At 64.4% G+C, this 55331-nt stretch carries 57 protein-coding genes, 1 tRNA gene and 1 pseudogene (1 of these 59 running past the window's edge); 38 read left to right on the top strand and 21 right to left on the bottom strand.

The annotated features are described in order from the left end of the window. The 5 genes from FFS21_RS00300 to hemW all read left to right on the top strand — a co-directional run. Positions 1 to 812, top strand: partial view of a serine/threonine protein kinase gene (locus FFS21_RS00300; RefSeq protein WP_137922946.1) — the 3' portion only. Its footprint begins 265 nt before the window's first position; 812 of the gene's 1077 nt are visible here — the last part of the coding sequence; the start codon falls outside the window, past its left edge; it ends in the stop codon at positions 810 to 812. 87 nt (positions 813 to 899) lie between these two features. Then, positions 900 to 1814, top strand: a complete 915-nt coding sequence (locus FFS21_RS00295; protein ID WP_137922945.1) for a PP2C family protein-serine/threonine phosphatase — start codon at positions 900 to 902, stop codon at positions 1812 to 1814. Positions 1815 to 1929: 115 nt separating this feature from the next. After that, complete coding sequence (rph, locus tag FFS21_RS00290; RefSeq protein ID WP_137922944.1) at positions 1930 to 2646, top strand: ribonuclease PH; 717 nt, start codon at positions 1930 to 1932, stop codon at positions 2644 to 2646. 17 nt (positions 2647 to 2663) lie between these two features. Then, positions 2664 to 3278 carry an RdgB/HAM1 family non-canonical purine NTP pyrophosphatase gene (rdgB, locus tag FFS21_RS00285; protein ID WP_137922943.1) on the top strand — a complete coding sequence of 205 codons (615 nt, stop codon included), beginning with the start codon at positions 2664 to 2666 and terminating at the stop codon, positions 3276 to 3278. After that, positions 3275 to 4537, top strand: a complete 1263-nt coding sequence (gene hemW / locus FFS21_RS00280; protein WP_137922942.1) for a radical SAM family heme chaperone HemW — start codon at positions 3275 to 3277, stop codon at positions 4535 to 4537. Before rdgB ends, hemW begins: the two co-directional genes overlap by 4 nt. An 80-nt stretch (positions 4538 to 4617) precedes the next feature. Here the strand turns inward: hemW and FFS21_RS00275 are convergent, their stop codons facing one another. Further along, positions 4618 to 5109: an outer membrane lipoprotein gene (locus tag FFS21_RS00275; protein ID WP_171020300.1), complete on the bottom strand. Its 492-nt coding sequence runs from the start codon at positions 5107 to 5109 to the stop codon at positions 4618 to 4620. 321 nt (positions 5110 to 5430) lie between these two features. On the opposite strand from FFS21_RS00275, the gene FFS21_RS00270 reads away from it, so the two are divergent. After that, positions 5431 to 5520 (top strand) — tRNA-Ser (locus tag FFS21_RS00270). 84 nt (positions 5521 to 5604) lie between these two features. Here FFS21_RS00270 and FFS21_RS00265 read toward each other — a convergent pair. From FFS21_RS00265 to gudD, 5 genes are all read right to left on the bottom strand, one after another. Then, positions 5605 to 6267 (bottom strand): DUF799 domain-containing protein, encoded by a 663-nt coding sequence (locus FFS21_RS00265; protein ID WP_137922940.1) that lies wholly within the window; start codon positions 6265 to 6267, stop codon positions 5605 to 5607. Then, positions 6264 to 6707: a DUF4810 domain-containing protein gene (locus FFS21_RS00260; RefSeq protein WP_137922939.1), complete on the bottom strand. Its 444-nt coding sequence runs from the start codon at positions 6705 to 6707 to the stop codon at positions 6264 to 6266. The genes FFS21_RS00265 and FFS21_RS00260 overlap by 4 nt, the downstream gene beginning before the upstream one ends. A 30-nt stretch (positions 6708 to 6737) precedes the next feature. Next, a complete protein-coding gene (locus FFS21_RS00255) occupies positions 6738 to 7370 on the bottom strand; it encodes a CsgG/HfaB family protein (protein WP_137923068.1) in 633 nt (210 codons plus the stop codon). Between the two features lie 352 nt (positions 7371 to 7722). Beyond that, positions 7723 to 8751: a Bug family tripartite tricarboxylate transporter substrate binding protein gene (locus tag FFS21_RS00250; RefSeq protein WP_137922938.1), complete on the bottom strand. Its 1029-nt coding sequence runs from the start codon at positions 8749 to 8751 to the stop codon at positions 7723 to 7725. A gap of 60 nt (positions 8752 to 8811) precedes the next feature. Next, positions 8812 to 10161, bottom strand: a complete 1350-nt coding sequence (gene gudD, locus FFS21_RS00245) for a glucarate dehydratase (RefSeq protein WP_137922937.1) — start codon at positions 10159 to 10161, stop codon at positions 8812 to 8814. A gap of 275 nt (positions 10162 to 10436) precedes the next feature. Between gudD and FFS21_RS00240 the strand changes: the two genes are divergently transcribed. Then, entirely contained in the window at positions 10437 to 11186 is a 750-nt protein-coding gene (locus FFS21_RS00240; RefSeq protein WP_137922936.1) for a FadR/GntR family transcriptional regulator, read from the top strand. 193 nt (positions 11187 to 11379) lie between these two features. Beyond that, the gene (locus FFS21_RS00235; protein ID WP_137922935.1) at positions 11380 to 12957 is read left to right on the top strand and encodes an aldehyde dehydrogenase (NADP(+)); all 1578 of its coding nucleotides are present in this window, start codon (positions 11380 to 11382) and stop codon (positions 12955 to 12957) included. Positions 12958 to 13074: 117 nt separating this feature from the next. Here FFS21_RS00235 and FFS21_RS00230 read toward each other — a convergent pair whose 3' ends face one another. From FFS21_RS00230 to FFS21_RS00215, 4 genes are read right to left on the bottom strand one after another with little or no spacing between them, the layout of a single operon-like run. Continuing rightward, positions 13075 to 14292 (bottom strand): osmoprotectant ABC transporter ATP-binding protein OsmV, encoded by a 1218-nt coding sequence (locus FFS21_RS00230; protein ID WP_137922934.1) that lies wholly within the window; start codon positions 14290 to 14292, stop codon positions 13075 to 13077. Continuing rightward, entirely contained in the window at positions 14289 to 14933 is a 645-nt protein-coding gene (locus FFS21_RS00225; RefSeq protein ID WP_137922933.1) for an ABC transporter permease, read from the bottom strand. Before FFS21_RS00225 ends, FFS21_RS00230 begins: the two co-directional genes overlap by 4 nt. Before the next feature lie 11 nt (positions 14934 to 14944). Continuing rightward, a complete protein-coding gene (locus tag FFS21_RS00220) occupies positions 14945 to 15883 on the bottom strand; it encodes a glycine betaine ABC transporter substrate-binding protein (protein WP_137922932.1) in 939 nt (312 codons plus the stop codon). 15 nt (positions 15884 to 15898) lie between these two features. Further along, positions 15899 to 16612: an ABC transporter permease gene (locus FFS21_RS00215; RefSeq protein ID WP_137922931.1), complete on the bottom strand. Its 714-nt coding sequence runs from the start codon at positions 16610 to 16612 to the stop codon at positions 15899 to 15901. Between the two features lie 743 nt (positions 16613 to 17355). On the opposite strand from FFS21_RS00215, the gene FFS21_RS00210 reads away from it, so the two are divergent. From FFS21_RS00210 to FFS21_RS00185, 6 genes are all read left to right on the top strand, one after another. Further along, the gene (locus FFS21_RS00210) at positions 17356 to 18273 is read left to right on the top strand and encodes a pirin family protein (protein WP_137922930.1); all 918 of its coding nucleotides are present in this window, start codon (positions 17356 to 17358) and stop codon (positions 18271 to 18273) included. A gap of 296 nt (positions 18274 to 18569) precedes the next feature. Further along, the gene (locus FFS21_RS00205; protein WP_137922929.1) at positions 18570 to 20135 is read left to right on the top strand and encodes an ABC transporter ATP-binding protein; all 1566 of its coding nucleotides are present in this window, start codon (positions 18570 to 18572) and stop codon (positions 20133 to 20135) included. Further along, complete coding sequence (locus tag FFS21_RS00200) at positions 20128 to 21222, top strand: ABC transporter permease (RefSeq protein WP_137922928.1); 1095 nt, start codon at positions 20128 to 20130, stop codon at positions 21220 to 21222. Before FFS21_RS00205 ends, FFS21_RS00200 begins: the two co-directional genes overlap by 8 nt. 15 nt (positions 21223 to 21237) lie before the next feature. Beyond that, positions 21238 to 22158 carry an ABC transporter permease gene (locus FFS21_RS00195; protein WP_137922927.1) on the top strand — a complete coding sequence of 307 codons (921 nt, stop codon included), beginning with the start codon at positions 21238 to 21240 and terminating at the stop codon, positions 22156 to 22158. 97 nt (positions 22159 to 22255) lie between these two features. Beyond that, on the top strand, positions 22256 to 23395 hold the full coding sequence (locus FFS21_RS00190; RefSeq protein ID WP_137922926.1) for a BMP family ABC transporter substrate-binding protein: 1140 nt from the start codon (positions 22256 to 22258) through the stop codon (positions 23393 to 23395). 160 nt (positions 23396 to 23555) lie between these two features. Then, on the top strand, positions 23556 to 23849 hold the full coding sequence (locus tag FFS21_RS00185; RefSeq protein WP_137922925.1) for a YkvA family protein: 294 nt from the start codon (positions 23556 to 23558) through the stop codon (positions 23847 to 23849). A 62-nt stretch (positions 23850 to 23911) separates the two neighbouring features. On the opposite strand, the gene FFS21_RS00180 is transcribed toward FFS21_RS00185, so the two are convergent. The 3 genes and pseudogenes from FFS21_RS00180 to FFS21_RS00170 all read right to left on the bottom strand — a co-directional run bounded on the left by FFS21_RS00180 (position 23912) and on the right by FFS21_RS00170 (position 26103). Next, positions 23912 to 24331: a methylglyoxal synthase gene (locus FFS21_RS00180; RefSeq protein ID WP_137922924.1), complete on the bottom strand. Its 420-nt coding sequence runs from the start codon at positions 24329 to 24331 to the stop codon at positions 23912 to 23914. Continuing rightward, on the bottom strand, positions 24331 to 25119 hold the full coding sequence (locus tag FFS21_RS00175) for an SDR family oxidoreductase (protein ID WP_137922923.1): 789 nt from the start codon (positions 25117 to 25119) through the stop codon (positions 24331 to 24333). The genes FFS21_RS00180 and FFS21_RS00175 overlap by 1 nt, the downstream gene beginning before the upstream one ends. Before the next feature lie 51 nt (positions 25120 to 25170). Then, positions 25171 to 26103, bottom strand: a pseudogene (locus tag FFS21_RS00170) (DMT family transporter). Positions 26104 to 26313: 210 nt separating this feature from the next. Between FFS21_RS00170 and FFS21_RS00165 the strand changes: the two are divergent. The 3 genes from FFS21_RS00165 to FFS21_RS00155 all read left to right on the top strand — a co-directional run bounded on the left by FFS21_RS00165 (position 26314) and on the right by FFS21_RS00155 (position 28381). Further along, entirely contained in the window at positions 26314 to 27306 is a 993-nt protein-coding gene (locus tag FFS21_RS00165; RefSeq protein WP_137922922.1) for a Bug family tripartite tricarboxylate transporter substrate binding protein, read from the top strand. 157 nt (positions 27307 to 27463) lie between these two features. Continuing rightward, the gene (gene upp / locus FFS21_RS00160) at positions 27464 to 28114 is read left to right on the top strand and encodes a uracil phosphoribosyltransferase (RefSeq protein WP_137922921.1); all 651 of its coding nucleotides are present in this window, start codon (positions 27464 to 27466) and stop codon (positions 28112 to 28114) included. Between the two features lie 108 nt (positions 28115 to 28222). Further along, positions 28223 to 28381 (top strand): DUF3149 domain-containing protein, encoded by a 159-nt coding sequence (locus tag FFS21_RS00155; protein WP_137922920.1) that lies wholly within the window; start codon positions 28223 to 28225, stop codon positions 28379 to 28381. 85 nt (positions 28382 to 28466) lie between these two features. On the opposite strand, the gene FFS21_RS00150 is transcribed toward FFS21_RS00155, so the two are convergent. Further along, positions 28467 to 29999: a helicase HerA-like C-terminal domain-containing protein gene (locus FFS21_RS00150; RefSeq protein ID WP_137922919.1), complete on the bottom strand. Its 1533-nt coding sequence runs from the start codon at positions 29997 to 29999 to the stop codon at positions 28467 to 28469. Between the two features lie 284 nt (positions 30000 to 30283). Between FFS21_RS00150 and FFS21_RS00145 the strand changes: the two genes are divergently transcribed. The 12 genes from FFS21_RS00145 (at position 30284) to FFS21_RS00090 (ending at position 41293) form a co-directional block, all read left to right on the top strand. Next, complete coding sequence (locus tag FFS21_RS00145; protein ID WP_137922918.1) at positions 30284 to 31009, top strand: YebC/PmpR family DNA-binding transcriptional regulator; 726 nt, start codon at positions 30284 to 30286, stop codon at positions 31007 to 31009. Between the two features lie 82 nt (positions 31010 to 31091). Beyond that, complete coding sequence (gene purD, locus FFS21_RS00140) at positions 31092 to 32360, top strand: phosphoribosylamine--glycine ligase (RefSeq protein WP_137922917.1); 1269 nt, start codon at positions 31092 to 31094, stop codon at positions 32358 to 32360. Between the two features lie 176 nt (positions 32361 to 32536). Next, positions 32537 to 33457 carry an oxygen-dependent coproporphyrinogen oxidase gene (gene hemF, locus FFS21_RS00135; RefSeq protein WP_137922916.1) on the top strand — a complete coding sequence of 307 codons (921 nt, stop codon included), beginning with the start codon at positions 32537 to 32539 and terminating at the stop codon, positions 33455 to 33457. A 5-nt stretch (positions 33458 to 33462) separates the two neighbouring features. Further along, the gene (locus tag FFS21_RS00130) at positions 33463 to 34167 is read left to right on the top strand and encodes a nicotinate-nucleotide adenylyltransferase (protein WP_137923067.1); all 705 of its coding nucleotides are present in this window, start codon (positions 33463 to 33465) and stop codon (positions 34165 to 34167) included. A gap of 45 nt (positions 34168 to 34212) precedes the next feature. Continuing rightward, positions 34213 to 34995, top strand: a complete 783-nt coding sequence (gene rsfS / locus FFS21_RS00125; RefSeq protein WP_171020298.1) for a ribosome silencing factor — start codon at positions 34213 to 34215, stop codon at positions 34993 to 34995. Positions 34996 to 35017: 22 nt separating this feature from the next. After that, on the top strand, positions 35018 to 35497 hold the full coding sequence (rlmH, locus tag FFS21_RS00120; protein WP_137922914.1) for a 23S rRNA (pseudouridine(1915)-N(3))-methyltransferase RlmH: 480 nt from the start codon (positions 35018 to 35020) through the stop codon (positions 35495 to 35497). A gap of 226 nt (positions 35498 to 35723) precedes the next feature. Continuing rightward, positions 35724 to 36326 carry a Maf family protein gene (locus FFS21_RS00115; RefSeq protein WP_137922913.1) on the top strand — a complete coding sequence of 201 codons (603 nt, stop codon included), beginning with the start codon at positions 35724 to 35726 and terminating at the stop codon, positions 36324 to 36326. Between the two features lie 81 nt (positions 36327 to 36407). Next, the gene (rng, locus tag FFS21_RS00110; protein WP_137922912.1) at positions 36408 to 37865 is read left to right on the top strand and encodes a ribonuclease G; all 1458 of its coding nucleotides are present in this window, start codon (positions 36408 to 36410) and stop codon (positions 37863 to 37865) included. A 94-nt stretch (positions 37866 to 37959) separates the two neighbouring features. Continuing rightward, the gene (phnC, locus tag FFS21_RS00105; protein WP_137922911.1) at positions 37960 to 38814 is read left to right on the top strand and encodes a phosphonate ABC transporter ATP-binding protein; all 855 of its coding nucleotides are present in this window, start codon (positions 37960 to 37962) and stop codon (positions 38812 to 38814) included. Positions 38815 to 38876: 62 nt separating this feature from the next. Continuing rightward, a complete protein-coding gene (phnD, locus tag FFS21_RS00100; RefSeq protein ID WP_137922910.1) occupies positions 38877 to 39866 on the top strand; it encodes a phosphonate ABC transporter substrate-binding protein in 990 nt (329 codons plus the stop codon). Positions 39867 to 39941: 75 nt separating this feature from the next. Beyond that, positions 39942 to 40754, top strand: a complete 813-nt coding sequence (phnE, locus tag FFS21_RS00095) for a phosphonate ABC transporter, permease protein PhnE (protein ID WP_137922909.1) — start codon at positions 39942 to 39944, stop codon at positions 40752 to 40754. Positions 40755 to 40756: 2 nt separating this feature from the next. After that, positions 40757 to 41293 carry a phosphonate degradation HD-domain oxygenase gene (locus FFS21_RS00090; RefSeq protein ID WP_137922908.1) on the top strand — a complete coding sequence of 179 codons (537 nt, stop codon included), beginning with the start codon at positions 40757 to 40759 and terminating at the stop codon, positions 41291 to 41293. A gap of 189 nt (positions 41294 to 41482) precedes the next feature. On the opposite strand, the gene phnN is transcribed toward FFS21_RS00090, so the two are convergent. From phnN to phnF, 4 genes are all read right to left on the bottom strand, one after another. Further along, complete coding sequence (gene phnN, locus FFS21_RS00085; RefSeq protein WP_137923066.1) at positions 41483 to 42013, bottom strand: phosphonate metabolism protein/1,5-bisphosphokinase (PRPP-forming) PhnN; 531 nt, start codon at positions 42011 to 42013, stop codon at positions 41483 to 41485. Positions 42014 to 42048: 35 nt separating this feature from the next. Continuing rightward, entirely contained in the window at positions 42049 to 42780 is a 732-nt protein-coding gene (locus FFS21_RS00080) for a DUF1045 domain-containing protein (RefSeq protein ID WP_137922907.1), read from the bottom strand. Then, positions 42777 to 43988 (bottom strand): alpha-D-ribose 1-methylphosphonate 5-triphosphate diphosphatase, encoded by a 1212-nt coding sequence (locus tag FFS21_RS00075; RefSeq protein ID WP_137922906.1) that lies wholly within the window; start codon positions 43986 to 43988, stop codon positions 42777 to 42779. Before FFS21_RS00075 ends, FFS21_RS00080 begins: the two co-directional genes overlap by 4 nt. 87 nt (positions 43989 to 44075) lie before the next feature. Further along, positions 44076 to 44810, bottom strand: a complete 735-nt coding sequence (gene phnF, locus FFS21_RS00070; protein ID WP_137922905.1) for a phosphonate metabolism transcriptional regulator PhnF — start codon at positions 44808 to 44810, stop codon at positions 44076 to 44078. A gap of 178 nt (positions 44811 to 44988) precedes the next feature. Here phnF and phnG point away from each other — a divergent pair, with 178 nt between their 5' ends. From phnG to FFS21_RS00030, 8 genes are all read left to right on the top strand, one after another. Next, the gene (gene phnG / locus FFS21_RS00065) at positions 44989 to 45498 is read left to right on the top strand and encodes a phosphonate C-P lyase system protein PhnG (RefSeq protein ID WP_137922904.1); all 510 of its coding nucleotides are present in this window, start codon (positions 44989 to 44991) and stop codon (positions 45496 to 45498) included. 1 nt (position 45499) lies between these two features. Further along, positions 45500 to 46132 carry a phosphonate C-P lyase system protein PhnH gene (gene phnH / locus FFS21_RS00060; RefSeq protein ID WP_171020297.1) on the top strand — a complete coding sequence of 211 codons (633 nt, stop codon included), beginning with the start codon at positions 45500 to 45502 and terminating at the stop codon, positions 46130 to 46132. Between the two features lie 3 nt (positions 46133 to 46135). After that, a complete protein-coding gene (locus tag FFS21_RS00055) occupies positions 46136 to 47293 on the top strand; it encodes a carbon-phosphorus lyase complex subunit (protein WP_137922903.1) in 1158 nt (385 codons plus the stop codon). Next, positions 47290 to 48195, top strand: coding sequence for an alpha-D-ribose 1-methylphosphonate 5-phosphate C-P-lyase PhnJ (locus FFS21_RS00050; RefSeq protein ID WP_137922902.1), 906 nt, complete (start codon positions 47290 to 47292; stop codon positions 48193 to 48195). The genes FFS21_RS00055 and FFS21_RS00050 overlap by 4 nt, the downstream gene beginning before the upstream one ends. Next, positions 48192 to 48968 (top strand): phosphonate C-P lyase system protein PhnK, encoded by a 777-nt coding sequence (gene phnK / locus FFS21_RS00045; RefSeq protein ID WP_137922901.1) that lies wholly within the window; start codon positions 48192 to 48194, stop codon positions 48966 to 48968. Before FFS21_RS00050 ends, phnK begins: the two co-directional genes overlap by 4 nt. 2 nt (positions 48969 to 48970) lie before the next feature. Beyond that, the gene (phnL, locus tag FFS21_RS00040; RefSeq protein WP_137922900.1) at positions 48971 to 49699 is read left to right on the top strand and encodes a phosphonate C-P lyase system protein PhnL; all 729 of its coding nucleotides are present in this window, start codon (positions 48971 to 48973) and stop codon (positions 49697 to 49699) included. Positions 49700 to 49730: 31 nt separating this feature from the next. Then, positions 49731 to 50933: an alpha-D-ribose 1-methylphosphonate 5-triphosphate diphosphatase gene (locus tag FFS21_RS00035; RefSeq protein WP_137922899.1), complete on the top strand. Its 1203-nt coding sequence runs from the start codon at positions 49731 to 49733 to the stop codon at positions 50931 to 50933. A 165-nt stretch (positions 50934 to 51098) separates the two neighbouring features. Next, positions 51099 to 51623, top strand: coding sequence for a hypothetical protein (locus tag FFS21_RS00030; RefSeq protein ID WP_137922898.1), 525 nt, complete (start codon positions 51099 to 51101; stop codon positions 51621 to 51623). Between the two features lie 167 nt (positions 51624 to 51790). Here FFS21_RS00030 and FFS21_RS00020 read toward each other — a convergent pair whose 3' ends face one another. After that, entirely contained in the window at positions 51791 to 52393 is a 603-nt protein-coding gene (locus FFS21_RS00020; RefSeq protein ID WP_137922897.1) for a peroxidase-related enzyme, read from the bottom strand. Between the two features lie 90 nt (positions 52394 to 52483). After that, complete coding sequence (gene msbA / locus FFS21_RS00015; RefSeq protein ID WP_137922896.1) at positions 52484 to 54253, bottom strand: lipid A export permease/ATP-binding protein MsbA; 1770 nt, start codon at positions 54251 to 54253, stop codon at positions 52484 to 52486. A gap of 90 nt (positions 54254 to 54343) precedes the next feature. Here msbA and FFS21_RS00010 point away from each other — a divergent pair, with 90 nt between their 5' ends. Continuing rightward, entirely contained in the window at positions 54344 to 55126 is a 783-nt protein-coding gene (locus tag FFS21_RS00010; RefSeq protein ID WP_137922895.1) for a glycosyltransferase family 2 protein, read from the top strand. Here FFS21_RS00010 and FFS21_RS00005 read toward each other — a convergent pair. After that, positions 55059 to 55331: glycosyltransferase (locus tag FFS21_RS00005; protein WP_137922894.1), on the bottom strand; the 273-nt coding region annotated here is incomplete at its 5' end. The two genes, FFS21_RS00010 and FFS21_RS00005, sit on opposite strands and share 68 nt — an antisense overlap.

The raw sequence follows: 55331 nt of genomic DNA, 5'->3' as shown, positions 1-55331 counted from the left end.
AAGGCCGGTCGCTGGCTCGTATTTCGCATCCCAGCGTGGTTCGCGTGGTGAATTTCTTCCGCGAGAACTCCACGGTCTACATGGTGATGAACTACGAACTGGGCAAAACACTGCAGGAACACATTCTGCAGGCCCGGCAGCAGGGCAAGCCCAAGGTGCTGCGCGAGCGATTTATCCGCAAAGTCTTCCACGACCTCATGAGCGGGCTGCGCGAAGTGCATATCCACAAGCTGCTGCACCTCGACATCAAGCCCGGAAACATCTACCTGCGCGAGGACGAATCGCCGATCCTGCTCGATTTCGGTGCCGCACGCCAGACTCTGACCATGGAAGCCGCACGTTTCCAGCCGATGTACACGCCCGGCTTTGCCGCGCCCGAGCTCTACGGCAAGCACAGCGACCTCGGCCCCTGGACCGACATCTACAGCCTGGGTGCCACGCTGTACGCGTGCATGGCCGGCATGCCGCCCCAGGAAGCCAACCAGCGCGAAAAGGAAGACCGCATGGCGGAATCCATCGCGCGGTTGCGCAGCACCTATACGAATGGCCTCGTGGATCTGGTGGAGTGGTGCCTGCGCCTGACGCCGTCGGAGCGGCCGCAGAGCGTGTTCCGGCTGCAGAAGGAACTGCGCGACCAGAGCAATGCGCTGGGCGAGCAATCGGCTGCCGCAGCAGCGGCCGGCCCCGCAACTGTGCCCGCAGGAGAGCGCATGAACGCCACGAGCCGTTTCATGACGCTGCTGCGCCGCCGCGAGGAACGAAACGCCGACAAGCCATCGCAGACTGCGCAGGCCGACGGCTCCAGCGACTGATGCCCCCGCATGATGCGACGTTCAACACAACGCCCCACGCGCCGATGCCTGCGCAGACAAGCGCACCAAACCAATAACGAATAAAGCATGCGATTCTCCGTCTACCAGGAAAGCCGGAAAGGCGGCCGCCGGATCAACCAGGACCGCATGGGCTACTGCTTTACGCGTGACGCCCTGTTGATGGTGCTGGCCGATGGCCTGGGCGGCCACGCCTTTGGCGAGGTTGCCGCGCAGCAGGCACTGCAAACTCTGGCGCGCCAGTTTCAGGCGCAGGCGCGCCCATCGATCCGCAATCCTGCCGACTTCCTGCAGGACACGATCATGCTGGCGCACCGCGACATCCATCGCTATGCCGAGGCCAATCGACTGTCGGATGTGCCGCGTACAACGGTGGTCTGCTGCCTGATCCAGAACGGCCAGATCCACTGGGCCCACGCCGGCGATTCGCGTTTCTACCTGATGCGCAAGGCCGCCCTCCTCACACGTACGCGGGACCACTCGAAGATAGAAAACCTGCTGCAGCAGGAGCGCGTCCTGCCCATGGAAGTGGCCAATCATCCCGAGCGCAACAAGCTCTACAACTGCCTTGGATCGCCCAACCTGCCGTTGATCGATATCGGTGGGCCAGTGCGGCTGGAGCCGGGCGACGTGGCGATGCTGTGCTCCGACGGCCTGTGGGGCAGCCTGGAAGAGAGCGTGATCGTGGACAAGGTTACGCACCTGTCGGTCGTCCACGCCATTCCCGACCTGATCGAACGCGCGCTCGCCAATGCCGGCGAAGGTGCCGACAACACCACAGCGATCTCGATGATGTGGGAAGCCGACGCCACAGTGCCCGATGACGACGCCGTGCTGACGGATACGCTGCCCCTGAACACCTTCACGACATCAATCCTGGAACGCACCGGCAACGAGACCGATTTGCTCAGCGAAGAGGAAATCGAACGCTCGATTGCCGAGATTCGTGCCGCGATCGACAAGACCAGCAATCTGATGCGCTGAGCCACGGCGGAGAAACGTTCGCTTCAGTTTGCCGGGGTCGCAGCCGGCGCGACAGGCATTCGAAGCCTGTCGGCGTTAGAATCGCGGTCTTACCCGATTCCAACGAAAACTCCCCATGCGACCCAGCGGACGCGCGGCCGATGCGCTGCGACCCATCACCCTGACCCGCCACTACACGCGCCACGCCGAAGGTTCGGTGCTGTGTGCCTTTGGCGACACCAAGGTACTCTGCACGGCCAGCGTGCTGACCAAAGTGCCTCCGCACAAGAAAGGCAGCGGCGAAGGCTGGGTCACCGCCGAATACGGCATGCTGCCTCGTGCCACGCACACGCGCTCGGACCGCGAAGCCGCACGGGGCAAGCAGACCGGCCGCACGCAGGAAATCCAGCGCCTGATCGGCCGGGCCATGCGGTCGGTGTTCGATCTCGCCGCACTGGGCGAGCACACGATCCACCTCGATTGCGACGTCTTGCAGGCCGATGGCGGCACCCGCACCGCTGCCATCACGGGCGCCTTCGTGGCCGCCCACGACGCCGTTTCCACCATGCTGCGCGCCGGCTCGATTTCGACGAGTCCGATCCGCGATTTCGTCGCGGCCATCTCCGTGGGCATGGTCGACGGCGTGCCGGTGCTCGACCTCGACTACGCCGAGGACAGCAACTGCGACACAGACATGAATGTGGTCATGACTGGTAGCGGCGGTTTCGTCGAAGTCCAGGGTACGGCCGAGGGTGCGCCATTCAGCCGCGCGGACCTGGACGCCATGACGCGTCTGGCCGAGGCCGGCATTGCCGAGTTGGTGCGCCAGCAAAAGCAGGCGCTCGGACTCTGAGCGCGGGAGGAGTGACGATGCAACGCCTGGTCCTGGCTTCGAACAACGCTGGCAAGCTGCGCGAATTTAGCGCACTTTTGTCACCGCTCGGCTTTGACGTACTGCCACAGGGCGAACTCGGGATTCCCGAGGCCGAGGAGCCCTTCGGCACGTTCGTCGAGAACGCACTGACCAAGGCGCGCCACGCCAGCCGGCTGTCCGGCATGCCGGCGCTGGCCGACGATTCGGGCATCTGTGTCGATGCGCTCGATGGCGCTCCCGGCGTCTACTCGGCACGCTACGCGCAGATGGTCGGCAAGCCGAAGTCCGACGCCGCCAACAACGCGCATCTGATTTCCCAACTGGCCGGCAAGCTGAACCGTCACGCGCATTACTACTGCGTGCTGGTCATGGTGCGGCATCCCGAAGATCCGTGCCCGATCATCGCCGAGGGCACCTGGGCCGGCGAAGTCGTCGATGCCCCGCGCGGCGCGGGTGGCTTCGGCTATGACCCGCACTTCCTGCTGCCTACGCTCGGCAAAACTGCCGCCGAACTGTCCGCCGACGAGAAGAACGGCGTCAGCCATCGCGCACTGGCGCTGCAGGGCCTGGTTGCCCGCTTGCAAGCTTCGCGCGCCAGGACCAGCGCATGATTCCGATCATCCCGGCGTCGTCCCCGCCTTCGTCCCCAGCCTCGCGACAGGTTTCTCCGGCGGACAACCAGCAACTCTGGCTCAAGCCGGGAAAGATCGCCCTGCCCGGCTCACCGCCGCTATCGCTCTACGTTCATATTCCGTGGTGCGTGCGCAAGTGTCCGTACTGCGATTTCAACTCGCACGCGGCACCCGGAAAGGCCGATAGCCACGACATCCCCGAGGACGCGTATCTCGACGCGCTGCGCGCCGACCTCGAGCAGTCGCTGCCCTTGGTCTGGGGACGTCCCGTGCATACGATCTTCATTGGTGGCGGCACGCCGAGCCTGTTGTCGGCGGCCGGCATGGACCGGCTGCTGTCGGATATCCGCGCGCTGTTGCCGCTGGACGCCGATGCCGAGATCACCATGGAAGCGAATCCCGGCACATTCGAGGCCGAGCGCTTTGCGAGCTACCGGGCCAGCGGGATCAACCGTCTGTCCATCGGCATTCAGAGTTTCAACGATGCCCACCTGCAGGCGCTAGGTCGCATCCACGGCGAGCGCGAAGCGCGGGCCGCCATCGACATCGCATTGCAGCACTTCGACAACGTCAATCTGGACCTGATGTATGCACTGCCGGGTCAGACGATGGACCAGTGCGTGAGCGACCTCGAAGCGGCGTTGTCGTACGGCACCACACACCTGTCGATGTATCACCTGACGCTGGAGCCGAACACGCTGTTCGCGAAGTTTCCGCCGGCACTGCCCGATGAAGACATCGCCTACGAGATGCAGGATCTCATCGAGGCCCGCACGGCAGAGGCAGGGTTCCGGCACTACGAGACTTCGGCCTACGGTCGGCCGCATCGCGAGGCCAAGCACAACCTCAACTATTGGCGATTCGGCGATTACCTCGGTATCGGCGCGGGCGCGCACGGCAAGCTGTCGTTCCCGCACCGTATCCTGCGCCAGATGCGCCACAAGCACCCGGCTACCTATATGGAACAGGCACTGGCGGGCAACGCCGTGCAGGAGTCGCGCGATGTGAGCGCCGACGACCTGCCGTTCGAGTTCATGCTCAACGCGCTGCGCCTCACCGATGGCGTCCCGGCATCGAGCTTCCACGACTACACCGGCCTGCCCTTGCACACCATCGGCAAGACGCTGGCGGCAGCCGAGAAAAAGGGATTGCTCGAAGCCGACCCGACGATGATCAAGCCCACCGACCTCGGGCGGCGCTTCCTCAATGATCTGCAGGAGATGTTCCTGAAGGATTGAGCCGGCTTCGTCGGTTGGCATGCGAAAGCAAAAACGCCACACGGCGCAAACCGTGTGGCGTTCTTTATTACGGCGTTCGATCAGTACGGCGTGGCCATGTCGTTCGCCACCCGGGCGCGGTCACCCACACGCAGATTGCCGATGTTCGATTGCGTCACCGTTGCTACGCGCCCATCGTCGAGCCGGACATTGACGCGATACGCGGTCTGCGTACTGCTACCCGTGCGCTTCTCGATCTGGTTACCTGCCACGGCACCACCCACTGCGCCCACGATCGTCGCCGCCGTCTGGCCACGCCCGCCACCAATCTGATGGCCGAGCAGCCCGCCCGCGGCGCCACCGATCACCGTACCCAGAATGCCCGAGCTACCCTGCGTATTCTGGATCGGCTCGATCGATTCCACTCGGCCGGTGAACACCGAACCCTGCGGCGCCTGATACACGCTGCCGGGCTGTTGATAACCCGTAGGCTGCGGAGTCGAGTTGTAGTTGCCATAGCCGCCATACCCAGGTTGCGCGCAACCGGCCAGCCCGGCCACCAGCACCAGGGCGCCGAGGCCGCCCAGCGCCATCCACGGCTGACGTTGATCCTTGCGTTGTTCGTTGCGTTGCATCGATTCCTCTCCTCGAATAGCTGTTTGAAAAGCCGACTTCGTGACACGCCAAGATCGCATGTCGTGATCATAGGAGATGCTCGACCCTCACATGGTTCCGCGCTGTCCGACAAACACTGACAACGTCGACAGAGAACGACACATCGTTGAGGCTTTCCCTCATCATCCATGGGCATGCGTCAAGCGCAATACACGCCAGCCCGGCCATCCCTGTATAATGCGCGGCCGGCCGTATCCGCTGACGCGATACAATGCCGGTTCAATCAGAATCGCCTTCAAGGAAGCGTGGCCGAGTGGTTTAAGGCAGCAGTCTTGAAAACTGCCGATGGGGTGACCCATCCGTGAGTTCGAATCTCACCGCTTCCGCCAGATACGAAAATGCCGCAGCACATTCCCTCGAACGAGGGAGCGTGCTGCGGCATTTTTTTCGCGGAAGCCGCGTCAGTGCGGCACTCAATCCACCTTGTCGTACTTCGGCGAACGCGGGCCGTACAGGATGCCGCCCGGCATGCCGGCTGACAGCAAACGATAGCTCGTCGTTCCCGCTATGGGATAGGCCGCATCGGTGAGGTGATTCACCGCCTGGTTGATGGCGGCGCTGATCAGCATGCCGATCAGTCCGCCGCCACTGGTGTTGCCACCATCGTTGGCCGTCACGGCGGTGCCACTCCACAGGACATCGCCGCTGCGCAGATCCACGAGTTTGGCCTTGGCCGCGACGCGCGTGACGCTGCTCAACACCTGGTAACGCGAGCCGTAGTCGGTCACGGTGACATACAGCGCGGCGTCGGCGCCGAAGATCTCGCGCAGCTTGGGCACCGGGACGGTGTGGATCTCACCGGGGACGGTCAAGCCGTTCTGGCGGAACGTCTCGTCGACCAGTGCCACGGGCAGTACGTAGTAGCCCGACTCGGCCAGCGGATACGTGGCCAGCGACAGCATGGCGTACGTGGCCTTGATGTCGGCCGATTCGTTCAGCGGCGGCAGCACCACGATCGAACGCGGCTTGGCCAACCTGAACGCCGAGTAGTCCACCTCGGGCGGCTTCGTGGCACAACCGGCAAACAGCGCCACCGCGGCCAGCGTAGCCATATAGGTCATCACGCGACGGATCATTTGGCGCTCCCGGTGTTGTTGTCAGCCTTGGTTCCTACCGCGGCGGTGGTCGGCTGGGCCGGTACCGCGACATCCTTGCGCGTATCCGTCTTCATATTCCGCGTCAGGAAATCCATGAACGGCGTGGATTCCGGGAAAAGCGTCTTCTCGGTCTGGAACTCCTTGACCATCTGGTCGTCCTTGCCGAGGTTCAGGTACAGCATGCCGAGCTGCGCGTGATAGCCGGGTGGCACCGCTCCCCCTTTCGCCTTGATGGTTTCAAGGCCCTTCTCCAGCGCGATGACCTGCTCTTCCTTCGACTCGCCCTTGAAGTATTGGTAGACCTGAGCCTGATAGCCTTCCCATTGATAGAGCGACGGCTGGGGCGCAGCGCAGCCGGCGAGCACCGCGGCGGCGACCGACAAAAACGCCGCATTGCGCAGCGTGACCAAGTTAATCATTTGTTTTTCTCGTAGTTTGACGAATGCCTGTTACTGCTGGACCGGCTTCCAGATGCCACCGTCGATGGCGCTGACAAGGTTGTTGATGGCTTCGCGCATGGCCAGGTCCATCACCTTGCCGTTCAGCGTGGAGTCATAGCTGGCCGTGCCGCCAAACCCGATGACCTCGCGGTTCGACAGCTTGTATTCGCCAGCCCCCTGGGTGGAGAAAACCACCTCGGACGTCGTGATATTGACGATGTTCAGGTTGACCTTCGCGTAGGCGACCTGCTCACGGCCACGCCCCAGGATGCCGAACAACTGCACATCGCCCACTTCCTTGCGGCCGAACTCGGTGATGTCACCAGTCACCACGAAATCGGCGCCCTTGAGCTTTTGCGCCTGGTTCTTGATCGTCGCCTCGCGCTTGATCTCGTCGAGATTCTCGCGCTCCAGCACCGTGAAGCGGTTGGTTTGCTGCAGGTGGGTCACCAGGCTCGTCTTGGCCTGGCCGCTCAGGCGGTCGATGCCGTCCGAGAACACGCCGCGCATGTAGTTCGAACGGTTGTCGAACTTGCCCACGGCGATCGGGGTCCGCAGGCCGTTATACGGGCGGCTGGCGCTCTCCACCTTCTGCACCGGCAATGCGGTCGACGTTTCCGTCGCGCAGCCAGCCATGCCCATGGCGGCGACTACACCGAGCAGACAGCAGGACTTCAGACTTTTCACTTCGTTTCTCCAAGAGAGATAGATCGAACGGCAGCCGAAAAGGTGCCGGCGCCCAATGTGGCTGAATGGCAGCCAGGATCAATAGGCAAAACATGAATTTTTACAAAGCCCCAGCTTTTTCGCCAGATTTGTCGCATATCTTGTTCACACTGCTTTGACCGATTGAGCGCCTTAGCGTCTATCGGTACGAATTCACCCATATTTAGCGCGCGCGAGCGGACGCCCCACTACAGGGGGGAATCGGTTCCAGGCGAAAAAAAACCCCGCCGGTTGGCGAGGTTTTGACGTGGACAGCGACGATGCCGGCTTACTCGGCCGTGATCTTGCCCTGCTCGATCACGGTCTTCCAGCGTTTCAGTTCCTGGTTCTCGAACTCGACGAACTGCTCGGGCGTGTTGGCCACTACCTCGAAGCCTTGCTCGCCCAGCTTCTTCTGCATCGCCGGGTCCTTGAGCGCGCCGACGATAGCGCCGTGTAGGCGCGTCTTCACATCGGCCGGGATGCCCTTGGGCGCAGCGATGCCCTGCCACGAATAGACTTCCACATCCTTGGTGCCGCCTTCGGCCATGGTCGGCACATCGGGCAACACGGCGGAGCGCTTGCCCGACGTCACGGCCAGCGCCTTGAGCTTGCCGGTGCGGATGTGTTGCAGCACCGCGTTGACGTTCTGGAACGATACATCCACCTGCCCGGCGAGCAGATCCGAGATGGCCGGGGCACCGCCCTTATACGGGACGTGCAGCCCTTCGGTGCCGGTCTTTTGCCAGAACAGCGCGGCCGTCAGGTGGTCCGATGAACCGGCACCCGACGTGGCAAACGTGACCTTGCCCGGGTTCTTCTTCATGTACGCCACCAGTTCGGCCAGCGACTTGGCCGGGAAGTTCGGATTGGCCACGAGCACGTTTGGCGCGCGTACGGCCACGGTCAGCAGGTCGAAATCCTTCGCCGGATCATATTGCAGGCTCTTCTGCAGAAACGGGTTGACCGCGAACACGCCAATCGAGGCCACCATCATCGTGTAGCCATCGGCTGGCGCACGCTTGACGAACGTTGCGCCGATAGCGCCCGTGGCGCCCGGCTTGTTGTCGATCACGAACGGCTGGCCCAGCTTCTCATTGAGCGGCTGCGCCAGGTAGCGCGCGATGGTGTCTGTCGAACCACCGGCCGGGAACGGCACGACGATCGACACCGGCTTCTGCGGCCACGCCGCACTCGATGCCTGCGCAACACCGCTGACGGTCACGCCGGCAGCCAGGGCAATCGCCACGCCCGCAAAGCGGCGCAGCAGCGTGGAAATACGGGCCGCGCGCGGGGCGGCCTTCGAGGGTTGAACCATGTTGTGTGTCTCCTGCTGAATCGAAGGTTTTCTATTTCTGGGAATCGTCGAGATGGACGCTTAGCGCACCATGCAAGGCATCTTGTTGTTGAACTTCCAGTTGGGAATCAGGAACTGCATGGCAATCGCGTCATCGCGCGCCCCCAGACCCTTTTCCTGATAGAGACGATTGGCGCGCGCCAGTGCGTCCATATCGAGTTCCACGCCCAGGCCCGGCGTCTTCGGCACCTGCACGAGCCCGCCTTCGATCTTCAGCGGGTTGCGCGTCAGGTGTTCGCCGTCCTGCCAGATCCAGTGCGTGTCGATGGCCGTGACGCGGCCCGGCGCGGCAGCCGCCACGTGCGTGAACATCGCCAGCGAGATATCGAAGTGGTTGTTCGAATGCGAGCCCCACGTGAGACCCCATTCCGAGCACATCTGCGCCACGCGCACCGAGCCCTGCATCGTCCAGAAGTGCGGATCGGCCAGCGGAATATCCACCGACTGCAAACGCACCGCGTGGCCCATCTGGCGCCAGTCCGTGGCCACCATGTTGGTGGCGGTCGGCAGGCCGGTGGCCGTGCGGAATTCGGCCATGATCTCGCGGCCCGAGTAACCGTCTTCCGCGCCGCACGGATCTTCTGCATAGGCCAGGATGCCGTGCTTGTCGCGGCACAGGCGGATGGCGTCCTTCAGCAGCCAGCCACCGTTCGGATCGAGCGTCACGCGTGCCTTGGGGAAGCGCTCATGCAGCGCGATGATCGCCTCCATCTCCTCTTCGCCGCGCAGCACGCCGCCCTTCAGCTTGAAGTCGTTGAAGCCATAGCGCTCGTAGGCGGCTTCGGCCAGGCGCACCACGCCCTTGGCATCCATTGCCACTTCGTTGCGCACGCGGAACCATGCGTTGTCGCCATTGGGTTCGGTGCGATAGTCGAGCGTGGTCTTCTGGCGGTCGCCCACGTAGAACAGGTAGCCCAGCATCTCCACGGCATCGCGTTGCTGGCCTTCGCCGAGCAGCGCAGCCACCGGCACCTGCAGATGCTTGCCGAGCAGGTCGAGCAGCGCGGCTTCCAGCGCGGTCACAGCGTGGATGGTGATGCGCAGGTCGAACGTCTGCAGGCCCCGGCCGCCAGCGTCGCGGCTGGCGAACTGCTCGCGCACGCGGTTCAGGATCGCGAGATATTGGCCGATGCCCTGCCCCACCACCAGCGGACGCGCATCCTCCAGCGTCTGGCGGATGCTCTCGCCGCCGGGCACCTCACCCACGCCGATGTTCCCTGCGCTGTCCTTCAGGATGACGATGTTGCGGGTGAAGTACGGGCCGTGGGCGCCCGACAGGTTCATCAGCATGCTGTCGTGACCGGCCACCGGCACGACAGTCAGTTCGGTCACGACAGGGGTCGCGCCATTGGCGAGAGAGGTTGCGTTCATGTGGATCGTCTCCGAGTCCTGGTCTGTTTTACCGCCGGGATCGCGCTCTCCCCATGACGTGGAAATGCGCCCTGCTATCGTAGCTCATACGCTAATACATTAGCTGACCGAAAGAAAATTGCGGCGCGGCTGCCACATTGGCCAAACGGCCGCAATGTCCTGTGCGTTATCGGTCGTCGTATGACTTATGACGCAGTATAATGAGCGCGTGCCCGACCGGTCAACAGTACGACCGTCAGGGTCATCCCCACATTGGTTCCCATACCTGCACGCCCATGTCCAACGTCTCGATGTCTTCGCCCGCTCCCCTGCGCCGCCGCGGCCGCACGCTTGCCGAGGAAGTGGTCAGCAACCTGACCGACAGCATCCAGCAGGGCCAGATCAAGCCGGGTGACAAGCTTCCCACGGAATCCGAAATCATGGCCACGCTCGGCGTGAGCCGCACGGTGGTGCGTGAAGCGCTGTCGCGCCTCCAGGCCAGCGGCCTGGTGGAAACGCGGCACGGGATCGGCACGTTCGTGCTGAACCGCCCACTTGAAACCCACTCCCCATTCCGCATCGATCCTTCGGCCATTGTCACGGCCATGGACGTGCTGGCGATGCTTGAATTCCGCGTGAGCCTGGAAGCCGAGGCTGCCAGCCTGGCGGCCACGCGCCGCAACGACGAACATCTGCTGGCCATGCGCCGCGCGCTGGACGACATGAAGCGCAATGCCGCTGAAGGCAGCGACGCAGTGGGTTCGGATTTCGAGTTTCACCTGTCGATCGCGCGTGCCACGGGAAATCGCTATTTCACGGACATCATGGGCCACCTCGGCACGATGGTGATTCCGCGCAGCCGCCTGCAGGTGAGCCGGCCCGAACGCGAACAGTACCTGGAGCGCGTGAACTTCGAGCACGAAAGCATTTTCGATGCGATCGAGCGACGCGATCCGGAAGCGGCAAAAGCTGCCATGCGCATGCACCTGACCAACAGCCGTGAACGCCTGCGCAAGGCGTCGGCCATGGCCGGATCGCCCGCCTGAGCGGCATGCGCCATCCGCGCGTTGTCCGAACGGATGGTGCGGTTGCGAGACGGGAAGCGATGTCATATGATGTCTTACGACGCTTCCGGTCGGCATCCCATGCAGTTCCATCGGCAGGCACCATTGCCTGCCTCTCCCCTTGCGTGACGGTGTTCTGGCCGTCCTTTCATCACTTTTCCCGCAGGACCCAATCATGACGATTTCTGGCGAAATGCTGATCGGCGCCATCGCCGCGCGCGGCACTGAAGAGACTTTCCACGGCATCAACCCGGCCACGGGCGAGAAGCTCGAACCCGCCTACCAGGGCAGCACCGCCGCGGATGTGGACCGCGCCTGCGCGCTGGCCGAAGCCGCATTCGACACCTTCCGCGCCACCTCGCCCGACCAACGCGCGACGTTCCTGGAAGCCATCGCTACGGGCCTGGAAGGTCTCGGCGATGAACTGATCCAGCGTGCGCACGCTGAAACGGCCCTGCCGATCGCCCGCCTGCAAGGCGAGCGCGGCCGCACCGCCGGCCAGTTGCGCCTGTTCGCACGCGTGCTTCGCGATGGCCGCTGGCAAGGCGCCACGCTCGACAGCGCCCTGCCCGAGCGCACCCCGCCGCGCCCCGACCTGCGCATGCAGCGCATCGCCGTGGGTCCCGTGGCCGTGTTCGGCGCCAGCAACTTCCCGCTGGCCTTCTCGGTGGCCGGTGGCGATACCGCGTCGGCACTGGCAGCAGGTTGCCCGGTGGTCGCCAAGGCGCACCCGGCGCACCCGGGCACGTCCGAACTGGTGGGTCGCGTGATTCAAAAGGCTGTGGCCGATGCGGGCCTGCCGGAAGGCGTGTTCTCGATGGTGCAAGGCGTAGGCAACGCCATCGGCACCGCACTGGTGGCCCATCCGGTCATTCAAGCCGTGGGCTTCACGGGTTCGCGCGCTGGCGGTCTGGCGCTGATGAACGTGGCCAACAGCCGTCCGGTACCGATTCCGGTGTATGCGGAAATGAGCAGCATCAACCCGGTGTACCTGCTGCCGGAAGCGCTCAACGCACGCGGCGAGCAGATCGCCCGTGACCTGGTGGATTCGCTCGTGATGGGCGTGGGCCAGTTCTGCACGAATCCGGGCCTGCTGCTGGCAGTTGAAGGTCCGGCGCTGGAGAAATTCCGTGCCGCTGCGCACACCGCGCTGACCGGCAAGCCGGCTGGCACGATGCTGACGCCGGGCATCCACGCCGCATTCGAGCGCGGTGTGGCGCAACTGTCGGAAGTCGCGGGTCTGACGCGCGCCGCTTGCGGTGTGGACGCAACGGGCCCGAATCAGGCTCGTCCGGTGTTCTTTGAAACGTCGGCAGACAAGTTCGTTGCCGATCACCGCATGCACGCCGAAGTGTTCGGTCCTTCGACGGTACTCGTGGTCTGCAAGGACGCCGATGCCCTGGTGGCCGTCACGCGCATCCTGGAAGGCCAACTGACCGCCACGGTACAAGCCGACGCTGGCGATCAGGCAATCGCGGCCAAGCTGCTGCCGGCACTGGAACGCAAGGTCGGCCGTATCCTGTTCAACGGCTACCCGACTGGCGTGGAAGTCTGCTTCGCCATGGTCCACGGCGGCCCGTTCCCGGCCACGTCCGATACGCGCACGACGTCGGTGGGCACCTCGGCGCTGGACCGCTTCCTGCGCCCGGTCTGCTACCAGAATCTGCCGGCCGGCCTGCTGCCTGAAGCGCTGAAGGATGGCAACCCGCTGAACCTGTGGCGCCTGAAGGACGGCGAACTGGGTCACGCTTGATTGGCGTGTTGGAGTGAAAAAAACGGCCACGTGGCCGTTTTTTTTGATACTGCTTCGGGGCGCTCCCCTCTCCCACAAAGTGGGAGAGGGGAGAAACCCCATAGAGAGGGGAGCGACTTACGCCGCCACCTTCTCCCTACCCGGCACCGGCGCCTCCGCCGGCCCGATCATCGCCAGCGGCGAACTCGCCGGTGGCTGGATCACTGGCGCGTTGCCGCGCGAGCGTCCCGAGCTGAGGTAGTCGGCGATCGATTCCTGCGTCACTTCACCGAGGTACATGCCATCGCCATCGATCACGGGCAACCAGCTCGTGTTGTGCTGGTACATGCGCGACAGCACGATGCGCAAGTGTTCGTCGAAGGCCGCCGTGGTGGTGAACTGTCGCATCACTTCCGCGCAGTTGCCGCCCTTGGCTAACGCAGCGCGCACGTCGCGGCGCGTGACGTAGCCGAGGGCGCGCTGATCGTCCACCACGGGCAAATGGCGCACATCCGCTTCATCCATGACGCCGAAGGCTTCCGCCAGCGACATGTCCGGGCGGGCCGTCGGCGGCATCGTGGCGGCATCGCCAGCGCGCACCAGCAGCAGGCGCTTCAGCGTGTTGTCGTGGCCCACGAAGGCCTGCACGAAGTCATCGGCAGGGTGTGCCAGCAGTGCGTCGGGATGATCGAACTGCACGAGCCGGCCGCCGCGGAATACGGCCACCTTGTCGCCGAGCTTGATGGCCTCGTCGATGTCGTGCGAGACCATGATCACGGTCTTGCCAAGCGCACGCTGCATCTGGAAAAACTCGTTCTGGATGCTCTCCCGGTTGATCGGGTCCACGGCGCCGAACGGCTCGTCCATCAGCAGCACCGGCGCGTCGGCGGCGAGTGCGCGGATCACGCCGATCCGCTGTTGCTGGCCGCCCGAGAGTTCGCGCGGATACCGCTTGAGCATCTTGTCCGGGTCCAGTTGCACCATGCGGATCAGTTCGCGGGCGCGCTCGCGGCACTGTTTCTTGTCCCAGCCCAGCAGGCGCGGCACGACCATGATGTTTTCCTCGATGGTCATGTTCGGGAACAGGCCGATCTGCTGGATCACGTAGCCGATCTTGCGACGCAGCGCCACGCCGTCGATACCGGCAGTGTCCTCGCCATCGATGCGCACCGTGCCCGAAGTCGGCTCGATCAGCCGGTTGATCATCTTGAGCGTGGTGGTCTTGCCGCAGCCGGACGGCCCCAGGAACACGCAGATCTCGCCGCGCGGCACGGTCATGCTGACCTCGTTCACGGCCCGCACTTCGGAACCGTCCTTCTGGGGGAAGGCTTTCGTGAGTTTGTCGAGTTCGATCATTGTCGGATTCCTTTCGGTGTCAGTGCGCGCTGCAGGGACTGCAGGGCGACGTCGGCGACGATGGCGAGCAGGCTGACGAGTACCGCGCCCACGGCCACATTGGTCATGTTGGTCTGGCCGATCGCTTGCAGGATCAGCACGCCGAGGCCGCCCGCGCCTACGACGGCGGCAATGGTGGCAACGCCGATGTTCATCACCACGGCAGTACGTACCCCGCCGAGGATCACCGGCACGGCCAGCGGCAGGTCCACCAGCCGCATGCGCTGCCAGGTGGTCATGCCGATGCCGCGTCCCGCCTCCTGGATGCCGGCATCAACGTTGGCTAATGCCGTGTACGTGTTGCGCATGATCGGCAGCAACGAGTAGAGGAAGACGGCGGTCACGGCCGGCACATAACCGAGCGCGTGTCCGAAGCGCGCGAAGATCGGGATCATCAGCCCGAACAGTGCGATGGACGGCAACGTCAGCACCACAGTGGCCAGCGCCAGCAGCGGCGTGGCCAGGAAGCGGTGGCGGGTAATCAGGATGCCGAGCGGCACACCGATCACGATGGCCATGCCCACGGCCGACCCGACGAGGGCGAGATGTTCGCCCGTCAGGCGCAGCAGCATGGCCCAGTTGTTCTGGAGGTAATTCCACATGTTCTGGCTCCTCAGATCAGGCCGTGGCTGCGCAGGAAATCGCCAGCCACCTTGTCAACGGGCTCATGGTTGATGTCGACCTGGTAGTTCATGTCGGTCATCGCGGCGTTGTCGAGCTTTGCTGACAGCGCATTCAGCAGGTTCGCCAGTTCGGGCCGCGCGTCGAGTACAGCCTTGCGCACCACGGGAACAGCGTTATACGGCGGGAAGAAACCCAGGTCGTCCTCGAGCAGCACGAGGTCGAAGCCCTTCACGCGCCCATCGGTCGCGTAGACCAGCCCGAGGTCCACCTGGTTGTTCCTGAGGGCTAGATAGACCAGACCCGGATCGAGCTGGATCACGTCCTTTCGCGTGAAAGGCAGCTTGTAGGCAGCCTTCAGTGGCTCCAGGCCATCGGGACGTGCGGCGAACTCCATGTCCACGGCCAGCGGATGCTTCGTGTCCTCGCCGTCGGCGCGCATCTTCGCGGCGTAGGCCGAAAGTTTGGTAATGCCTGCCGCGCGCTCCTTCGGCATGGCCAGCGCATAGGTGTTGTTGATCTCGGAGGGCGCGAGCCAGACCAGCCCCTTGCCGGCGTCCATTTCCTTCACGCGGGCGTAGGCGGCGGGGCCATCGAGTTTCTCCTCGACCTTGTTGAAAACGATTAGCGCAGTGCCGGTGTAATCCCACACCACGTCGAGCTGGTTCGACTCCATGGCCTGGCGCATCAGCGTGCTGCCCAGGCCCGACGTCAGCGTGGCGTCGATGCCCTTGGCCTTGAGGTACTGCGTGGTCATCGACGACAGGATCAACTGCTCGGTGAAATTCTTGCCACCCACGCGCACTTGGCTGGCGCCTTCCTGGGCGCGCGCCGGGGCCGTGCCAAGCAGCAGTGCGGCGGCGGCCACGCCAATGGCGGCCAGCAGCCAGAACGCCCGGCCTTCGGTCAGGCGGTGTATCGGTTTGGTCATGATGCGATTCCTCACTCAGGCGAGTCCGCGTCGGCGCAGGTACACATGCCCCGCCGCGGCGAACAGCGCGTCCAGCGCCAGGGCCAGCAGCGCGGTGGCGGCGGCGCCCAGCAACAACAGCGGCTGGTTGTTCAGGTAAATGCCCGGGAAAATCATTTCGCCGAGGCTGTTCGCGCCGATCAGGAACGACAGCGGCACGGTGCCGACATTGATCACCAGGCTGATTCGCACGCCGGCAAAGATGACTGGCAGCGCATTGGGCAGTTCCACGCGCACCAGACGCTGGCACGGCGTCATGCCGATACCGCGTGCGGCTTCCTTGAGCGCGGGCGATACCGTGCGCAGCCCTTCATAGGTATTGCGCACGATCGGCAGCAGCGAGGCGAGCCACAGGGCCAGAATGGCCGGTCGCTCGCCGATGCCCAGCACAGCCAGCGCGAGGGCCAGTACTGCCAGCGACGGCACGGTGTTGCCGATATTGAAGACCTGCATCAGCTTGTCCGCCCAGCGGCGCATGCACGGGCGGCTCAGCGCAATGCCTGCCGGCAAGCCGGTCAGCAGCGCAAGCGTCATCGAGATCGCCACAAGGCGAAGGTGGTCGGCTACGTTGTAGAGCAGGCGCTCCTGGTACTGGCGGATGACATCGACGCCGATCCACGAGACGAGCCCGACCAATGCAACGGCAACGACGCCGCCCCAGGCCACAGCCCGGATGGTTTGCTTTGACATACTTCCCCTCTCCAACTCCGAACTGCGACGAAAATGGATCAATCGCCACATTTCAGATGCGGAAAACAATAGGGCCGGCGGTATTTGTCGATGGGTGCCCGCCGGGGCCCGATTCAGATTGCCTTGCCGCCATGACTGGCAGGATTGCCAGCGGACGGACTTGGGTGCGACGCCGACCGGAGATCAGCGAATCACCCGTTGATGGGATTCAGGCGTGAGGCCCGAACCCGCAGGTGCGGCGCAACGCTGAGGTGAAACCCAGGTTGGCCCGTGACGGCGACTGATGTCGTGTTGAACGCGCTTTCGGTTGGCGCCGTCGGTCAATCGGCCGTTGCTGTACAACGGATTGCGGGGGTTCGGAGTGCAGGCTCGCCCACCACAATTCTCAGCAACGGATGACAAAGAGACCGCTATTCTACACAACTTCCGTCATCCTGTCATCTTCCGCCCAAATCCGGCGCTTCCCGGCGGGAAAATCGCGGAAATCCGGCTATTGGGGAACGGGAGGTAGCGCGCTGACCATCGGCGTTTTCCGACGAGGGAAAGACCTCGAGTCCTGATCCGATCCACGCGCCCTGTCGTTCTATTTTTCACTGTTGTCGCGCCAACTTCGTCCCAACTTTGGAACGATCTGTTGCCGGCCTGCCGTCTACCGCTTTTCCGCCAAACCCTTACATTGCATGGGTAGATCGAACGGCGGGCCTTGCGTTTTCCGGCCCGGTCGTCGCAACCGGAGAACAGACATGACCACTCGCATTTCCACCGTACCAGCCACCGCCACGGAAACCGTGCAGCGCTCACGCGTCGTGGACCGCGTGGTGCGTGGCATTGCCACATCCGACGGCGCCGGCGTCAAGCTGACGCGCGTCCTCACGCAGAACCTGCAGCGCCGCCTGGACCCGTTCCTGATGCTCGACGCCTTCGGCACCGACAACAAGGACGATTACATCGGCGGGTTCCCCGATCATCCGCATCGCGGCTTCGAAACCATCACGTACATGCTGGCCGGGCGCATGCGCCATCGCGACAGCGCCGGGCATGAAGGGCTGCTGGAAAACGGCGGCGCGCAGTGGATGGTGGCGGGTTCCGGCGTGGTGCACTCGGAATTGCCTGAACAGGAAGATGGCCGCATGGAAGGATTCCAGCTCTGGCTGAACCTGCCGGCCGCGGACAAGATGACGACGCCGTGGTATCGCGACATTCCGTCGGCGGAGGTTCCGACCGTGGCGCTGCCGTCGGGCGGCACCGTTCGCGTGCTGGCTGGCGCCTCGCACGGCGTGGCGGGCGCGGTAACGCGGCCCGTGACCGAGCCGCTGTATCTCGACGTGCATCTGCCTGCCGGCCAGACCTTTGCGCAGACGCTGCCCGCTGGCCATAACGCGTTCCTCTACGTGTACCGGGGCACGGTGAAGGTCGGCGAGGCAGATGCCGCCGTGCTCGAAGCCCAGCGAATGGGAGTACTCGACAACGCCGGGCAATCCGACGGCGTGGTGGTGGAAGCCAGCGAGGATGCCCGCTTCCTGCTGATCGCCGGACAGCCGCTGAACGAGCCGATCGCACAGTACGGCCCGTTCGTGATGAACACGCAGGAACAGATCTACCAGACCCTGGCCGACTTCCGCGACGGCCGCTTCGCCACGATACCTGCCAGCGCCGGGTAACCCTGGCCTTGACTGAGGTCAACCCAGACCGCCGCCCTGCCCTGACCGGCAGCGCGGCGGTTTTTCTTTGCCAGTGTGGCCGGCACGCGACTTGCAACCTCCCCGTAACCGTTGTGGGGCACGGTTAGAGGGTCAATGTGGTCCGGCCAGCCCCCACGCACTTATATAATTCAACGCTAATTCCGATCATCACGCATTCATGATGATGAAGGCATGGTGCGCGGCGATGCTGCGCCACGCACAGCCGCCGTCACAAGTGCCCAAACGTTGCTGCCACAATAATTCGAGCCGCCTCAGTGACATTACAAACACCCCCCAGGCTGGCGCTTGCGCATATCACCAAGCGCTACCCCGGCGTGACCGCCAATGACGACGTCAGCCTGACCGTCGCACCGGGCGAGATCCATGCCGTCCTCGGCGAGAATGGCGCCGGCAAATCCACCCTCATGAAGATCATCTTCGGCGCGGTTCGACCCGACGCTGGCGAGATGCACTTCAACGGGGCGCCAGTCTCGATCGCCAGTCCGCACGACGCCCGTAATCTGGGCATCGCCATGGTCTTCCAGCATTTCTCGCTGTTCGACACGCTGACCGTGGCCGAGAACATCGCGCTGGGCCTGCCGCCGAAAGACGCCGGCAACATGAAGCAACTCAGCGAGCGTATCCGCGCCACGGCCGAACGCTATGGCCTGCCGCTGGAGCCTGGCCGCCACGTTCACACGCTGTCCGTGGGCGAGCGCCAGCGCGTGGAAATCGTCCGCGCATTGCTGGCCGATCCGCAACTGCTGATCCTCGACGAGCCCACTTCGGTGCTGACGCCTCAGGCCGTGGAAACGCTCTTCGTCACGCTGCGCAAGCTAGCCGCCGAGGGTACGAGCATCCTTTACATCAGCCACAAGCTCGACGAGATCCGCGCGCTGTGCCACCACGCCACCGTCATGCGGATGGGTCGCGTGACCGGCGTGTGCGATCCGCGCGAGCAAAGCGCGGCGTCGCTGTCGCGCATGATGATTGGCGGCGAGCCGCCGCGCGAGGCGCGCGTGACCACCGAGCGCGGACCGGTACGACTTGCCGTGCGCGACCTCACGATGGCGCGCGCGCACCAGTTCGGCACGGCACTGGAACGCATTTCGCTGGACGTGCATGCGGGCGAGATCGTCGGCATCGCCGGGGTATCGGGCAACGGACAACAGGAACTTCTGGCGGCGCTGTCAGGCGAGGACGCACGCGGCGCCGCTGCCGCCGTGCACCTCGACGGCCGCCCCGCAGGAAAGCTCGACGCGCGTGAGCGCCGCCGGGCCGGGCTGGCGTTCGTACCCGAGGAGCGGCTGGGGCGCGGCGCGGTGCCGGGCATGAGCCTGTCGTCGAACGTGCTGCTGTCGCATCAGACGCCGCCGTACGTGCGCAGCGGCATGGTCTCTACCGGCGCGGCCGAAGGCTTGGCCGCCAGCATCATCAAACGTTTCCGCGTCAAGGCCAGCGGCCCTGACGCGCTGGCGCGCAGCCTCTCGGGCGGCAACCTGCAGAAGTTCATCGTCGGACGAGAAATCGAGGCCGGCCCGAAAGTACTGATCGTCGCGCAACCCACTTGGGGCGTGGACGTGGGCGCCGCCGCGCAGATCCACAACGAGATCCTCGCGCTGAAGGCCACCGGCTGCGCGATCCTCGTCGTCTCCGAAGAACTCGATGAACTGTTCGCGATCTGCGACCGGCTCCACGTCATTGCCAAGGGCCACCTCTCACCGTCGATTCCCGTGGAAACGGCCACGCGCGAGCAGGTGGGACTCTGGATGAGCGGCCTCTGGGAAGGCGGTCCCGCCAGCGAGCGGGCCGCTACCGTGGAGGCACCCACTCATGGCTAAATTGCAATCTCCCATCACGCTCTCGCCGCGCGGCACACCGTCGCGCGCCCTCGCCTACGCCTCGCCCGTCTTCGCACTCGTGCTGACGCTGCTGTTCGGTGCGCTGCTGTTCCTCGCCATCGGCAAGGACCCGGTGGCCGGGCTCAAGGTGTTTCTCGTCGATCCGGTAAAGGACACGCGCGCCATTGGCGAGGTGCTGCTCAAGACCGTACCGCTGGTGCTGTGCGCGCTCGGGTTGTCGGTGTGCTACCGCGCCAACATCTGGAACATCGGCGCCGATGGGCAGTTGATCCTCGGTGGCATTTTTGCTGGCGCCACCGTGCTGTGGTTCGATGTGCCCGGCAACACGACGAGCGGCTTTGTCGTGCTGACGCTGGCGGCCGTGGCCGGTTGCATCGGCGGCATGGTGTGGGCCTCGCTGACCGCGCTGCTCAAGGACCGTTTCAACGCCAACGAGATTCTGGTGTCGCTGATGCTGACCTACATTGCCCAGCAGTTGCTGCTCTGGGTGGTCAATGGTCCGCTGAAAGACCCCAACGGCATGAACTTCCCGCAGTCGAAGGTGTTCGCCTCGGCCTTCCTGCTGCCCAACCTGCTGCCCGGTTCGCGCCTGCATGTGGGCTTTGCGGTGATGCTGGTGCTGGTGGTGATCATGTCGATCTTCATCTTCCGCAGCTTTGCCGGATACCGGCTGCAGGTGGGCGGCACCGCGCCGCTTGCCGCGCGCTATGCGGGATTCTCGTCGCGCAGCGCGCTGTGGAGCGCGCTGCTGATTTCGGGCGCCACGGCCGGACTGGCCGGCGCGTTCGAGGTGACGGGTCCGATCGGACAATTGCTGCCATCGATCTCCCCGGGCTACGGCTTCACCGCCATCATCGTGGCGTTCGTGGGCCGGCTGCATCCGGTGGGCGCCGTGTTCGGCGGCATCGTGATGTCGCTGTTCTATATCGGCGGAGAAATGGCGCAGTCGCGGCTGGGCCTGCCTTCGGCGCTTGGATGGGTGTTCCAGGGCATGCTGCTGTTCTTCCTGCTGGCGTGCGACACGCTGATCGACAACCGCTTGCGCTGGCGCGCTCGTGCCGCCTGACCCGGAGCTGACAACATGGAACAACTCGCTCCCCTGATCGCCACGGCGATCAACGCCGGTACCCCGCTGCTGCTGGCCGCACTCGGCCTGCTCGTCAACGAACGCGCTGGCGTGCTGAACCTCGGCGCCGAAGGCATGATGCTGGTAGCCGCCGCGTTCGGCTTCATGGTCGGCTATCAAACCCAGTCGCCCATGCTCGGTTTCATCGCCGGCGCGGGCGCCGGCATGCTGATGGCCACGCTGTTCTCCTGGCTCGCGCTGGTGCTGGCGACCAACCAGGTGGCAACCGGGCTCGCACTGTCGATCTTCGGCACGGGCCTGTCTGCTTTCATGGCGCAACGCTTCGTCGGCTTCGCCATGCCAGCGCAGGCCAAGGCCGTGCCCGGACTGGCCGACCTGCCCTTCGTCGGCCCCGCCTTCTTCCAGCATCACTGGATGGTCTATTTCAGCCTGCTGCTGTGCTTTGCCATCATGTGGTTCCTGTTCCGCACGCGGGCCGGACTGACGCTGCGCGCCATTGGCGAATCGCCGGAATCGGCCCATGCGCTGGGTTACCCGGTGCGCTGGATCCGGTTCTGCGCGCTGCTGTTTGGCGGTGCCTGCTGCGGACTGGCTGGCGCTTACCTGTCGCTGGTCTACACGCCGATGTGGGTGGAAAACCTTGTCGCGGGGCGCGGCTGGATTGCGCTGGCGCTGACCACCTTCGCCACCTGGCGGCCCGGGCGCGTGCTGATCGGCGCGTGGTTGTTTGGCGGCGTGACGATTCTGCAGTTCTATCTGCAAGGCATCGGCGTCTCCGTGCCATCGCAGTTCCTGTCGATGCTGCCGTACGCGGCCACCATCGTCGTGCTGGCACTGATCTCTCGGAATCCTGCGTGGATCCGACTCAATATGCCGGCGTCGCTAGGCAAGCCGTTCCGTCCAGGCAGCGCCTGAGAACGCATCACCGAAAACGCATCACCAAAGCTTCAACAAGAAAGCAGCAACCCGAAGTCAAACCACATCACAAAGACGTCTTATCAAGGAGAGATCGATGATCGTGACACGCAGGACCACGCTGGCGGCCCTGGCCGCTACCGCTGTGCTGGCCCTGGCCGGCTGCGGCAAGAAGGAAGCCGACAAGCCCGCCGAAACGGGCGCTGCCTCGGCCCCGGCCGCTGCCGCCGCCGAGCCGCTCAAGGTGGCCTTCGTCTACATCGGACCGGTTGGCGATGCCGGCTGGACCTATGCCCACGACGCCGGCCGCAAGGCTGTGGAAGCCAAGTTCGGCGACAAGGTGAAGACCACGTTCGTCGAGAACGTGCCCGAATCCGCCGCCGATGCGGAGCGCGTGTTCCGTGACCTGGCCAGCCAGGGTAACAAGCTGATCTTCGGCACCACGTTCGGCTACATGGAGTCGATGCTCAAGGTGGCCAAGGAATTCCCGGACGTGAAATTCGAGCACGCCACGGGCTTCAAGACCGCCGACAACCTCGCCCAGTACGACGTGCGCACCTATGAGGGCGCGTACCTGGCTGGCGTAGTGGCTGGCAAGATGAGCAAGAGCGGCAAGATGGGTGTGGTGGCATCGGTACCGATTCCCGAAGTCATCCGCAACATCGACTCTTTCGCCCTGGGTGCGCGTTCGGTGAACCCGAAGGCTACCGTCAAGGTGGTATGGGTGAACAAGTGGTTCGATCCGGGCAAGGAGCGCGAAGCCGCCACCACGCTGATCGGCCAGGGCGTGGACATGCTGATGCAGAACACCGACTCCGCCGCCGTGGTGCAGACGGCCCAGGAAAAGGGTGTCTACGCATTCGGCTGGGATAGCGACATGACCCGCTTTGGCGAGAAGGCCCACCTGGCCGCCTCCGTGATCTCGTGGGGCGTGTACTACAACAAGGTCGTGGAAGACGTGCTGAACAACCAGTGGAAGAACAGCACCATCTGGTGGGGCCTGAAGGAAAACATGATCGACCTGAAGGCGTTCAACGCCGTGGTGCCTGAGGACGTCAAGGCACTTGTGGAAGAACGCAAGAAGGGCATCATCGACGGCTCCGCACCGATCTGGAAGGGTCCGCTCAAGGACAACACGGGCAAGGAACAACTGGCTGACGGCAAGGCCGCAGACGACGCGTTCCTGCACAACGTGAAGTTCTACGTGGAGGGTGTGGAAGGCAACGTGCCGGGCTGATATCCCGCGGCTGCTTCTGCCCTGTGACGAAAACGCCGGCCTCGTGCCGGCGTTTTTTCTGCCGGATTGTTTCGTTCCCGCGCCGGGGAACTTGAATCGGCCCACACCGGCCCAAGCTACTTGCTCATACCCGCTGATCGTGTGACCAAGGAGGCCCATCATGTGGAAGCGATTCTCTGCCCTCTGGACACTGGTGCGCCGTGACGGCCGCCTGTTCTGGTACGCCCTGCGCCACCCCGATGCACCGCCCTGGCTCAAGCCTGCCGCATTCGGCCTGCTGGCCTATGCACTCTCGCCGATCGACCTGGTTCCCGACGTCATCGCCGGACTTGGCATCGTTGACGACGTAGTGATCATCCCCCTGGCTGTCCACCTGATCCTCAAGCGCCTGCCGCCGCATATCCTGAGGCAAGCGGAACTGCGGGCGACGGCGACGACGGTCAGGCCACGCTGATGGTGTCTGCGTCGAGGTAAAAAAAGCCGCTGCATTGGCAGCGGTTTTTTTCGTCTCGCTTACTACTTCTCCGCCTCCGCACACTGCCGCGCCAGTTCCGCAATCAGCAGTTCGGCCGTTGCCAGGTTGGTGGCGCACGGCACGTTGTGGACATCGCATGCACGAACCAGCGCGTTGATGTCCGGTTCGTGCGGTTGAGGCGTCATCGGATCGCGCAGGAAAATCACGGCGGTCACCCTGCCCTCGGCCAGTTGCGAGCCGATCTGCAGGTCGCCACCCCACGGACCGGACAGCATCCGTGAGACGGGCAACCCGGTTTCGTCGGCGATCCGTCCGCCCGTCGTACCCGTCGCCAGCAGGTCGCAGCGGGCGAGGAATTCGCGATGACGGCCCGCGAAGGCGACGATGTCATCCTTCTTGTGATCGTGGGCAATCAACGCGATGCGGGCCTTGCACCCCCCGTCAGGCCGCAGGACAGCCATCAGAATGTCCCCGGATAGGCGCCGCCGTCGAGCAGCACGTTCTGGCCCGTCATGAAAGCGGCCTGCTTGCTGCACAGGAACGCGCAGGTGGCGCCAAACTCGGACGCTTCGCCGAAGCGGCGCGACGGATTCAGCGCGGCACGACGCTTGGCCATTTCGTCGATGCTGATGCCAGCCTTCTGGGCACCGCCTTCCATCGTTTTCTTCAGGCGGTCGGTGTCGAACGGCCCTGGCAGCAGGTTGTTCACGGTCACGCCATGCTGCGCCACTTCGCGCGCCAGGCCGGCCACGAAGCCAGTCAGGCCAGAACGGGCGCCGTTGGACAGGCCCAGCACGTCGATCGGTGCCTTGACCGCCCCGCTCGTGATATTGACGATGCGGCCCCAGCGGCGCGCGATCATGCCGTCCACGGTGGCCTTGATCAGTTCGATCGGGGTCAGCATGTTGGCGTCGAGTGCGGCCAACCATTCGTCGCGGCCCCAATCCCGGAAGTTGCCCGGGGGCGGACCACCGGCGTTGTTCACGAGGATGTCGAGATCACCGAGCTTGGCTACGGCGTCAAGCGCCAGCTTGCGGCCTTCCGGCGTGGTGATGTCGGTCGCCACCGCCAGCACGCGGCGGCCGTAGCGGGCGCGCAGGTCGGCAGCAGCCTTCTCCAGTGCCTCCGCACCGCGCGCGACGATCACCACGTCGACACCTTCCGCCGCGAGCGCTTCGGCACACGCGAACCCGAGGCCCTTGCTGGCGCCGCACACCAATGCATGCTTACCGCGCAGTCCGAAATCCATGGTCTCTCTCCTTCCTTGGTTGAACCGTCAAAACTAGTTTCAGGGTTTGCTTCAGACTTTCTTCATCGACAGCAGATACATGCCGCCCATCACCAGCGCGCCACCGGCCAGTTGCACCCCGGTGATCGGCTCGCCCAGCACCCAGAACGCCAGGGCCAGCGTGGACACCGGGCCGATCATGCCGGCTTGCGACGCCAGCGGCGCGCCGATGCGCGCCACCGCGATCATCGTCAGCGAGACCGGCAGCACCGTGCAGAACACCGCGTTGATGGCCGACAGCCACAGCACCGGCGCCGGTTGCGCCAGTTCGGCTACGGGCCGGCCCAGCACCGCATACTGGATCACACAGCAAAGCGTGGACACGCACATGGCGTAGGCCACAAGCCGCAGCTAGCCCACCCGCTGTACCAGCTCGCCGCTCAGAATCAGGTAGACACCATACGACAACGCACTGGCCAGCACCAGCGCTCCGCCCAGCCAGACCTTCGCGCCACTGACGTCGAGGTCATGCACGAACACGAGCACGATACCTGCGTAAGCCAATAACAGCGAAATCCATTGGCGACCATGGATGGGACGGCGGAACACCAGCGCGGTGAACAGCAGCACGAACGACGGCGTCAGAAAGAGGATCAGCCGCTCCAGCCCGGCGGTGATGTATTGCAGGCCGAGGAAGTCGAGGAAGCTCGACAGGTAGTAGCCGATGATGCCCAGGAACACCACGCGCCCGCGATCCGCCCATGACAACGCCGGCAGCTTGCGCGCCTGCCACCAGCCGATCGCCATGAACAGTGGTGCCGATAGCAGCATGCGCAGCGTGATGACCATCACGGCATCCACGTTGTAGCGGTACATGAGCTTGGCCACGATGGCCTTGGCGGAGAAGAGCACCGCGCCGATGGCGGCAGTGGCGAGTCCGACACGATGCGCGGCGTGAACGCCTGCTGACGGGGACGAGGGGAGCGACTTCTGGGAAGCGGACACGGGAAAAGCAGGTTGGGGCGTGGTCGCCGCTGGCGGTCGGTGTCGTGTGCCGATGGCACCCGGCGAACCCGCCGATTGTAAGTCAAAAGGCGCCCGGGCTGGCCCCGGCGGCATGACCTGCTTTCCCATACAATGACCCGCGCCCGACCCGGCACGGGAGCGATCCGGCCGGACGGTGCAACCGATAAAAAGATCAAGGAGACCCGACGCATGCCGTCCCACCCCACCGCCGCGCCGCGGCGCGCTTTTCTGCTTCTCGCCACGTTGCTCGCTGCCGGAGGCATGTCCCCCGCCTTCGCCGCTGACGGCTTCCCGTCCAAGCCGATCCGGTTCATCGTGCCGTACGCCGCGGGCGGCACCACCGACCTGGTGGCGCGCACGGTGGGCCAGCGTGTCGGCGAGAAGCTCGGCCAGCCCGTGGTGATCGAAAACCGGCCCGGCGCGGGCGGCAACATCGGCATGGAAGCCGTGGCCAAGGCAGCGGCGGATGGCTACACCATCGGCTTCGGCGCCATTTCGACGAATGCGCTGAATCCTCATATCTACAAGCACGTCCCGTTCGACCCACGCCGCGACTTCACGGCCATCAGCCTGCTCGGCACGTCGACCATCGTCCTGGAGGTCAGCGAAAGCCTGCCGGTCAAGACCGTGCCCGAACTGATCGCCTATGCCAAGGCCCATCCCGGCCTGACGTACGCCACGGCCGGCACGGGTACCTCGATGCATCTGGCGGGCGCCATGTTCTCGCAGATGACGCAGACGGGACTGGTTCATGTGCCCTACAAAGGCAGCAGCCCGGCCATCAACGACATGCTCGGCGGCCACGTCAACGTGATGTTCGACAACCTGCCCGCGTCGTTGCCGCACATCCAGGCTGGAAAGCTGCGTGCGTTGGCGGTGGCGGGCAAGACACGCGCGCCGTCGCTGCCCAACGTGCCGACGCTGGCCGAGGCCGGCCTGTCTGGCTATGCCGTGGAACCGTGGTTTGGCGTCTATGGCCCTGCCAACCTGCCCGCACCGATCGTCCAGGCACTCAACTCCGCGTTCGTCGAGGCGCTGGCCCGGCCGGAGGTGCGCGACAAGCTGGCCCAGGCGGGCTTCAATCCGAAGGGGTCCAGCGCGGCTGAACTGCAGGCACTGACGCAGGCCGAGTACGAGCGGTTCGGCAAGGTGGCGAAATCGGCAGCCATCACGGTGGACTGACCCGCCCGGCTGCCTTCACCCGGCAATTCCTGCCGCTGCGCAACGGCGGTCAGCCCCCATCCATTACAATCCGGCTGCATCGGCCCTCCCGTATCCGGGAGGGCCTCCTCCTTTTGCCGAACTTCGCCAAAGTTTGTCGAGCCTCTGCCGAGCCGCCATGAAACAAGATCCGCGCTTTCCCAATCTGTTCATCCTCAATCACCCGCTGATCCAGCACAAACTTTCGCACATGCGCGACAAGGAAACGTCGACGCGTACGTTCCGCGAGCTGCTGCGCGAGATCACGCTGCTGATGGGTTACGAGATCACGCGCAACCTTCCGCTGACCACCCGCCATATCGACACGCCGCTGGTGCCGCTGGAAGCACCTGTCATCGCCGGCAAGAAGCTGACGATCGTGCCGGTGCTGCGCGCGGGCGTGGGCATGAGCGATGGCCTGGTCGAACTGATTCCGTCGGCGCGCATCGGGCATATCGGCGTGTATCGCGACGAGCAGCATCGCCCGGTGGAATACCTGGTGCGCCTGCCCGATGTGGAAGACCGCTCGTTCATCCTGTGCGATCCGATGGTCGCCACCGGCTACTCGGCGGCCCATGCCGTGGACGTGCTCAAGCGCCGCGGCGTGCCCGACGAGGCCATCACCTTCGTTGCGCTGGTGGCAGCCCCCGAAGGTGTCGAGGTCTTCCAGAAGGCCCACCCCGGCGTGAAGCTCTTCGTGGCCTCGCTGGACAGCCACCTCGACGAGCACGCCTATATCATCCCGGGTCTCGGCGACGCGGGCGACCGTCTGTTCGGCACCAAAAACTGAAGTCGATGGGGCGCGCTTGACACGCCTCAACGTTTTACGGGGTGGACTCTTTCTACACTGGGGACGCGTGTCCGGGCATCGTTTCCGGCGTCAACAAGGAGTCTCCCCATGGAAGCACTGAAGATCCTGACCTCCACGGCCACCGGCCTCGCCAGCCTGGCCGTCATCGCATTCATCATCGGCATGGCAGCGTTCTTCGTCTGCCTGTTCTCGCGCAAGGCAAGAGAGGATGCGGAGGCGGCAAGAAAAGCCGTCGGCAAGCCGTGACGAGTTTCCTGCAGCCGCACAGTCGCAATGACAATCGCCCGCCAGATGCGGGCGATGTCGTTTCTGAAAGCCGGAAGACGTATTGTTACTTCCGCTTGCCCCCGCCCAGCAGACTGCCGAGCACGCCTCGGATCAGTTCACGTCCGACCTGCGAGCCCACGGTGCGGGCAGCGGATTTCGCCATCGACTCCAGGATCGAATCGCCGCGGCCCGTCTTGCCAGTGCCGCGTGTCAGCGAGCCGAAGATCTCGCCAGCCCAGCTGCCTTCTTCTTCCTTTGTGTCGGGTGCAGGCTTTGCGCCCGCCTTGTCGCTCGCGCCGGTCGGTGTGCCGCGCGCCGCGCCAACAGCCTCGCCGCGCAGCTTTTCATAGGCCGACTCGCGGTCGATGGTTTTTTCATAGGTGCCAGCGACAAGCGAGTTGGCGATCAGGGCGCGGCGCTCCTCATCGGTGGCCGGGCCGATGCGGCTCCCAGGCGGCAGCACCCACGCCCGCTCGGTCACGCCAGGCGTGCCCTTGGCGTCGAGGCATGACACCAGGGCCTCGCCAACACCCAGTTCGCTGATCGCCTGCTCCAGATCGAGCTTTGGATTCGCACGCATCGTAGTGGCTGCCACCTTCACTGCCTTCTGGTCGCGCGGCGTAAACGCACGCAGGGCGTGCTGCACGCGGTTGCCAAGCTGGCCGAGGACCGTGTCCGGGATATCGACCGGGTTCTGCGTCACGAAGTACACGCCCACACCCTTGGACCGCACCAGCCGCACGACTTGCTCGATCTTGTCGAGCAGTCCTTTCGGCGCGTCGTTGAACAGCAGGTGGGCCTCGTCGAAGAAGAAGACGAGCTTGGGCTTGTCCAGGTCGCCGGCTTCGGGCAACTTCTCGAACAGTTCCGACAGCATCCAGAGCAGGAAGGTGGCGTACAACCGTGGCGCATTCATGAGCTTGTCCGCTGCTAGGATATTGATGACGCCCTGCCCCTTCTCGGTCTGGATAAAGTCCTCCAGGTTCAGCATCGGCTCGCCGAAGAACTTGTCCGCACCCTGCGATTCCAGTGCGACCAACCCGCGCTGGATGGCCCCGATCGACGCCGACGAAATATTCCCGTACTCGGTCGTGAACTGGCTCGCGTTATCGCCCACGTACTGGAGCATCGCGCGCAGATCCTTGGCGTCGAGCAGCAGCAGCCCATTGGCATCGGCAATGCGGAACACGAGGTTCAGCACCCCCTGCTGCGTGTCATTGAGTTCGAGCATGCGGGACAGCAGCAGCGGCCCCATGTGCGACACCGTGGCACGCACCGGGTGCCCCTTCTCGCCGAAGACATCCCAGAGCGTGGTCGGGCAGGCCCCCCAAAGGGGTTCGGGCAAGCCATGTTCGGACAGTCGGGCCTTGAGCTTGTCCGATGCCACGCCGGCCTGGGAAATGCCCGTTAGATCACCTTTGACGTCCGCCATGAAAACGGGGACACCCAGGCGCGAGAATCCTTGGGCCAGGGTCTGCAGCGTGACGGTCTTGCCGGTACCGGTGGCGCCGGTGATCAGGCCGTGCCGGTTCCCCATTTCGGGCAGCAGCATCAGGTCGTGATCGGCATTTTTGGCAATGAGGATGGGGTCGGCCATGGCGGGTCTCGGCAGTCGGCGTGTCAATTGACAGAAAACAGGCAGGAAACCGCGCGGCGGCCGGTGTCCGGCCATCGATCATGGTGCGGCACGGCAGGGGCGCGTGATAAAATCCTGCGCTGATTATAGCCAGCAGATTGGCACATCAATCACATGGCGTGGCCACCGGATCGTCAGGGACAAACCTGGAAACCGACCCGAAACCGGTCACGCGCGGCATCCCGCCGGCGCCATGCCACCGGGCTCCCACATCACACGACACGTTTTCCGCTTCGGAGAGAAACATGGCCGGTCATTCAAAATGGGCCAATATCAAACACAAGAAAGCCGCCGCTGACGCGAAGCGCGGCAAGGTCTGGACGCGTCTGATCAAGGAAATCACCGTGGCCGCCAAGCTTGGCGGCGGTGAGGCCGAATCGAATCCGCGCCTGCGCCTGGCCATGGAAAAGGCCATGGACGCGAACATGCCCAAGGACAACATGCAGCGCGCGATCCAGCGCGGCGTGGGTGGCCTGGAAGGCGCGAACTACGAAGAAATCCGTTACGAAGGCTACGGCCTGTCGGGCGCCGCGATCATCGTGGACTGCCTGACCGACAACCGTACCCGCACCGTGGCCGAAGTCCGCCACGCGTTCTCGAAGCACGGCGGCAACATGGGCACCGAAGGTTCGGTGGCGTTCATGTTCACCCACTGCGGCCAGTTCCTGTTCGCCCCCGGCACGCCCGAGGACAAGCTGATGGACGCCGCGCTGGAAGCCGGTGCCGACGACGTGGTGACCAATGAAGATGGCTCGATCGAAGTGACCTGCCCGCCGAACGATTTCGGCGAGGTCAAGGCGGCGCTGGAAGCCGCCGGCTTCAAGGCCGAGGTGGCCGATGTGGTCATGAAGCCGCAGAACGACGTGAGCTTCACCGGCGACGACGCCGTCAAGATGCAAAAGCTGCTGGACGCGCTCGAAAACCTGGACGACGTACAGGAAGTCTTTACCAACGCGGTGATCGAGGACTGACCCTCGCACCGCGCCCCACGGCGGCAGCCCGGCCTCGTCCAGCTGCCGCTTCTCGCATGCGTTTCTTTTCTGGCAGTGGATCATGAAAGTTTTGGTTGTCGGTTCGGGTGGGCGTGAGCACGCACTGGCCTGGAAGTTGGCCCAGTCGCCCAAGATGCAGGTCGTCTACGTGGCCCCGGGCAACGGGGGCACGGCGCTCGACAAGCGTCTGCAGAACGTGCCGCTGACCGATCCCGAGGTGCTCGCCGCCTTTGTGGAGCGTGAAGGCGTGGCGTTCACCGTAGTCGGCCCCGAGGCCCCGCTGGCCGCTGGTATCGTCGACGTGTTCCGCGCACGCGGTCTGCGCATCTTCGGACCGACGAAGGCCGCTGCCCAGCTCGAATCGTCGAAGGACTTCGCCAAGGCGTTCATGCATCGCCACGGCATCCCCACCGCCTACTATCAGACGTTCTCGGACGCAGCCGGCGCCCATGCCTACATCGACGCACAAGGTGCGCCGATCGTGATCAAGGCCGATGGCCTGGCCGCTGGCAAGGGCGTGGTCGTGGCCATGACGCTGGAAGAAGCGCATAGCGCCGTGGACATGATGCTGGCCGACAACAAGCTCGGTGACGCCGGTGCGCGCGTGGTGATCGAGGAGTTCCTGGAGGGCGAGGAAGCGAGCTTCATCGTCATGGTCGACGGCAAGAACGTGCTGGCCCTGGCCACGAGCCAGGACCACAAGCGCCTGCTGGACGCGGATGCGGGCCCGAATACCGGCGGCATGGGCGCGTATTCGCCGGCCCCGGTGGTCACGCCTGCGCTGCACGCCCGTGCGCTGCGCGAGATCATCCTGCCCACCGTGCGCGGCATGGAAAAGGACGGCATCCCGTTTACCGGTTTCCTGTACGCCGGCCTGATGATCGACAAGGACGGCAACCCGAAGACGCTCGAATTCAACTGCCGCATGGGCGATCCGGAGACGCAGCCGATCATGGCGCGCCTGAAGACCGACCTCGTGGACGTGATGGAAGCGGCCGTGGACGGCAAGCTCGACCAGATTGAACTGGATTGGGATCGCCGCACCGCGCTGGGCGTGGTCATGGCCGCGTACGACTACCCCGAGAACCCGCGCAAGGGCGATGCCATTACCGGCATCCCGGCCGAGACCGACGACGCCGTGACGTTCCATGCGGGCACCACCCTGACCGATGGCACGCTGCTGACGTCCGGTGGACGCGTGCTGTGCGTGGTAGGCCTGGCCGACACGGTCAAGGCCGCGCAGAAGAACGCCTATGCCGCCGTGGAGCAGATCCGCTTCGACGGCATGCAGTTCCGCACCGACATCGGCTATCGCGCGATCAAGCGCTAACGAGTCGGTCACCCGCACGGATCCGGCCAGCGTTGGCGTGAAGTGGGTCTCGAAGTCGGCCCACATTGCCCCCGCAGCCCGCGGGGCGGATCAAGCCGGTACAATCATGACACCGCAATGACGGCCGGCGCACGCAGCCCGGCCGTTTTGCCACCGGCCCACCCCCATCCACGATCATGATCGAATCCCAGGCAGTCCGTGACTATCTGCTCGGCCTGCAAGACCGCATCACCGACGCCATCGCTGCTGTCGATGGCCAGCCGTTCCTGACAGACAACTGGGAAAAGCCTCCCATGGAGCGCTTGCAGGGCAATGGCCGCACCCGCATCCTGGAAGGCGGCAAGATCATGGAACGGGCCGGCGTGGGTTTCTCGCACGTGCGGGGCAGCACGTTGCCGCCGTCGGCCACCGCCAACCGGCCGGAGCTGGCGGGACGTGGCTTCGAGGCGATGGGCGTCTCGCTGGTCTTTCATCCGCGCAATCCGTATGTCCCGACGGTCCATATGAACGTGCGCTGCTTCATCGCCCGCAAGCCCGACGCGCCCGATGAAGAACCGGTCTGGTGGTTCGGCGGCGGCATGGACCTGACGCCCTACTACGGCAATGCGGACGACTGCACGCACTTCCACCGGACCTGCCAGGCTGCGCTGGCACCGTTCGGCGGCGATCTCTATCCGCGCTTCAAGCAATGGTGCGACGAATATTTCTTCCTGAAACACCGCGGCGAAGCGCGCGGCATCGGCGGCATCTTCTTCGATGACTTCTCGGCGCTGGGTTTCGAGCAGAGTTTCGCGATGATGCGCTCGGCTGGCGATGCATTTCTGGACGCCTACCTGCCGATCCTGAATGCGCGCAAGGACACGCCCTATGGCGAACGCGAGCGGGATTTCCAGGCGTATCGGCGCGGCCGCTATGTCGAGTTCAACCTGGTCTTCGACCGCGGCACACTGTTTGGCCTGCAGTCGGGCGGCCGCGCCGAATCCATCCTGATGTCGATGCCGCCGCAGGTCTCGTGGCGTTACGACTGGCAACCGGAGCCGGGCACGCCGGAAGCGGCGCTCTATACCGATTTCCTGCCCGCGCGGGACTGGGCCTGATGTCGATGACCGAAGCCACCCGCCCGACCGGCACTGAAACGACTCGCCCCTATCGCCTGGGTATCCTGGGCGGCACTTTCGACCCGCCGCATCGTGGCCATATCGCACTGGCGGAGCTTGCGCTGGACCACCTCGATCTCGACGAACTGGTCTGGATTCCGACCGGGCAATCCTGGCAGAAGGGTGATCACGTGACACCCGCCGCCGACCGGCTGGCGATGACGGAACTGGCTGCGGCCACGCTCGCCCCGGCACGCGGCAAGGTACGCGTGAGCCGCATGGAGGTGGAGCGCGAGGGCCCCAGCTACACCATCGATACCGTGCGGCACCTGCGCGAGGCCTATGGCGCCCAGGCATCGCTGTCCTGGCTGATGGGTGCCGACCAATTGCTGCGCCTGCACACATGGCACGGCTGGGAGGCACTGTTCGAATATGTGCACCTGTGCATCGCCACGCGCCCGGGTTTCCATCTCGATGCGCTGGAGGGTCCGGTGCTGGAAGCCATGCAGCAGCGTCAGGCGGACACGCACCTGATACAATGCACGCCCTCCGGACATATGTGGATCGACCAGACGCTTGCCGTCGACCTGTCGTCCACCGGCCTGCGCCAGCATCTGGCAGGCGGCGTGCTGCCGGACCAGGCAGATGACCAACTGCCGGCCGGCGTGGCACACTACATCGCGCGTCACGGGCTATACCAATACCCTTGAGCCGACGCGCACCCTACCCGAATGAAGCTGAACAAGAAAGACACCATGGATATTCGTAAACTGCAGCGCGCGATCGTCGACGGACTCGAGGATGTGAAGGCGCAGGACATCAAGGTGTTCGACACCACTCACCTGACCGAACTGTTCGACCGGGTGGTGATCGCCAGCGGTAGTTCGAACCGCCAGACCAAGGCGCTGGCGGCGTCGGTACGGGAAACGGTCAAGGACGCCGGCGGTCATATCATCGCCGTCGAAGGTCTGGAAACCGGTGAATGGGTGCTGGTGGACTGCGGCGATGCCGTGGTGCACATCCTGCAGCCGCAACTGCGCATGTACTACAACCTCGAGGAAATCTGGGGTGACAAGCCGGTGCGCGTGAAGCTGTCGTCCGCAAAGGGCCTGGCCAAGGCCAGCGAACCGATGGACGACGAGGACTCGGAACCATCGCCGCGCGTGCGTCGCCCGTCCAACCTGCGTCCGGCATTGGCCCGCCTGCCGGAAGGCATGAAGGAACCCTCCCCGCCGATGGGCCACGAGGATACCGATTCCGACGCATTGGCCACGATGGGCGCCCGCGCCCGCAAGACGCCGGCCAAGCGCACGACTTCGACTGGCACGGCTGTCAAGAAGGCTCCGGCCCGCAAGACCGCCACGGGCACCGCTGCCAAGGCGCCCGCTCGCAAGACCGCCACCGGCACCGCTGCCAAGGCACCGGGTCGCAAGACTGCCACCGGCACGGCCGCCAAGGCACCGGCTCGCAAGACTGCCGCCACCAAGACGGCCGCCAAGGCCCCTGCCAAGACCGCAGCGCGCAAGCGCTCGGCCTGACCCGAGCCACCGGGCATCGCACATGCAACTCGTGATCGTGGCCGTCGGCCACAAGATGCCCGCGTGGATCGAATCCGGCTTTGCGGAGTATGCAAAGCGGATGCCGCCTGAACTGCGCATCGAACTGCGCGAGGTCAAGCCGGAAGCCCGCTCTTCCAGCAACAACGCCGCCACGGTGATGCAGCGCGAAGCCGCGCGCATCGACGCCGTGCTCGGGTCATTGTCGAAGCAATGCCGCATCGTCGCGCTCGACGAGCGCGGCAAGGACTGGACGACTGTCCAGTTGTCCGAGCAACTGACCGGCTGGCAACGCGAAGGCGGCGACGTCGCCTTCCTGATCGGCGGCGCCGATGGCCTCGACCCCGCGCTCAAGGGGCGCGCGCACACGTTATTCCGACTCTCCAGCCTGACCTTGCCGCACGGCATGGTGCGGGTACTGCTGGCCGAGCAGTTGTATCGCGCGTGGTCGGTGACGCAGGGGCATCCGTATCATCGGGTGTGAGTTTCTCGCTTCCTATTGTTGTGCTCCCCTCTCCCATGCAATGGGAGAGGGGTTGGGGGTGAGGGCATAGCGGTACAAATTGCGACTTGTCGTGGATAGAACCGCTGGCCCTCACCCCCGCCCCTCTCCTGCAAGCGGGAGAGGGGAGAAAACCGAGAGGGAGCAAACACTCGACACCTCGCTACCACGCGTACAATCGGCGCACTCCTTTTTCGCACCGATCCCCGTGACCGCCCTCCTCTATCTCGCCTCCCAATCTCCCCGCCGTCGTGAACTGCTGACCCAGCTTGGCGTCACGCATGAATTGCTGCTTGCCGATGCCAGCGAGGATGCCGAGGCGCTGGAGGTCGAGTTACCCGGCGAGACCCCCGATGCCTACGTGCAGCGTGTGTGCGCGCTCAAGGCCGACGCTGCGCTGCAGCGCCGCATTCGGCGTGGGCTGGCCGAGGCGCCGATTCTGACTTCGGATACCACGGTCTGCCTGGGTGGCGAGATTCTCGGCAAACCCGCCGATGCGGCCGATGCAGCAAGGATGCTGTCGGCACTGTCCGGCGCCACGCATCGGGTGCTGACCGCCGTGACCGTAGTGTCGGCGCGAGGCCAGCGCCATGCGCTGTCGATCTCCCACGTCACTTTCCGTGCGATGAGCGGTGCCGAGATCGAGCGCTATGTGGCCAGCGGCGAACCGCTCGGAAAGGCCGGCGCATATGGCATCCAGGGCCGTGCGGCGGAATTTGTCCAGCGAATCGACGGAAGCTATTCGGGTATCATGGGCTTGCCCTTGTTCGAGACGGCGGCGCTGCTGCGCGAAGCGGATCTGCGCTTCTGACAGGCACGATGCCCGGTCGCACCGGGCGACAACAACAAGCGCCGGCCAACCGGCGACGCGCATCCAGCCGCATCTATCGCCATGACCGAAGACATCCTCGTCAATATCACGCCCCAAGAGACGCGCGTGGCCATCGTGCAGCAGGCGGCCGTGCAGGAATTGCATGTCGAACGCACGCTCACCCGCGGGCTGGTCGGCAACATCTACCTAGGCAAGGTCGTGCGAGTCCTGCCGGGCATGCAGTCCGCTTTCATCGATATCGGACTCGAGCGTGCGGCCTTCCTGCATGTGGCGGACATCTGGCATCCGCGCGATGGCGAGAAGAACGGCCATACCGCCATCGAGAAGACGCTGTTCGAAGGCCAGGCGCTCATGGTGCAGGTCATCAAGGACCCGATCGGCACGAAGGGCGCGCGGCTTTCCACGCAGGTCAGCATCGCTGGCCGTACGCTGGTCTACCTGCCGCAGGACCCACACATCGGCATCTCGCAACGCATCGAGGGCGAAGTGGATCGCGAAGCGCTGCGTGCCCGCGTGCAGGGACTCGTCCCCACTGACGAGCGTGGCGGTTTCATCGTGCGCACCATCGCCGAGGAAGCCAGCAACGAGGAGCTCGGCAACGATATATCCTACCTGCGCAAAATCTGGGCGTCGATCCGCCAGAACGCCACCACGCAACCGTCGCCCAGCCTGCTTTATCAGGATCTGAATCTTGCGCAGCGTGTGCTGCGCGACTTCATCAACGATGCCACCGGCGTGATCCAGGTGGACTCGCGCGAGAACTACCAGAAGCTCGTGGAGTTCGCGCAGGAGTACACGCCGGCCGTGCTGTCGCGGCTGTCGCACTACACCGGCGAGCGGCCGATCTTCGACCTGTTCAATATCGATGCCGAGATCGAGAAGGCGCTGTCGCGGCGCGTGGACCTGAAGTCCGGCGGTTACCTGATGATCGACCAGACCGAGGCGATGACGACCATCGACGTCAACACCGGCGGTTACGTCGGCGCGCGGAACTTCGACGACACGATCTTCAAGACCAACCTCGAAGCGGCGCACACCATCGCGCGCCAGCTTCGCCTGCGCAACCTGGGCGGCATCATCATCATCGACTTCATCGACATGGAAAATGTCGAGCATCGCGATGCGGTGCTGTCGGAGTTGAAGCGCGCGCTGTCGCGTGATCGCACGCGCATCACGGTCAACGGTTTCTCGCAACTCGGCCTGGTCGAGATGACGCGCAAGCGCACGCGCGAATCGCTCGCGCATGTGCTGTGCGAACAGTGCCCGGTCTGCACGGGCAAGGGTCAGGTCAAGACGCCGCGCACGGTCTGCTACGACATCTTCCGCGAGATCATGCGCGAATCGCGCCAGTTCAATCCGCGCGAATTCCGCATCCTCGCCTCGCAGGATGTGATCGACCTGTTCCTCGAAGAAGAAAGCCAGCATCTGGCCATGCTCGGTGACTTCATCGGCAAGCCGATCTCCCTGCAAGTGGAGTCTACGTTTCACCAGGAGCAGTACGACATCATCCTGATGTAGCCTTTGCTCCCCATCGGAAAACCTCCGGTACAAGTCATCGTTCTGTCATCGACTCCCCCCAGAATGCGCAGGTCATTCAAGCAAGGGAGTCGGCATGACGCATGCAATTGAAGTCCGCGGACTGAGCAAATCGTTCCGCGCGGACCGCAAGGCGCTCGACGATGTCACGCTACACATCGCCCCCGGCGAAATGGTTGCGCTGCTGGGCGCATCGGGTTCGGGCAAGTCGACGCTGCTGCGCCACGTGGCCGGCTTCGTCACGGGCGATGCAGGTTCCGGCGAGATCCTCGTCAACGGCCGCACCGTGCAGCGCCATGGTCGTCTGGCCCGCGATGTTCGCAAGGTGCGCGCCGAGATCGGTTTCGTATTCCAGCAGTTCAATCTGGTAGGCCGCCTGCCCGTGATCACCAACGTGCTGGTAGGCATGCTGACGCGCATCCCCGCGTGGCGTGCACTGACCCGCATTTTCAAGGCCGAGGAAGTGCAGGCCGGGCTCGATGCCTTGGCTCAGGTTGGTATAGACGACTATGCGTTTCAGCGTGCATCGACGCTGTCCGGCGGTCAGCAGCAACGTGCGGCCATCGCGCGCACGCTGGTGCAGAACGCTCGCGTGATCCTGGCCGACGAGCCGATCGCCTCGCTCGATCCGGAATCGTCGCGCCGCGTGATGTCGCTGCTCACCCAGATCAATCGCACCCGCAAGGTGGCCGTGGTGGTGTCGCTACATCAGGTGGATGTGGCGATGCGCTACTGCCCGCGCGTGGTGGCATTGCGGCACGGCAAGGTGGTGTACGACGGCCCTTCGGCTGCGCTGACAACAAGCATGCTGCGCGACCTCTACGGCACCGAAGCCGACGAACTGCTGCACGACAGCGTGCCGGAAGAACCGGCGCCCGCCATTGGCGTGGCAGTCCCGGCCATGGTCCGCATGGATCTGGCCGCGGCCTGATCCGCACTGTATTCCCCCAAGCGTTTCCCATCAGTCCATCAGCTTTCCCAACGGAGTTTTCGATGCTTCGCAGAACCTTTCTCGCCGTGGTGGCCTCGGGTGTCGTGGCGCTGCCCGCTTTCGCCCAGGACGCCAAGACCCTGAACATTGGCTTCATCTCGACGGAATCGTCGTCGAACCTCAAGAGCGCCTGGCAGCCCCTGATCGACGATCTGAGCAAGACGCTCGGCGTGCAGGTCAAGCCGTTCTTCGCTTCCGACTATGCCGGCATCATCGAAGGCATGCGCTTCAACAAGGTGCAGATCGCCTGGTTCGGCAACAAATCGGCCATGGAAGCCGTGGACCGCGCCAACGGCGAAGTGTTCGCCTCGGTGATCGACAAGGACGGCAACCCGGGCTACTGGTCGCTGCTGGTGGTGCGCAAGGACAGCAACATCAAGTCCGTGGAAGATGTGATCAAGCGCGGCAAGGATCTGACCTACGGCGCCGGCGATCCGAACTCGACGTCGGGCACGGCCGTGCCGGGCTACTACCTGTGGAACGCCAACAAGGTAGATCCGAAGACGCTGTTCAAGGCCGTACGCATCGGCAACCACGAAACGAATCTGCTCTCCGTGCTGAACAAGCAGCTCGACGTGGCCGTGAACAACACCGAGAACCTGGAACGCTATCGCATCAACACGGGCAAGAACGCCTATGACGATCTGCGCGTGCTGTGGAAGTCGCCGCTGATTCCGGCTGACCCGATGGTGTATCGCAAGGACCTGACGCCGGAAATGAAGAAGAAGATCCAGACCTTCTTCGTCAACTACGGCAAGGGTGCCGACGCTGCACGCGAAAAGCAGATCCTGACCACGCTGACGTACCAGGGCTTCCGCGCATCGTCCGATGCGCAACTGGTACCGATTCGCCAGATCGAACTGGCGCGCGAAAAGAGCCGCATTGAATCCGACACCACGCTGGCCGACGCCGACAAGGAAAAGAAGCTGGCCGACTTGACGCGCCGCCTGGCCGATCTCGACAAGGCTGCCGCTGCAACGAGCACGCAGTAAGCACGTAGCAAGCCTTACGGGAGGACTGGCATCGACGCCCGCCCTCCCGCTCCGTATGACTTCCGGATTGACCCGATGACCGTCACTGCCAAGCCTGGCCTGCCTCCCTCGCCCCAAAGCACTGTTCGCCCGCCTCGTACATCGCTACCGATGATGATGGTATGGGGCATCGTGCTGGGCATGCTCGCCCTGTCATGGCAAGGCGCCGACATGCGTCCGATGGACCTGTTGCGCGATTCCGGCAACATGGCGAAATTCGCCGCCGAATTCTTCCCGCCCGATTTCCGCGACTGGCGCCACTATCTCGAAGAGATGCTGGTGACCGTACAGATCGCGCTGTGGGGCACTGCACTGGCCGTGGTGCTGGCCGTGCCGCTGGGCCTGCTGTGCTCGGCCAATATCGTGCCGGTATGGATCTATCAGCCCGCCCGCCGCATCATGGATGCATGCCGCGCCATCAACGAGATGGTGTTCGCGATGCTCTTCATCGTGGCCGTGGGCCTGGGTCCGTTCGCTGGTGTGCTGGCCATCTGGATACACACGATGGGTGTGCTGGCCAAGCTGTTTGCCGAAGCCGTGGAAGCCATCGACCCGCGTCCCGTCGAAGGTGTGCGCGCCACGGGTGCTGGCCCGCTTGCCGAGATCGTCTACGGCGTGATTCCGCAGGTACTGCCGTTGTGGCTGTCGTTCGCGCTGTATCGCTTTGAATCGAATGTGCGCTCGGCGTCGGTGGTGGGCATCGTCGGTGCCGGTGGCATCGGCACCGTGCTGTGGGAAATCATCCGCAGCTTCCAGTACGGCCAGACGTGCGCCGTGATGCTGATCATCATCGTGTTCGTGACGGCCATCGATATCGTCTCCGCGCAAATTCGCAAGGTACTGGTCTGATCATGCTGACGCTCCCCCTTATCGAAAACCTGTTCGCCCAGCACGGCACTGCCTACTACGGCGGCGAGGACATCAGCCAGACCGCCCATGCACTGCAATGCGCCCTGCTGGCCGAGCGGGCCGGCGAAAGCGAAGCGCTGATCGTCGCCGCGCTGCTCCATGACGTGGGACACCTGATGCTGGCCGAAAGCATCACCACGGATATGCGCCACCAGGAAACCGGCGCCGATGCACTGAGCACGCTGTTTGGTGCCGATGTGACCGAACCGATTCGACTGCACGTTGCCGCCAAGCGATATCTGTGTGCGGTGGATGCAGCGTACTTCGACACGCTGTCGCCGGTGTCGGTACACAGCCTGGAGCTGCAGGGCGGGATCTATGGTCGTGACGAGGCCGAAGCGTTTGCAGCAAGACCGCATGCGCTGGAGGCGGTGCGGCTGCGTCGCTATGACGATCTGGCGAAGGTAGTGGATCTGGAAACGCCGCCGCTGGCGCATTATCTGGAAATGGCGGGGCGGTGTTTGCGGGCAGCGGCCTAAGGTCTTTGATTTGCTTTTGCTTTGCTCCCCTCTCCCATGAAATGGGAGAGGGGTTGGGGGAGAGGGCATGGTGGCTCTGCTTGCCGACTTGTCGCAGCTTGCACCGCTGGCCCTCTCCCCCGCCCCTCTCCCGCAAAGCGGGAGAGGGGAGCAAACCGTCAGGGATTTAGGGGCCGTTGGTGATTCAATTCAAACGCGATCCGTCTGAACCAGATCCACCAACCGTTGCGCCGATTCCTCCAGCACCCCGCTGTTATCGATCTCCACCACGCGCACGCCTTCGGGCACGTCGAACCCCTGCGCCGCGCGTTGCAGCCTTCGTGCAATCCCTTCTTCCGATTCCCGCCCACGCTGCCGCAACCGCGCGGCCAGCACATCGGGTTTCACGCGCACATGCACGGCGCAAAGCTCCGGGTACCGCTTTGCGGCAACAGGCAGATATTCGCGCGAACCATTGACGATGACCTTGAGGCCGCGCGCCAGCCACTGGTCGATCTCCTCGCCAATGCCGTAATGCAAGCCGTGGCTCTGCCAGTGCAGTGCCAGGCAACCCAGGCCGATACGGCGCTGGAATTCGTCAGAGGTCAGCGCAACAGATGCCTCGTTGGCATCGGCCGCACGGGTAATGTAGCGATGCGCGACCACGATCGGGTCTGCAGGTTGTATGCGCTCGCGTAGTGCGCGCAGCAGCGAATCCTTGCCGCTGCCCGATGGCCCCATCACGTAGAACAGGCCGTTGCCTTTCGATATCTTCGTCACGCCAGAAACTCCGCGCCCGCGCCGTCGGCAGTGGTGCCGTCGAAACGATAGTGCCGTGCCAGCACGAAATCCGCGCCTGTTTCGGCCTGCGCAAAGATGCTGATGCCATCGACATGCAGCGGTTGCTCCAGTAATGCACCACCGGCCTTGTGAAGCATCTCCAGCGCGCTGGTCTCATCCGCTGCGTCGAGCATGCCCGTCAGCGTGATGTGGAAAGTGAAGGTATCGAACACGTAGGGATAGCCCCACGTATCGAGCATGGCGCGCTGAACAGCGCTCAGTGCCGAAGGATTGCGCCGCGCGATATCGGCAGCAGAAGGCGCTGCACGAAAGCGGTCGAAGTCACGCACGCAGGCATCGGCCAACGTATGCATCTGCCGGCCGCCCCGCCCTTGCGTATCGGCGAGGCACCATGCCAGAAATCCGCGCAATGCTCGCAGTACCAGGGGGGCTTCGAATGATGCACGCCCCTTGGCGAATTCACGCGCGGCACGATCGAGCATCGCGGCATCGGTGCCTTCGGCAAGACGGAACGGAGGCTTCAGCGTGGCGTGTAGCGCGTAGTGCGCGGGTGCCTCGACCCATTCCACGGGACGTTGTGCGATACCGGGCGGCAGGGGCTGTGGCTCGCCGCTTTCGGCGTCGCGGCCGAGCCATTGCGCACCGAAAGTGCGAAACGGCTCTGCAGGGGCCAGGTAGATGGCGTAGCGATGCGCAGCGCGGCTCATGCGGCCAAGCTGGCGCGCTGGCCAAGTGACGCTGCATCGATCATCGGCAGCGCGGTGCTGGCATGGCGCAGCTCGCCATTGACGATGGCGGCGCATACGCGCGGCAGGCCCGGATCGCTGTCGTCCACGAGAATGGCGTCAGCGCGCATGCCCGGCATCAGCACTCCGCGATCGCGCAACCCCGCCGCGCGTGCCGGGTTACGCGAAACCAGATGCCACGCAGCGGGGAGATCGCAAATACCCAGTTGCACAAGCCGGAACGCTGCCTGCAAAGGCGCGGGATAGTAGTAATCGGATGCCAGCACGGTGCACAGTCCCGCCGCAATCATCTCGGTGGCGTTGGGTGCGCCGGTGTGGCTCTTGCCGCGCAGCACATTGGGGGCGCCGAAGACGGTCTCGTCCCCAAGCTGCCGCGCCAGTGCGGCCACCTCGACAGTCAGCGGGAACTCTGCGATGCCGCAGCCCTGGCGATGATAGTGCTGACGCGTGGCCGCATCCGGATCATCGTGCGATGCGACGGGAAGATGGGCGGCGCGCGCCGCAGCGATCAATCGCGACATCTCGGCGGGTACATCCTGCGCGTGGCGGCTGGCGTTTCGCAAGCGCGTGCGGAAGGCTTCCATCTCGCACTCGGCACGCTCCGCGTACTGCGCAAGCTTGCGATCGTCGTTCATGCGGCGCGCCAGCGTCGGCAGGTGATCGTTGATCGCCAGCAGGTTGACACGCCCTTCCTTCATCCACTGCATCGCCGTTTCCACGCCGGCGAGGTGATACGCCTCGAAGCGCAGATGCACCTTGTGCGATGCACCGAGCACCGGCTGCAATTGCGCCAGTGCCTCGAACATGCGAATCGCATAAGCTTCGCCGCGCAGCCCGCCTTCCCACGACAGCGTCACACCATGAAACTCGGTGGTGATACCGTGGGCCAGCAACTGCCGATCCACGTCGAGGAGCGCCGGGCCGTACGGAAAGCTCACGCCGGGACGCGGCATGACCGAACGTTCGAACGCGTCGCCGTGGATGTCGACGATGCCCGGCAGCACAAGCAGGTTGCGTGCATCGATGCAGGGGCCGTTCGTCGGCGTTTGCGGGGCAATGCTGCCTTGCGCAAAGCCGAGGGTAGCGGGGGCAATGCCGGCTGCGCCAAGCACCCGGCGGCCGGTGATGCCGCTCAGGGCGGCCGTATGGTTTTGCGTGGTCGTATGCATGGGCGTTACGTTAGCGTGGGCACATGACAGACAGATGTCTAGACCAATGCGACCGGACCGCCGCATCGATCCACGACACGTCCCAGTTTAGTCGTTGTCGGCCACCGTGAGTTGTACCCAGTCTCCGGCAAAGCGGGTCATGCTGTACTGCACTGGCTCGCCATCGATGTCGACGTTGAGCGCCTCCACTTGCAGTACGGGCCGGGTCTTCGGCTGGTTCAACAACCGTGCCACCGGCGCACTGGGCATGGCAGCGGTGATACGCGACCACTTGCGCGTGTAGTCGGCAATGCCGTACTTGGCGAGTGCGCGCGAGATCGATTGCGTTTCACGCGCCAGTTCGTCCAGCGCCGGAAAGCGCTTCAGATCGAAGTAGTGCTCGGCCACGTCGATGGTGCGTCCCTCGGCCTTGCCCACCATCTGGATATGCAGCACGTCAGCCGTCCGCGACAGGCCCAGGTGCTTGGCCACTTCCGGCGCGCGGATTTTCTGGCTTTCCACAATTTCCAGGTGACCGCGCATGCCTTGCGCAGCGAGGTTCTGCGAGAAACGCGTGCGGCGCCCGATCGCGTAATCGATCGCATGTTCCTGCACGAACGTGCCGCGTCCCTGCTCGATCCGCACCAGGCCGCTCAGTTCCAGCTCGCCCATGGCACGCCGGATGGTGTGACGATTGACGCTGAAGCGCGTGGCCAGCTCCGGCTCGGGCGGCAGTTGCTCGCCGGGTCCATAGAGCTTGTTGCGGATGTCGTCCGCCAAGGCCTCGCCAATCTGGCGCCATACGGCTACGCCCGAGCCGCGTTCCACTTCCCGTTCAGACATCTTCAACCCTGTGTCATCAATGCTTCATCGATAGCGTGCGATTGTGCCTCACTCCGGCAGCGCCGTTGGCGTGTCCGAGCAAAGCCAGCACCCGTCATGAAACGTTCATCTGGCTGTGGTCTAGTATCGCCGTGTTGTGTTAGTTTACATCTAAACGTATAGACGTATAGGGGTGATCATGCAAAAAGAAACCGCCAATCCGGGCAGCCGTGAGGCGGATGCGGCGAATCGGGTGCGCGCCGCATGGCTGCGGATTCTGGCCCTGACCCAGTCGGATGCCCTTGACGCTGCCTACTCGCGCTTGCTGGAAGCCGCGACCCCGCCCACGTATCGCCTGCTGCGCAAGCCCGAATCTGGCATGGCCATGGTGCGGGCGCGTGCCGGCGGCACCGGCGTGCAGTTCAACCTGGGCGAGATGTCGGTCACGCGTTGCGCCGTGGTGCTCGACGCAGTTGAAGGACAGGCAGCCACCGCAGGCGTGTCCTATGTACAGGGACGCGGCACGCGCCACGCCGAACAGGCCGCCGTGCTCGATGCACTGCTGCAACGCCCCACGTGGCACCAGCGCGTGCAGGACACCGTGATCGCCCCGCTCTCGCAGGCGCTAGATGCGCACGCTGCACACCAGGCCGCCACCGCCGCGCAAACCCGCGTGGAGTTCTTCACGATGGCACGCGGAGAAGACTGATATGCCTTCCCTGATTTCCTCACAGAATCCGATGCAAGCCTCTGCCACGTCGCTGCTGCCCGGCTTCGACAACCCAGTCGACGATGCCCAGCAGGTCTTCCGCGCCACGCTCGAAGCGTTCGCGCATCCGGGTCGGCTCGACACCCTGCCGGTCACCAGCGGCCAACCCGATGGCCTGTCGCCCGCGCTTTCGGCCCTGCTGCTGACGCTGGCCGATCCCGACACGCCCGTATGGCTGCCCGCCGATATTCCTGCTGCGGCACGCGCCTTCCTGCGTTTTCATTGCGGCTGTCCGCTGGTCGATACGGTAAGCGATGCCACGTTCGTCTGCGTGCCTGCTGGCTATGCGATGCCTGCACTCGCCGATTGCGCGCAGGGCCTGCCCGAGTATCCCGATCGCTCGGCCACGCTGATCGTCGAACTGCCGTCGCTGACCGAAGGCGCCACGTACACGCTGAGCGGCCCCGGCATCGAGACCACGCAGACGCTGCGCGCCACCGGCCTGCCCGCCGATCTCGTCGCGCAATGGGACGCGAACAATGCGCTGTTCCCGCTCGGCGTCGATCTTCTGCTCGCCAGCGGTTACCAATTCTGCGCGATGACGCGCACCACGCAAGTGGCACTGGAGGACTGAGACATGTACGTAGCCGTCAAGGGTGGTGAACGCGCCATCCTGAACTCCTACCAGATGCTCGACACATACCGTCGTGGCGACACGTCGGTGCCCGAGCTCACGCTCGCGCAGATTCGCGAGCAAATGCCGCTGGCCGTATCGCGTGTGATGGCCGAAGGCTCGCTCTACGACCCGCACCTCGCGGCGCTCGCCATCAAACAGGCAGCCGGCGATCAGATCGAAGCGATCTTCCTGCTGCGCGCCTACCGCACCACGCTTGCGCGCTTCGGCTACACCGCACCGCTCGATACCGGCAAGATGAAGCTGCAGCGCCGCATCTCGTCCACGTTCAAGGACGTCCCCGGTGGGCAGGTGCTTGGACCCACGTACGACTACACGCAGCGCCTGCTTGACTTCTCGCTCGAAGCGGGCCGCGATCCCGCGCCGCTGCCGCCGTCGCCCGAACCGCTCTCCCCGAACATGCCGCGCGTGACGGGACTGCTCGAAGCCGAATCGTTTGTCGAAGCCGACACGATTCCTGCTGGAGATCCCACACCGCCGGACCTCACGCGCGAACCGCTGACGTTCCCCGCCGAACGTCCCGCGCGCCTGCAAAACCTGGCGCGCGCCGACGAAGGCTTCCTGCTGTCGATGGGTTACTCCACGCAGCGCGGCTACGGCAACTCGCACCCGTTTGCAGCGGAAATCCGCTACGGCAGCACCGAAGTGGAAATGTTCATCGAGGAACTTGGCTTCGCCGTGACCATCGGCGAAGTGGAAGTCACCGAGTGCCAGATGATCAGCCAGTTCGATGGCAACGCCGATGAATCGCCGCGTCTCACGCGCGGTTACGGACTCGTGTTCGGCTACAACGAACGCAAGGCCATGTCGATGGCACTGGCAGACCGCGCGATGCGCGCCGCCGAACTGGGCGAGGCCGCCGACAATCCGGCCAACGATGTGGAGTTCATGTTGTACCACAGCGACAACGTGGAAGCCTCGGGCTTTGTGCAGCATTTGAAGCTGCCCCACTACGTGGACTTCCAGGCCAATCTGGAGCTGCTGCGCCGCCTGCGCGCCGAGCAGGAAGCGGCATCGTCCACATCGGGCATTGCATCCGATCAGCAACAGCCGCCGCAATCGCAACCGGCATCGCAATCGCAAGAGGAATCCCTGGCATGAGCACCGCCACCCAGATCCACAATCCGCCGCAGGGCGTTGCGCGCGACGACCACTACAACTTCGGCTACCTCGACGAATCCACCAAGCGCATGCTGCGCCGCGCATTGCTGAAGGCCGTGGCGATTCCCGGCTATCAGGTGCCATTCGGCAGCCGCGAAATGCCTCTGCCCTATGGATGGGGCACGGGCGGCATTCAGGTCACCGCTGCAATCATCGGTCGACAGGATGTGCTCAAGGTCATCGACCAGGGATCGGACGACACCACGAACGCGATCAACATCCGCCGCTTCTTCGGCCGCGTGACCGGTGTGCAAACCACCGAGCGCACCGTCGAAGCGACGATCATCCAGACGCGTCACCGCATTCCGGAGACAAAGCTGGGCGCTGGGCAGACCATGGTCTATCAGGTACCGATCCCCGAACCGCTGCGCTGGCTGGAGCCGAGCGAGACCGAGACGCGCACGATGCATGCGCTGGCCGAGTACGGATCGATGCATGTGAAGCTGTACGAGGACATCGCGCACCACGGCCACATCGCCACCACGTACGACTATCCGGTGATCGTGAACCAGCGCTACATGATGCGTCCGTCGCCGATCCCGAAGTTCGACAATCCCAAGCTCGACCGCAGCCCCGCGCTGATGCTGTTCGGCGCTGGCCGCGAGAAGCGTGTCTATGCCGTGCCGCCGTACACCTCGGTCAAGAGCCTCGATTTTGTCGATCATCCGTTCACGGTCGAGAAGTGGGCAAGCTGCTGCGCGCAATGCGGCGCCACCGACAGCTACCTCGACGAAATCATCACCGACGATGCTGGTACACGCATGTTCGTGTGCTCGGACACCGAGTACTGCGCCAACCGGCAAGCTACACAGGCGCTGGATCAGGCAGGAGCCGCACAATGAACCCCACGCCCCTGCTCTCCGTCCGCAACCTCACGCACACCTGGGATGGCGTGCACGGCTGCCACGACGTCAATTTCGATCTCTATCCCGGCGAAGTGCTTTGCGTGGTCGGTGAATCCGGCTCGGGCAAGAGCACGCTGCTGCAAGCGCTGTCGATGCAGGTACGCGCCCAACGCGGCAGCGTCAGCTATGACATGCGCGAGACCGGCCTGACCGATCTCGCCGCACTCTCCAGCGCACGCATGCGTCTGCTCGCACGTACCGACTGGGGCTTCGTGCGTCAGCATGCCCGCGACGGCCTGCGCATGCAGGTCAGCGCCGGTGCCAACATCGCCGAACGCCTGATGGCCGTGGGCAATCGACACTACGGTGATCTGCGTGAAATCGCCGGTGCGTGGCTCGAAAAAATGGAGATCGACCTCGCGCGACTCGACGATGTGCCGAGCACGTTCTCGGGCGGCATGCAGCAACGGCTGCAGATCGCGCGCAACCTCGTCACGCATCCGCGCCTGGTGTTCATGGACGAGCCCACGGCATCGCTCGATGTCTCCGTGCAGGCGCGCCTGCTCGATCTGATGCGCCGCCTCGTCAACGACCTTGGTCTCGCCGCCATTCTCGTCACGCACGATCTCGCCGTGGCGCGCCTGCTGGCGCACCGCACGCTGGTGATGCAGGGCGGGCGCGTGGTGGAACAGGGCCTGACCGACCAGATTCTCGACGACCCGCAGCACCCGTACACGCAGTTGCTGGTCTCCTCCATTCTTCAGGGCTGAACATGATGCAGAACGATTCCGCCAAGCTCATCGAGGTACGCGGCCTCGGCAAGATGTTCACGCTGCACAACCAGGGTGGCATTCGCCTGCCAGTGTTGCAGGCCATCGATTTCGATGCGTCGCGTGGCGAATGCGTCGTGCTCTCGGGTCGATCCGGCACGGGCAAGAGCACGCTGCTGCGCTGTCTCTATGGCAACTACCTCGCCACGGAAGGCACCATCCGTCTGCGCGACACGACCGAAGCTGGCGAGCCGTGGGTAGAGCTGACGCAGGCGCCCGAACAACGCGTGCTGAAGCTGCGCCGCGATGTGATCAGCTACGTCTCGCAGTTCCTGCGCGCCATCCCGCGCGTCTCGGCGCTCGACGTGGTGGCCGATCCGCTGCAGCAGCGTGGCACCAGTCTGGAAGACGCCCGCGCCCGCGCTGCCGTGCTGCTCGAGCGCCTGAACCTGCCTCGCCGTTTGTGGGATCTGCCACCCGCCACGTTCTCGGGCGGCGAACAGCAACGCGTGAACATCGCGCGCGGTCTGATCGGCGGACATCCGATCCTGCTGCTCGATGAACCCACCGCATCGCTCGACGCCGATAACCGCGCCGTGGTGATCGAACTGATTCGCGAAGTGCTGGCCGAGGGCCGCGCGCTGATCGGCATCTTCCATGACGAAGCCGTACGCGATGCCGTCGCCACCCGCGCGCTGCCGCTGCAGCCCGTGGTGGCCGCCAACGCCTGAACCTGCCCGACGCTCTGAACCGGAACCGGACATGACTGCTACCTACCTCACGCACGCCACGCTGGTGCTGCCTGACCGCGTGCTGCACAACAGCGCGATGGTGATCACAGACGGCCAGATCACCGCCATCGAACCGGCTTCGGCACCGGCTCACGCGCAGATCGTCGACCTGCGCGGCCATACCGTGATGCCCGGCCTGATCGACGTGCATTGCGACGCCATCGAAAAGGAAGCCGAGCCGCGCGCCAGCGTGCTATTCCCCCTCGATTTCGCCGTGGCGCAGGTCGATCGCCGCAACGCCGCAGCCGGCATCACCACGCCGTATCACGCGCTGTCGTTCGCCAGCAATGCGTTCGGCGTGCGCAACAACGAGACCGCGGCCACGCTGGTACGCGCTGTGGCCGCCTATCGCAGCCACAGCCTTGTCGATAACCGCATCCACTGCCGCTATGAAGTGAGCGACGCATCCGCCGTGCCCGCGCTGGAAATGCTGATGTCAGAAGGGGTGGTGGACCTGCTGTCGGTCATGGACCACTCGCCGGGCCAGGGTCAGTTCAAGACACTCGACGCCTACCTCACGTACATGATGGGCAACCACGGCATGAGCCGCGAGGCCGCCGCCGAGGCCGCCGCGAAGAAGTTTGCCGATATGGATGGCGCCACCGAGCGCGTGAACCAGCTGGTAGCGAAAGCCCATGCACTGGGCATTCCCACTGCGAGCCACGACGACGATTCGCCCCAGCGCATTGCTGCCATGCAGGCGCTTGGCGTGCGCATGAGCGAATTCCCGATCAACGTGGAGACGGCGCAGGCGGCATCAAGCCATGCGCTGCCGACGATCCTTGGCGCGCCCAATGTGCTGCGCGGCAAGAGCCAGAGCGGATCGATGCGGGCCATCGACGCCATCCTGGCAGGCGTGGGCGACATCCTCTGTTCGGACTACCAGCCCTCGACGCTGATCGCCGCCGCCTTCGCCGCCGCGCAGCAGGCAGAGCTGCCGCTCAACGAGGCACTGGCATTGGTCAGCGCCAATCCGGCCGACGCCTGCCTGCTGCACGATCGCGGTCGCCTGGCCGTCGGCAAGCGCGCCGATGTGATCGCCGTGGCCAGCGTAGCTGGCCAGCCACTGGTCACGCACACGTGGTCGGCGGGCCGGCTGGTGTTCGCCGCCGGCTATCCGGCCGTGCAGCACGCCGCGCCGCGCGAGCGCGAGATGGTTGAAACGAGCGTTTGACGAAAAAAAAGCGCGCCCGAGTTGGGCGCGCGGAATATCCATTGACTATAGACGGTGGCCCGGCGGTTCGCCCAATAGGGCTAGTACCGAACACTTCCGGCTGGCCTTTGTGCCCCCATCCCCTACATTGAAGGTGAAAGGTGACGGACGCACGAGGGGTCGCACATGAAGTCAACCACGATCGCAAAGCCAGCCCTGCTGGCTCTTTTTTTATGCGTCGGATGCGCGCCGCTACAGGAGCGCGTGGATCGATCCCCGCCACTGGCCGGTCCGACGGTCAATGCCGACAAGACCTACCCGCCCGCACCGCAGGCCCGCGCCACGCCCATCGCCGCACGCGAGATCAACATGGCGGGCGCGTGCAAGCGCACCGAGGAAGACGGCTTTCGCGAAGACGCCGTGGTGCGTGTCTCGCGCAACGCCGTACAGACGTTGACCTGGAAACTTTGGGTCTCGCGCAAAGGCTCATGCCAGTTCGACCTCGCCCAGTTCAAACAGGTACAGCAGACACCACACATCGAACTGCATGCGGTAGATGGCGGCGGCTGCAAGCTCATGGTCTGGCAAGATCCGCGCCGCATCACGCTGGCGCACGCCAAGTGCGAGAAGTACTGCACACCGGGAATTTATGAGCAGGCGTGGCCGGTGCTGTTCGATCCGAAGAGCGGAGCTTGTGCGCAGGTGCGCTGAACAGTGATCCGCCACGGACCGGTTCCCCTCTCCCATGTAGTGGGAGAGGGGTCAGGGGTGAGGGCAGGCCGTCGATACACGGTTGCGCGGTTAGGGCTTGATGCGCTGACCCTCACCCCCAGCCCCTCTCCCGCAGGCGGGAGAGGGGAGAAAACCGAGCGGAAGATCTACTTGGCTCTAGCCACCCGCCCCATCAAATAAAACTCGTCATTCGGCCGCATACTGATCGTATTCGCCATGCGATTCGACAATCCGAAAAACGCCGTGATCGCGGCAATATCCCAGGCGTCTTCCTCGTCGAATCCATGCGCGCGCAGCGCCTCGAAATCGGCGTCGCCTACCGTGTGCGACGCCTCGCACACCTTCATCGCGAAATCGAGCATCGCGCGCTGGCGTGGCGCGATGTCTGCCTTGCGATAGTTGACCGCTACCTGATCGGCCACCAGCGGTTTCTTCTCGTAGATGCGCAGGATCGCGCCGTGCGCCACCACGCAATACAGGCACTGGTTCACACCTGACGTTGCCACCACGATCATCTCGCGGTCGCCTTTGGTCAGGTTGCCCGTCTCCTTGAGCATCAGCGCGTCGTGATAGGCGAAGAATGCGCGGCACTCGGCGGGACGATGCGCCAAGGCAAGAAACACATTAGGCACGAAGCCGGCTTTCTCCTGGACTTCCAGCACGCGCTGCCGCAAATCTTCGGGCAGGTCGGCAATTGCTGGAACGGGGAAGCGGCTGATGGGAGGGGTGGTGGCGGACTGCGTGGTCATGTCTGTCTCCTCGGGGTATATGTCCCCTGTTGGTACATGCCCGGCCGTGGCGCGATGCCACGGCCGTGAATCCTTGCTGATAGTGCTTGCTCAGTGCGCGGCAGTGGCGAACTGGATGCGATGCAGGCCGGCGTACAGGCCATTGGCGGCCAGCAGGTCGGCATGGCTGCCGGACTCTGCCACGCGGCCCTGTTCGAGCACCACGATGCGATCGGCGTTCTCGATGGTCGACAGGCGGTGTGCAATCACCAGCGTGGTGCGGCCCACCATCAACGATTCGAGCGCGGCCTGGACCTGGCGTTCCGATTCCGAATCGAGCGCCGAAGTGGCTTCGTCGAGAATCAGGATCGGCGCATCCTTGTAGATGGCACGGGCAATCGCCAGACGCTGGCGCTGGCCGCCCGACAGCTTCATGCCGTTGTCACCGATATTGGTTTCCAGCCCTTCGGGCAGGCCCTTCACCGTGTCGGTCAGGTAGGCCGCTGCCAGCGCGCGCTCTACGCGCGCCATGTCGATGGCTTCACGCGGATGTACGCCATACGCCACGTTGGCCGCCACGGTATCGTTGAACAGCACCACGTCCTGGCTCACGAATGCAATCTGGCGACGCAGGTCGTTGAGCGAGAACGAATCGATCGGCTTGCCGTCGAGCATGATGCGGCCTTCGGTCGGATCGAAGAAGCGCGGCACCAGATTGACCAGGGTGGTCTTGCCACTGCCCGAAGGACCCACCAGTGCCACCACCTCACCCGGTGCGGCACGGAAGCTCACATGGTTCAGTGCCGCACGGCCAGCGTCGCCATAGCGGAAACCAACGTTGTCGAACACCAGATCGCCCTGCGCGCGTTCCAGCGCGGCGCCACCCACCAACGGCTCCACGGGTTCGTCGATCAGGCGGAAGATCATCTCGGCGGCCGTCAGGCCACGTTGCAGCGGCTGGTTCAAATCGGTCAGGTGCTTGAGCGGCGAGATCAGCAGCAGCATCGCCATCACGAAGCCCGTGAAACCGCCAATCGTCGTCTGGTCGGCCTGGGCCTGCACCATGGCGATGGTCAGGATCACCGACAGCGCCAGCGACGCCAGGAACGCCGTCACAGGCTGGTTCAGCCCGCCCGCCACGGCCATGCGCATCGAGTAGCCGCGCAGCCGCTCGGCCATCGTCGCAAAGCGCGCGGTTTCGTAGGCTTCGCCGCCGTGCAGCTTGACCACCTTGTAGCCACCCGCCGCTTCCTCGACGACATAGGCCGCCGTATTGGTCAGCGTCTGGTGCTCGCGATTCAGGCGGCGCAAGCGGCGATTCACCTTCGCCATCACGAAGCCGATGGTCGGCAGCAGCACCGCCACCACCAGCGTCAGGCGCCAGTTCGTATAGAACAGGTAGATCAGCAGGGCCAGCACGGTCAGCGAGTCACGCACCAGCGTGATCAGCACGCCTGTCAGGATCTGCATCACCTGATTGACTTCGAAGATCACGGCGTTGATCAGCGATGCGGCAGTGTTGCGGTGATAGAACAGCGCTGGCGCGCGCAGCATGCGCTCGAACATCTGCATGCGCATCTTCAGCAGCACCTTGTTCGAAATCATCGACAGCAGGTACCCCGACGCGAACTGCGCCACGCCGCGCACCAGTGCCACGCCCACCAGCAACGCGGGAACGTGCCAGAGCTTGCCTGAGTAGGCGCCGCCAAAGCCCTTGTCGAGCAGGTCGTTCACCACCTTGGGGATAATGCCCTCGCTCGCCGCGACCAGGGCCATGGCCACGATCGCGAGCACGAAATTGCGCATCTCGGGCTTCAGGTAGGACCATACGCGCTTGAGGGTATCGGTTTCCTGAGGCGTTTGTTTTGTGTTGTCGTTCACGTTTGCTCCACTTGCCGAGCGGGGCACGCGCCGTCTGCCGCTAGAATGGCGGGCAAATCCGGACTGCGGGCTACCGTCGCAAGCATCTCTATGAAAATCTCAGTCGTACTGATTACCAAAAACGAGGCACACAATATCCGGGAGTGCCTCGAAAGCGTCTCCTGGTGCGACCGCGCGATTATAGTGGACTCCGGCAGCACCGACGGCACGGTGGAAACCGCGCGCGCCATGGGGGCAGAAGTCCATGAAACGGCTACCTGGCCCGGCTTCGGACCGCAAAAAAACCTGGCCTTGTCGAAGGTGCAGACCGAATGGGTACTGTCCATCGACGCCGACGAGCGCGTCACGCCCGCCCTGCGCGACGAGATCCTTTCCGCGATCAACGCCAACGAGGCCGACGCCTACGACATGCCGCGCCTCTCGCGCTTCTGCGGCCGGTTCATGCGCCACAGCGGCTGGTATCCGGATCGCCTGACCCGCGTGTTCCGCGTCGGCAAGGCGCGCTTCACCGACGACATCGTCCACGAAAACGTGGTGACCGATGGCCCCATCGGCCATCTGCAAACCCCGCTGCTGCACTACACCTACGACAACTTCTCGCAGGTGCTCGGCAAGATCGACCACTATTCGACCCTCGGCGCCCGCCAGGCATTCCAGCGCGGCAAGTCCGCCTCGGTCGCCAGTGCATGGGGCCATGGTGCCTGGGCCTTCCTGCGCACCTACCTGCTGCGTCGCGGCTTCATGGATGGACCGCAAGGACTCGCCGTCGCGCTGATGAACGGTCAGGCGAGCTACTACAAGTACATCAAGCTCTGGCTGCTGCACCAGCAGGCGAAGCAGCCTGCCGCGTCAGGCGATCGACCAGCGCACTGAACGCCTGCGCGGTCGGACCAAAGCCCATCTGTTCGATGTGATGCGCGGCGTGCGCCAGCAATGCCGCGCGCAGCGCCTCGTCATGCAGGCCACGGTCGATGGCCTCGGCCAGACCTGCTACATCGCCTACCGGGACGAGCAGGCCGGCGCGGCCATCGTCGAGAATCTCGCGCGGACCGGTCGGACAATCCGTACTGACCACCAC

It is taken from the genome of Cupriavidus sp. 2SB, assembly GCF_005503625.1.
In the GTDB taxonomy this organism is placed as follows: Bacteria; Pseudomonadota; Gammaproteobacteria; order Burkholderiales; family Burkholderiaceae; genus Cupriavidus.
The sequence above is the reverse complement of the archived record's forward strand: the minus strand, read 5'-3'. Positions and strand labels throughout refer to the sequence as shown.

Coding starts and splice junctions, on each gene's coding strand:
- FFS21_RS00295 (WP_137922945.1), top strand. CDS start 900: ATGCGATTCTCCGTCTACCAGGAAAGCCGGAAAGGCGGCCGCCGGATC.
- rph (WP_137922944.1), top strand. CDS start 1,930: ATGCGACCCAGCGGACGCGCGGCCGATGCGCTGCGACCCATCACCCTG.
- rdgB (WP_137922943.1), top strand. CDS start 2,664: ATGCAACGCCTGGTCCTGGCTTCGAACAACGCTGGCAAGCTGCGCGAA.
- hemW (WP_137922942.1), top strand. CDS start 3,275: ATGATTCCGATCATCCCGGCGTCGTCCCCGCCTTCGTCCCCAGCCTCG.
- FFS21_RS00275 (WP_171020300.1), bottom strand. CDS start 5,109: ATGGCGCTGGGCGGCCTCGGCGCCCTGGTGCTGGTGGCCGGGCTGGCC.
- FFS21_RS00265 (WP_137922940.1), bottom strand. CDS start 6,267: ATGATCCGTCGCGTGATGACCTATATGGCTACGCTGGCCGCGGTGGCG.
- FFS21_RS00260 (WP_137922939.1), bottom strand. CDS start 6,707: ATGATTAACTTGGTCACGCTGCGCAATGCGGCGTTTTTGTCGGTCGCC.
- FFS21_RS00255 (WP_137923068.1), bottom strand. CDS start 7,370: ATGGGCATGGCTGGCTGCGCGACGGAAACGTCGACCGCATTGCCGGTG.
- FFS21_RS00250 (WP_137922938.1), bottom strand. CDS start 8,751: ATGGTTCAACCCTCGAAGGCCGCCCCGCGCGCGGCCCGTATTTCCACG.
- gudD (WP_137922937.1), bottom strand. CDS start 10,161: ATGAACGCAACCTCTCTCGCCAATGGCGCGACCCCTGTCGTGACCGAA.
- FFS21_RS00240 (WP_137922936.1), top strand. CDS start 10,437: ATGTCCAACGTCTCGATGTCTTCGCCCGCTCCCCTGCGCCGCCGCGGC.
- FFS21_RS00235 (WP_137922935.1), top strand. CDS start 11,380: ATGACGATTTCTGGCGAAATGCTGATCGGCGCCATCGCCGCGCGCGGC.
- FFS21_RS00230 (WP_137922934.1), bottom strand. CDS start 14,292: ATGATCGAACTCGACAAACTCACGAAAGCCTTCCCCCAGAAGGACGGT.
- FFS21_RS00225 (WP_137922933.1), bottom strand. CDS start 14,933: ATGTGGAATTACCTCCAGAACAACTGGGCCATGCTGCTGCGCCTGACG.
- FFS21_RS00220 (WP_137922932.1), bottom strand. CDS start 15,883: ATGACCAAACCGATACACCGCCTGACCGAAGGCCGGGCGTTCTGGCTG.
- FFS21_RS00215 (WP_137922931.1), bottom strand. CDS start 16,612: ATGTCAAAGCAAACCATCCGGGCTGTGGCCTGGGGCGGCGTCGTTGCC.
- FFS21_RS00210 (WP_137922930.1), top strand. CDS start 17,356: ATGACCACTCGCATTTCCACCGTACCAGCCACCGCCACGGAAACCGTG.
- FFS21_RS00200 (WP_137922928.1), top strand. CDS start 20,128: ATGGCTAAATTGCAATCTCCCATCACGCTCTCGCCGCGCGGCACACCG.
- FFS21_RS00195 (WP_137922927.1), top strand. CDS start 21,238: ATGGAACAACTCGCTCCCCTGATCGCCACGGCGATCAACGCCGGTACC.
- FFS21_RS00190 (WP_137922926.1), top strand. CDS start 22,256: ATGATCGTGACACGCAGGACCACGCTGGCGGCCCTGGCCGCTACCGCT.
- FFS21_RS00185 (WP_137922925.1), top strand. CDS start 23,556: ATGTGGAAGCGATTCTCTGCCCTCTGGACACTGGTGCGCCGTGACGGC.
- FFS21_RS00180 (WP_137922924.1), bottom strand. CDS start 24,331: ATGGCTGTCCTGCGGCCTGACGGGGGGTGCAAGGCCCGCATCGCGTTG.
- FFS21_RS00175 (WP_137922923.1), bottom strand. CDS start 25,119: ATGGATTTCGGACTGCGCGGTAAGCATGCATTGGTGTGCGGCGCCAGC.
- FFS21_RS00165 (WP_137922922.1), top strand. CDS start 26,314: ATGCCGTCCCACCCCACCGCCGCGCCGCGGCGCGCTTTTCTGCTTCTC.
- upp (WP_137922921.1), top strand. CDS start 27,464: ATGAAACAAGATCCGCGCTTTCCCAATCTGTTCATCCTCAATCACCCG.
- FFS21_RS00155 (WP_137922920.1), top strand. CDS start 28,223: ATGGAAGCACTGAAGATCCTGACCTCCACGGCCACCGGCCTCGCCAGC.
- FFS21_RS00150 (WP_137922919.1), bottom strand. CDS start 29,999: ATGGCCGACCCCATCCTCATTGCCAAAAATGCCGATCACGACCTGATG.
- FFS21_RS00145 (WP_137922918.1), top strand. CDS start 30,284: ATGGCCGGTCATTCAAAATGGGCCAATATCAAACACAAGAAAGCCGCC.
- purD (WP_137922917.1), top strand. CDS start 31,092: ATGAAAGTTTTGGTTGTCGGTTCGGGTGGGCGTGAGCACGCACTGGCC.
- hemF (WP_137922916.1), top strand. CDS start 32,537: ATGATCGAATCCCAGGCAGTCCGTGACTATCTGCTCGGCCTGCAAGAC.
- FFS21_RS00130 (WP_137923067.1), top strand. CDS start 33,463: ATGACCGAAGCCACCCGCCCGACCGGCACTGAAACGACTCGCCCCTAT.
- rsfS (WP_171020298.1), top strand. CDS start 34,213: ATGGATATTCGTAAACTGCAGCGCGCGATCGTCGACGGACTCGAGGAT.
- rlmH (WP_137922914.1), top strand. CDS start 35,018: ATGCAACTCGTGATCGTGGCCGTCGGCCACAAGATGCCCGCGTGGATC.
- rng (WP_137922912.1), top strand. CDS start 36,408: ATGACCGAAGACATCCTCGTCAATATCACGCCCCAAGAGACGCGCGTG.
- phnC (WP_137922911.1), top strand. CDS start 37,960: ATGACGCATGCAATTGAAGTCCGCGGACTGAGCAAATCGTTCCGCGCG.
- phnD (WP_137922910.1), top strand. CDS start 38,877: ATGCTTCGCAGAACCTTTCTCGCCGTGGTGGCCTCGGGTGTCGTGGCG.
- phnE (WP_137922909.1), top strand. CDS start 39,942: ATGACCGTCACTGCCAAGCCTGGCCTGCCTCCCTCGCCCCAAAGCACT.
- FFS21_RS00090 (WP_137922908.1), top strand. CDS start 40,757: ATGCTGACGCTCCCCCTTATCGAAAACCTGTTCGCCCAGCACGGCACT.
- phnN (WP_137923066.1), bottom strand. CDS start 42,013: ATGGGGCCATCGGGCAGCGGCAAGGATTCGCTGCTGCGCGCACTACGC.
- FFS21_RS00080 (WP_137922907.1), bottom strand. CDS start 42,780: ATGAGCCGCGCTGCGCATCGCTACGCCATCTACCTGGCCCCTGCAGAG.
- FFS21_RS00075 (WP_137922906.1), bottom strand. CDS start 43,988: ATGCATACGACCACGCAAAACCATACGGCCGCCCTGAGCGGCATCACC.
- phnF (WP_137922905.1), bottom strand. CDS start 44,810: ATGTCTGAACGGGAAGTGGAACGCGGCTCGGGCGTAGCCGTATGGCGC.
- phnG (WP_137922904.1), top strand. CDS start 44,989: ATGCAAAAAGAAACCGCCAATCCGGGCAGCCGTGAGGCGGATGCGGCG.
- phnH (WP_171020297.1), top strand. CDS start 45,500: ATGCCTTCCCTGATTTCCTCACAGAATCCGATGCAAGCCTCTGCCACG.
- FFS21_RS00055 (WP_137922903.1), top strand. CDS start 46,136: ATGTACGTAGCCGTCAAGGGTGGTGAACGCGCCATCCTGAACTCCTAC.
- FFS21_RS00050 (WP_137922902.1), top strand. CDS start 47,290: ATGAGCACCGCCACCCAGATCCACAATCCGCCGCAGGGCGTTGCGCGC.
- phnK (WP_137922901.1), top strand. CDS start 48,192: ATGAACCCCACGCCCCTGCTCTCCGTCCGCAACCTCACGCACACCTGG.
- phnL (WP_137922900.1), top strand. CDS start 48,971: ATGATGCAGAACGATTCCGCCAAGCTCATCGAGGTACGCGGCCTCGGC.
- FFS21_RS00035 (WP_137922899.1), top strand. CDS start 49,731: ATGACTGCTACCTACCTCACGCACGCCACGCTGGTGCTGCCTGACCGC.
- FFS21_RS00030 (WP_137922898.1), top strand. CDS start 51,099: ATGAAGTCAACCACGATCGCAAAGCCAGCCCTGCTGGCTCTTTTTTTA.
- FFS21_RS00020 (WP_137922897.1), bottom strand. CDS start 52,393: ATGACCACGCAGTCCGCCACCACCCCTCCCATCAGCCGCTTCCCCGTT.
- FFS21_RS00010 (WP_137922895.1), top strand. CDS start 54,344: ATGAAAATCTCAGTCGTACTGATTACCAAAAACGAGGCACACAATATC.